Annotated in this window: 44 protein-coding genes, 3 tRNA genes and 7 pseudogenes (2 of these 54 only partly in view); 21 read left to right on the top strand and 33 right to left on the bottom strand. The window is 40.6% G+C overall.

The window, feature by feature from the left end; all coding sequences use genetic code 11:
* The 5 genes from clpP to JCM15074_RS04225 all read right to left on the bottom strand — a co-directional run.
* A protein-coding gene (clpP, locus tag JCM15074_RS04245; protein ID WP_025820076.1) for an ATP-dependent Clp endopeptidase proteolytic subunit ClpP crosses the window boundary here: on the bottom strand, window positions 1-258 show its 5' portion. It extends 354 nt beyond the left edge of the window; 258 of the gene's 612 nt are visible here — the first part of the coding sequence; its start codon is at window positions 256-258; its stop codon lies beyond the left edge, outside the window.
* Window positions 259-350: 92 nt separating this feature from the next.
* A complete protein-coding gene (gene tig / locus JCM15074_RS04240) occupies window positions 351-1,655 on the bottom strand; it encodes a trigger factor (RefSeq protein WP_025820075.1) in 1,305 nt (434 codons plus the stop codon).
* Between the two features lie 252 nt (window positions 1,656-1,907).
* Window positions 1,908-1,983: transfer RNA gene (locus JCM15074_RS04235), tRNA-His, on the bottom strand.
* Between the two features lie 9 nt (window positions 1,984-1,992).
* Window positions 1,993-2,069: transfer RNA gene (locus JCM15074_RS04230), tRNA-Arg, on the bottom strand.
* A 57-nt stretch (window positions 2,070-2,126) separates the two neighbouring features.
* Window positions 2,127-2,203, bottom strand: a tRNA-Pro gene (locus JCM15074_RS04225).
* Window positions 2,204-2,487: 284 nt separating this feature from the next.
* Here JCM15074_RS04225 and folD point away from each other — a divergent pair.
* Complete coding sequence (gene folD / locus JCM15074_RS04220; RefSeq protein ID WP_025820074.1) at window positions 2,488-3,357, top strand: bifunctional methylenetetrahydrofolate dehydrogenase/methenyltetrahydrofolate cyclohydrolase FolD; 870 nt, start codon at window positions 2,488-2,490, stop codon at window positions 3,355-3,357.
* A gap of 65 nt (window positions 3,358-3,422) precedes the next feature.
* On the opposite strand, the gene cysS is transcribed toward folD, so the two are convergent.
* Window positions 3,423-4,802 (bottom strand): cysteine--tRNA ligase, encoded by a 1,380-nt coding sequence (cysS, locus tag JCM15074_RS04215; RefSeq protein WP_025820073.1) that lies wholly within the window; start codon window positions 4,800-4,802, stop codon window positions 3,423-3,425.
* A gap of 138 nt (window positions 4,803-4,940) precedes the next feature.
* Between cysS and JCM15074_RS04210 the strand changes: the two genes are divergently transcribed.
* Window positions 4,941-5,435, top strand: a complete 495-nt coding sequence (locus JCM15074_RS04210) for a peptidylprolyl isomerase (RefSeq protein ID WP_025820071.1) — start codon at window positions 4,941-4,943, stop codon at window positions 5,433-5,435.
* A gap of 7 nt (window positions 5,436-5,442) precedes the next feature.
* Window positions 5,443-6,129 carry a UDP-2,3-diacylglucosamine diphosphatase gene (locus tag JCM15074_RS20860; protein ID WP_037469027.1) on the top strand — a complete coding sequence of 229 codons (687 nt, stop codon included), beginning with the start codon at window positions 5,443-5,445 and terminating at the stop codon, window positions 6,127-6,129.
* 39 nt (window positions 6,130-6,168) lie between these two features.
* On the opposite strand, the gene miaE is transcribed toward JCM15074_RS20860, so the two are convergent.
* Window positions 6,169-6,942 (bottom strand): tRNA isopentenyl-2-thiomethyl-A-37 hydroxylase MiaE, encoded by a 774-nt coding sequence (gene miaE / locus JCM15074_RS04200; RefSeq protein ID WP_025820070.1) that lies wholly within the window; start codon window positions 6,940-6,942, stop codon window positions 6,169-6,171.
* 222 nt (window positions 6,943-7,164) lie between these two features.
* Here miaE and JCM15074_RS20855 point away from each other — a divergent pair.
* Window positions 7,165-7,760, top strand: a pseudogene (locus JCM15074_RS20855) (Yip1 family protein).
* Between the two features lie 62 nt (window positions 7,761-7,822).
* On the opposite strand, the gene glnS reads toward JCM15074_RS20855, so the two are convergent.
* From glnS to JCM15074_RS04180, 3 genes are all read right to left on the bottom strand, one after another.
* Window positions 7,823-9,493: a glutamine--tRNA ligase gene (gene glnS, locus JCM15074_RS04190; protein WP_025820069.1), complete on the bottom strand. Its 1,671-nt coding sequence runs from the start codon at window positions 9,491-9,493 to the stop codon at window positions 7,823-7,825.
* Between the two features lie 176 nt (window positions 9,494-9,669).
* Window positions 9,670-11,967 carry a Fe(2+) transporter permease subunit FeoB gene (feoB, locus tag JCM15074_RS04185; protein WP_025820067.1) on the bottom strand — a complete coding sequence of 766 codons (2,298 nt, stop codon included), beginning with the start codon at window positions 11,965-11,967 and terminating at the stop codon, window positions 9,670-9,672.
* Window positions 11,960-12,199 (bottom strand): FeoA family protein, encoded by a 240-nt coding sequence (locus JCM15074_RS04180; RefSeq protein ID WP_025820066.1) that lies wholly within the window; start codon window positions 12,197-12,199, stop codon window positions 11,960-11,962. The genes feoB and JCM15074_RS04180 overlap by 8 nt, the downstream gene beginning before the upstream one ends.
* A gap of 447 nt (window positions 12,200-12,646) precedes the next feature.
* On the opposite strand from JCM15074_RS04180, the gene JCM15074_RS04175 reads away from it, so the two are divergent.
* The 12 genes and pseudogenes from JCM15074_RS04175 to JCM15074_RS04125 all read left to right on the top strand — a co-directional run bounded on the left by JCM15074_RS04175 (window position 12,647) and on the right by JCM15074_RS04125 (window position 29,086).
* Window positions 12,647-14,845: an OmcA/MtrC family decaheme c-type cytochrome gene (locus JCM15074_RS04175; RefSeq protein ID WP_025820065.1), complete on the top strand. Its 2,199-nt coding sequence runs from the start codon at window positions 12,647-12,649 to the stop codon at window positions 14,843-14,845.
* A 308-nt stretch (window positions 14,846-15,153) separates the two neighbouring features.
* The gene (locus JCM15074_RS24775; RefSeq protein WP_234400161.1) at window positions 15,154-16,293 is read left to right on the top strand and encodes a multiheme c-type cytochrome; all 1,140 of its coding nucleotides are present in this window, start codon (window positions 15,154-15,156) and stop codon (window positions 16,291-16,293) included.
* On the top strand, window positions 16,290-17,144 hold the full coding sequence (locus JCM15074_RS24770; protein ID WP_234400160.1) for a multiheme c-type cytochrome: 855 nt from the start codon (window positions 16,290-16,292) through the stop codon (window positions 17,142-17,144). Before JCM15074_RS24775 ends, JCM15074_RS24770 begins: the two co-directional genes overlap by 4 nt.
* A 46-nt stretch (window positions 17,145-17,190) precedes the next feature.
* Window positions 17,191-18,186 (top strand): DmsE family decaheme c-type cytochrome, encoded by a 996-nt coding sequence (locus tag JCM15074_RS04165; RefSeq protein WP_025820064.1) that lies wholly within the window; start codon window positions 17,191-17,193, stop codon window positions 18,184-18,186.
* Window positions 18,187-18,200: 14 nt separating this feature from the next.
* Window positions 18,201-20,293 (top strand): annotated as a pseudogene (locus JCM15074_RS20845) (MtrB/PioB family decaheme-associated outer membrane protein).
* Between the two features lie 179 nt (window positions 20,294-20,472).
* Window positions 20,473-21,039 (top strand): hypothetical protein, encoded by a 567-nt coding sequence (locus JCM15074_RS04155; RefSeq protein WP_025820063.1) that lies wholly within the window; start codon window positions 20,473-20,475, stop codon window positions 21,037-21,039.
* A gap of 1 nt (window position 21,040) precedes the next feature.
* Window positions 21,041-21,619: a uracil-DNA glycosylase family protein gene (locus JCM15074_RS04150; protein WP_025820062.1), complete on the top strand. Its 579-nt coding sequence runs from the start codon at window positions 21,041-21,043 to the stop codon at window positions 21,617-21,619.
* Between the two features lie 61 nt (window positions 21,620-21,680).
* Window positions 21,681-22,839 (top strand): annotated as a pseudogene (locus JCM15074_RS20840) (sugar diacid recognition domain-containing protein).
* 237 nt (window positions 22,840-23,076) lie between these two features.
* Window positions 23,077-24,435 (top strand): GntP family permease, encoded by a 1,359-nt coding sequence (locus JCM15074_RS04140; RefSeq protein WP_025820060.1) that lies wholly within the window; start codon window positions 23,077-23,079, stop codon window positions 24,433-24,435.
* Between the two features lie 62 nt (window positions 24,436-24,497).
* Entirely contained in the window at window positions 24,498-25,628 is a 1,131-nt protein-coding gene (locus tag JCM15074_RS04135; protein ID WP_025820059.1) for a glycerate kinase, read from the top strand.
* A 214-nt stretch (window positions 25,629-25,842) separates the two neighbouring features.
* Window positions 25,843-27,513 carry a pyridoxal-dependent aspartate 1-decarboxylase PanP gene (gene panP, locus JCM15074_RS04130; protein WP_025820058.1) on the top strand — a complete coding sequence of 557 codons (1,671 nt, stop codon included), beginning with the start codon at window positions 25,843-25,845 and terminating at the stop codon, window positions 27,511-27,513.
* Window positions 27,514-27,685: 172 nt separating this feature from the next.
* Complete coding sequence (locus tag JCM15074_RS04125) at window positions 27,686-29,086, top strand: APC family permease (RefSeq protein WP_025820057.1); 1,401 nt, start codon at window positions 27,686-27,688, stop codon at window positions 29,084-29,086.
* Window positions 29,087-29,158: 72 nt separating this feature from the next.
* On the opposite strand, the gene JCM15074_RS04120 is transcribed toward JCM15074_RS04125, so the two are convergent.
* From JCM15074_RS04120 to JCM15074_RS04110, 3 genes are all read right to left on the bottom strand, one after another.
* Window positions 29,159-29,758 carry a hypothetical protein gene (locus JCM15074_RS04120; protein WP_037469062.1) on the bottom strand — a complete coding sequence of 200 codons (600 nt, stop codon included), beginning with the start codon at window positions 29,756-29,758 and terminating at the stop codon, window positions 29,159-29,161.
* Window positions 29,751-30,266, bottom strand: coding sequence for a GNAT family N-acetyltransferase (locus JCM15074_RS04115; protein ID WP_025820055.1), 516 nt, complete (start codon window positions 30,264-30,266; stop codon window positions 29,751-29,753). The genes JCM15074_RS04120 and JCM15074_RS04115 overlap by 8 nt, the downstream gene beginning before the upstream one ends.
* A gap of 68 nt (window positions 30,267-30,334) precedes the next feature.
* Window positions 30,335-32,284, bottom strand: coding sequence for a tetratricopeptide repeat-containing diguanylate cyclase (locus JCM15074_RS04110; RefSeq protein WP_025820053.1), 1,950 nt, complete (start codon window positions 32,282-32,284; stop codon window positions 30,335-30,337).
* A gap of 512 nt (window positions 32,285-32,796) precedes the next feature.
* Between JCM15074_RS04110 and JCM15074_RS25225 the strand changes: the two are divergent.
* The 3 genes and pseudogenes from JCM15074_RS25225 to JCM15074_RS25375 all read left to right on the top strand — a co-directional run bounded on the left by JCM15074_RS25225 (window position 32,797) and on the right by JCM15074_RS25375 (window position 36,737).
* A pseudogene (locus JCM15074_RS25225) lies at window positions 32,797-35,369 on the top strand (acylase).
* Window positions 35,370-35,501: 132 nt separating this feature from the next.
* Window positions 35,502-36,026, top strand: a complete 525-nt coding sequence (locus JCM15074_RS04100; RefSeq protein WP_025820051.1) for a pilus assembly FimT family protein — start codon at window positions 35,502-35,504, stop codon at window positions 36,024-36,026.
* Between the two features lie 150 nt (window positions 36,027-36,176).
* Window positions 36,177-36,737: a type II secretion system protein gene (locus tag JCM15074_RS25375; RefSeq protein WP_025820050.1), complete on the top strand. Its 561-nt coding sequence runs from the start codon at window positions 36,177-36,179 to the stop codon at window positions 36,735-36,737.
* 32 nt (window positions 36,738-36,769) lie between these two features.
* Here JCM15074_RS25375 and JCM15074_RS04090 read toward each other — a convergent pair whose 3' ends face one another.
* The 5 genes and pseudogenes from JCM15074_RS04090 to JCM15074_RS04070 all read right to left on the bottom strand — a co-directional run bounded on the left by JCM15074_RS04090 (window position 36,770) and on the right by JCM15074_RS04070 (window position 42,737).
* Entirely contained in the window at window positions 36,770-38,491 is a 1,722-nt protein-coding gene (locus JCM15074_RS04090; protein ID WP_025820049.1) for a phospho-sugar mutase, read from the bottom strand.
* Window positions 38,492-38,708: 217 nt separating this feature from the next.
* Entirely contained in the window at window positions 38,709-39,935 is a 1,227-nt protein-coding gene (locus JCM15074_RS04085) for a methyltransferase (RefSeq protein ID WP_025820048.1), read from the bottom strand.
* A gap of 531 nt (window positions 39,936-40,466) precedes the next feature.
* Window positions 40,467-40,640 (bottom strand): annotated as a pseudogene (locus JCM15074_RS25575) (DUF3703 domain-containing protein); the annotation flags it as partial.
* Window positions 40,641-40,755: 115 nt separating this feature from the next.
* Window positions 40,756-41,163, bottom strand: a complete 408-nt coding sequence (locus JCM15074_RS20830) for a CBS domain-containing protein (protein ID WP_037469018.1) — start codon at window positions 41,161-41,163, stop codon at window positions 40,756-40,758.
* Between the two features lie 413 nt (window positions 41,164-41,576).
* Window positions 41,577-42,737, bottom strand: a complete 1,161-nt coding sequence (locus JCM15074_RS04070; protein ID WP_025820047.1) for a chemotaxis protein — start codon at window positions 42,735-42,737, stop codon at window positions 41,577-41,579.
* Window positions 42,738-42,890: 153 nt separating this feature from the next.
* Here JCM15074_RS04070 and JCM15074_RS04065 point away from each other — a divergent pair, with 153 nt between their 5' ends.
* The gene (locus JCM15074_RS04065) at window positions 42,891-43,136 is read left to right on the top strand and encodes a DUF1289 domain-containing protein (protein ID WP_025820045.1); all 246 of its coding nucleotides are present in this window, start codon (window positions 42,891-42,893) and stop codon (window positions 43,134-43,136) included.
* Window positions 43,137-43,141: 5 nt separating this feature from the next.
* Here JCM15074_RS04065 and JCM15074_RS04060 read toward each other — a convergent pair whose 3' ends face one another.
* From JCM15074_RS04060 to JCM15074_RS04015, 11 genes and pseudogenes are all read right to left on the bottom strand, one after another.
* Entirely contained in the window at window positions 43,142-43,489 is a 348-nt protein-coding gene (locus JCM15074_RS04060; RefSeq protein ID WP_025820044.1) for a YajD family HNH nuclease, read from the bottom strand.
* A gap of 83 nt (window positions 43,490-43,572) precedes the next feature.
* A pseudogene (locus tag JCM15074_RS20825) lies at window positions 43,573-45,545 on the bottom strand (BCCT family transporter).
* 315 nt (window positions 45,546-45,860) lie between these two features.
* Window positions 45,861-46,448: a DUF502 domain-containing protein gene (locus JCM15074_RS04050; RefSeq protein WP_025820043.1), complete on the bottom strand. Its 588-nt coding sequence runs from the start codon at window positions 46,446-46,448 to the stop codon at window positions 45,861-45,863.
* A gap of 84 nt (window positions 46,449-46,532) precedes the next feature.
* Window positions 46,533-46,655, bottom strand: a complete 123-nt coding sequence (locus JCM15074_RS25215; protein WP_267880166.1) for a hypothetical protein — start codon at window positions 46,653-46,655, stop codon at window positions 46,533-46,535.
* 76 nt (window positions 46,656-46,731) lie between these two features.
* Complete coding sequence (locus JCM15074_RS24520; RefSeq protein ID WP_199899771.1) at window positions 46,732-46,926, bottom strand: lipocalin-like domain-containing protein; 195 nt, start codon at window positions 46,924-46,926, stop codon at window positions 46,732-46,734.
* 63 nt (window positions 46,927-46,989) lie between these two features.
* Window positions 46,990-48,057, bottom strand: a complete 1,068-nt coding sequence (gene trpS, locus JCM15074_RS04040; protein ID WP_025820042.1) for a tryptophan--tRNA ligase — start codon at window positions 48,055-48,057, stop codon at window positions 46,990-46,992.
* Window positions 48,058-48,334: 277 nt separating this feature from the next.
* Window positions 48,335-48,598: a hypothetical protein gene (locus tag JCM15074_RS04035; protein ID WP_025820041.1), complete on the bottom strand. Its 264-nt coding sequence runs from the start codon at window positions 48,596-48,598 to the stop codon at window positions 48,335-48,337.
* A 30-nt stretch (window positions 48,599-48,628) separates the two neighbouring features.
* Window positions 48,629-48,847, bottom strand: a complete 219-nt coding sequence (locus JCM15074_RS04030; protein WP_025820040.1) for a DUF7661 family protein — start codon at window positions 48,845-48,847, stop codon at window positions 48,629-48,631.
* A gap of 27 nt (window positions 48,848-48,874) precedes the next feature.
* Window positions 48,875-49,531 (bottom strand): Qnr family pentapeptide repeat protein, encoded by a 657-nt coding sequence (locus tag JCM15074_RS04025; protein WP_025820039.1) that lies wholly within the window; start codon window positions 49,529-49,531, stop codon window positions 48,875-48,877.
* Between the two features lie 281 nt (window positions 49,532-49,812).
* On the bottom strand, window positions 49,813-50,196 hold the full coding sequence (locus JCM15074_RS04020; RefSeq protein ID WP_025820038.1) for a hypothetical protein: 384 nt from the start codon (window positions 50,194-50,196) through the stop codon (window positions 49,813-49,815).
* Window positions 50,187-50,870 carry a hypothetical protein gene (locus JCM15074_RS04015; protein WP_025820037.1) on the bottom strand — a complete coding sequence of 228 codons (684 nt, stop codon included), beginning with the start codon at window positions 50,868-50,870 and terminating at the stop codon, window positions 50,187-50,189. Before JCM15074_RS04015 ends, JCM15074_RS04020 begins: the two co-directional genes overlap by 10 nt.
* Window positions 50,871-51,236: 366 nt before the next feature.
* Between JCM15074_RS04015 and JCM15074_RS04010 the strand changes: the two genes are divergently transcribed.
* On the top strand, window positions 51,237-52,670 hold the full coding sequence (locus JCM15074_RS04010) for a uracil-xanthine permease family protein (protein ID WP_025820036.1): 1,434 nt from the start codon (window positions 51,237-51,239) through the stop codon (window positions 52,668-52,670).
* 52 nt (window positions 52,671-52,722) lie between these two features.
* On the opposite strand, the gene phoU is transcribed toward JCM15074_RS04010, so the two are convergent.
* From phoU to JCM15074_RS03990, 4 genes and pseudogenes are all read right to left on the bottom strand, one after another.
* The gene (gene phoU, locus JCM15074_RS04005) at window positions 52,723-53,421 is read right to left on the bottom strand and encodes a phosphate signaling complex protein PhoU (protein ID WP_025820035.1); all 699 of its coding nucleotides are present in this window, start codon (window positions 53,419-53,421) and stop codon (window positions 52,723-52,725) included.
* A 25-nt stretch (window positions 53,422-53,446) separates the two neighbouring features.
* Complete coding sequence (pstB, locus tag JCM15074_RS04000; protein WP_025820034.1) at window positions 53,447-54,265, bottom strand: phosphate ABC transporter ATP-binding protein PstB; 819 nt, start codon at window positions 54,263-54,265, stop codon at window positions 53,447-53,449.
* Window positions 54,266-54,290: 25 nt separating this feature from the next.
* A pseudogene (gene pstA / locus JCM15074_RS20815) lies at window positions 54,291-55,951 on the bottom strand (phosphate ABC transporter permease PstA).
* 60 nt (window positions 55,952-56,011) lie between these two features.
* Window positions 56,012-57,671: the 3' portion of an ABC transporter permease subunit gene (locus tag JCM15074_RS03990; RefSeq protein WP_025820033.1), read on the bottom strand. Its footprint extends 596 nt past the window's final position; only the last 1,660 of its 2,256 coding nucleotides appear in the window; its start codon lies off the right edge, out of view — the gene reads right to left on this strand; its stop codon occupies window positions 56,012-56,014.

The raw sequence follows: 57,671 nt of genomic DNA, 5'->3' as shown, positions 1-57,671 counted from the left end.
AATCGCCATACCTGCAGTCACAGAACCACCTGGCGAGTTAATATATAGATAGATATCCTTATCTGGACTTTCTGACTCAAGAAACAATAACTGCGCAACAATCAGATTAGCCATATGCTCTTCAACTTGACCAACCAAGAAAATCACACGCTCTTTTAATAAACGAGAGTAAATATCGTAAGAGCGTTCACCTTTAGAGGTTTGTTCAACCACCATGGGTACTAATGCATTGAGTACTGATTCTGGTGCATTTTGCATTTTTTATAATCCCTAAATAAAAAAAATGGCTCGTATGAGGAACCTCATACGAGCATTATAAATGGCTAACTGCCAGCTAAGTCAAGCTTAGCTTATGCACGACCTGTAGCTTTGTTCATAAATTCTTCAAAAGCAACTTCTTTTTCAGTTACTTTAGCAGCTTTTAATACAGCTTCAATCGCTTGCTCTTCAAGAGCTACGTTACGCATGTTCTGCATTAACTCTTGATTTGCATTGTAGTATTCGATCACTTCTTTTGGATCTTCGTATGCAGAAGCCATAGATTCGATCATCGCCTGTACGCGCTCGTCATCAGCTTTTAATTCATTTGCTTTGATCACTTCGCCAAGTAGTAGACCTACTTTAACGCGACGGATAGCTTGCTCAGTGAATAATTCAGCTGGTAGTTCAGGCATGTTAGTACCTTGGTTACCAAAACGCTGCATTGCTTGCTGACGTAGAACATTTACTTCGCCATCGATCAACGCTTGTGGAATTTCCATTTCGTTGTTAGCGATTAGACCTTCGATTACTTGCTCTTTCACGTTAGCTTTTAACGCTTGCTCAAGTTCACGAGTCATGTTCTTACGGATTTCAGCTTTAAGACCTTCAACACCACCTTCAGTGATACCGAATAAAGTCGCGAACTCGTCAGTCACTTCTGGTAGGTTAGCAGCTTGAACTTCAGTTAGCGTGATAGCGAACTTAGCAGCTTTACCTTTTAGCTCTTCTGAGTGGTACTCTTCAGGGAAAGTTACGTCGATTTCGAACGCTTCACCTGCTTTGTGACCTAGGATACCAGCTTCAAAACCTGGGATCATACGACCGCTACCCATTTGAAGTTCAAAGCCTTCAGCCTTGCCACCTTCAAACTCTTCGCCATCTACACTACCAACAAAGTCCATCTTCACTTTGTCGCCATCTTGCGCTTCACGCTCAACAACTTCGAAAGTTGCGTGTTGCTTACGTAGCGTTTCGATCATTGTATCTAGATCAGCATCTTGAACTTCAGCTTTAGGCTGTTCAACTTCAATTGCGTCTAGACCTTTTAGCTCAACTTCTGGGTAAATTTCAAAAGTTGCTACGAATTCAAAGTTCTCTTCTTTTGCTTCACCAGGAACAAAAGTAGGAGCGCCAGCTGGGTTTAACTTCTCAGCTACGATAGCTTCGATGAAGTTACGTTGCATTACTTCGCCCATGATTTCTTGACGAATAGCTGCGCCATAACGCTTCTCGATTACGCTAACTGGTACTTTACCAGGACGGAAACCAGGAATACGAGCACGCTTTGCTTCCTGCTTTAGGCTTTCTTTAACTTGGTTTTCGATCTGCTCAACTGGAACAGAAATAGTTAGGCGACGCTCTAGGCCCTGAGTTGTTTCAACAGAAACTTGCATTGTTTTACCTCGAAATATGTCTAACGTCCTTTGTAATAGTCGACAATTCAACTATTAGGTATTCGTTTCTTGATTTTTAATTTGACGCACATGCTATCTCATCTACAGATAAGTTACATCGGTCTTTATACATTAACCGCCATCAAGACGCGACATTATAGCCAGCGTTATCAGCGGAGTCGAGGGGCAATATTGGAATTTCGGACGTAAAAAAAGCGACCAGAGGTCGCTTTTATACTTCTTAATAAAGAATGGGGTGACTGATGGGGTTCGAACCCACGACAACCGGAATCACAATCCGGGACTCTACCAACTGAGCTACAATCACCACTGAAAATGGTACGCCCGGCAGGATTCGAACCTGCGGCCACCCGCTTAGAAGGCGGGTGCTCTATCCAACTGAGCTACGGGCGCAGAATTTAATTTACAAATCCTGCTTAAATTATGACGCGTTTGCATCACTTTAAAATATGGTCGGTGATAGAGGATTCGAACCTCTGACCCTCTGGTCCCAAACCAGATGCGCTACCGGGCTGCGCTAATCACCGAGTCACTCTTAACAAGAGTTTAATTAAACTGCCTCGTTGAGAACGGAGCGAATCTTATAATCTCATGTGACCTTCGTCAACGGTTTTTTTATAAATGGCGGTCAACTGATTATTTTAGCGTCTAACCATAGCAGTAATGCATATTAATTACGCTAACACATTTATTTCTACCACAATTTCCATATTAAAGAATTAACAATCCACTCTTGTTAATCATGACAGTTTATCTTTGCAGTGTTAAAGTAATGGCGTTTTTCGCCGTATTAAAAGGATAGCTTAATCACATGACAGCTCAAATCATCGATGGCAAGGCTATCGCCGCCGCCATTCGACAACAACTAAAACAAAAAGTAGCAGCAAGAATTGAACAAGGATTAAGAGCGCCAGGTTTGGCCGTAATTCTTGTTGGCAGTAATCCTGCGTCACAGGTATACGTCAGAAGTAAACGTAAAGCTTGTGAAGAGATCGGCTTTATTTCAAGCTCATTTGATTTACCAATAGACACTTCTGAAGCTGAGTTATTAGCATTAATTGATGAGTGTAATCACGATGACTCAATCGATGGTATTTTGGTGCAATTACCATTACCAAGCCATATCGAAGACGCCAAAGTGATTGAAAAAATTCGCCCTGATAAAGATGTCGATGGTTTTCATCCATACAATATCGGTCGTTTAGCGCAAAAAACACCTGTTCTACGCCCATGTACGCCAAAAGGTGTGATCACTTTACTTAATTCTACTGGTGTCGATCTACACGGCTTAGATGCGCTTGTAGTTGGAGCATCTAATATTGTTGGCCGCCCAATGGGATTAGAGCTGTTATTAGCAGGTTGTACCACAACTGTCTGTCACCGCTTTACCCAGAATTTAGAAACTAAAGTGCGCAATGCAGACTTAGTGGTCGCCGCAGTAGGTCGCCCAGGATTTATTAAAGGTGAATGGATTAAACCTGGCGCAATTGTGATTGATGTGGGTATTAATCGATTAGACGATGGTTCACTTGTGGGTGATGTTGAATTTGACCTTGCAGCAGAGCACGCCAGTCATATTACTCCTGTACCAGGTGGAGTGGGACCAATGACCATCGCTAGCTTGCTTGAAAATACTTTATACGCTGCTGAGCAATATCACGATAAATTGCCTCACGCTTAATCGATAAATGTATAAATAAAAAATGCCTGCGTGATGCAGGCATTTTTATTGGCATTAATCAGAAATTACTTTTTACGCCAAGTAGTGCCATTAGCACCATCTTCAAGCACAACACCTAGCTCATTTAAACGATCACGTGCTACGTCAGCAGCAGCCCAATCTTTTTCTACACGGGCACGGTTACGCTCAACAATTAACGCTTCAATTTCAGCGACTTCATCATCACTGCCCTGACCTTGTAAGAAAGCTTCTGGTGTTTGACTTAATAAACCTAATACATCAGTTAACTGCTTAAGGCTAACACCTAATGCAGATGCAGCTGCCATATCAGTGGTTTTAAGACGGTTAATCTCACGCACCATTTCAAATAGCACTGAGTATGCTTCTGGCGTATTGAAATCATCATCCATTGCCGCTTTAAACTGCTCGATATACTTAGTTGCATCAGCAGGTGCAACCGTTAGGTCTAAACCTTTAATACAGGTATACATACGTTCAAGTGCCGCACGAGCCTGCTTTAGGTTATCTTCTGAATAGTTTAACTGGCTACGGTAGTGGCCAGATAATAAGAAGTAACGGACAGTTTCTGGATCATAATGTTCTAGCACATCACGGATAGTAAAGAAGTTACCTAATGACTTAGACATTTTCTCTTTATCAACCATCACCATGCCAGTATGCATCCAATAATTTACATATGGCGTATCATGGGCGCAGCAAGACTGTGCAATTTCATTTTCATGATGTGGGAACTGCAGATCAGAACCACCACCATGAATATCAAAATGAATTCCTAAATGCTTACTGTTCATTGCTGAACATTCAATGTGCCAACCTGGTCGACCTAGGCCCCATGGTGATTCCCAAGTAGGTTCACCTGGCTTTGACATTTTCCATAACACGAAATCCATTGGATCACGTTTATTCTCATCCACTTCAACACGAGCACCCGCTTGTAGTTGCTCAATGTTTTGACCTGATAACTTGCCATATTCAGGGAATGAAGAAACGCTGAATAAGACGTCACCATCTGCGGCTACATATGCATGACCACGCTCAATCAATAAGATCACCATGTCGATGATTTCTTGAATATGCAAAGTTGCACGTGGTTCAAAATCAGGACGGATCATATTTAAGCTGTCAAAATCGTGGTGCATCTCGCCAATTAAGCGCTCTGTTAACGCTTCACACGATTCATTATTTTCATTGGCACGTTTAATAATTTTATCGTCAACATCTGTGATATTGCGCTGAAAGTTAACTTCATAACCAACGTAACGAAGGTAGCGCACGATCATATCGAAAGAGACGAAAGTACGACCGTGGCCAATATGACATAGATCATAAATAGTCACGCCGCAAACGTACATTCCGATCTTGCCGGGCTCAATGGGTTTAAATTCTTCTTTTTGGCGACTAATACTGTTGTATATCTTCAACATGAGTGCTCTCTTTCTAATGTCATATTGTTATAAAATCATGCAAAACATTTTATCACGGCAATAAGAGTTGAATACAGGTCTTTATGCAGAACTTGAGATAAGTTAGAATCCGCCGACTATTTTATAAAAAGGTTTATTATGATTACTTTGCACACTAACTACGGTGATATCAAGATCGAACTTGATCATGAAAATGCACCAGCAACTGCAGCTAACTTTGAGCAGTATGTAAAAGATGGCTTTTTTGATGGCACTATCTTCCACCGTGTAATTGATGGTTTTATGGTTCAAGGCGGCGGTTTCAACGAAGATATGTCACAAAAGACAACTCGTGATGCAATCCAAAACGAAGCAAACAACGGCCTTTCAAACGTAACTGGTACATTAGCAATGGCACGTACATCTGCGCCACACTCTGCTTCTTCACAGTTTTTCATTAACGTTAATGACAACACTTTCTTAGATTTTAAAAATGAATCTATGCAAGGTTGGGGCTACTGTGTATTCGGTAAAGTTGTTGAAGGCATGGAAGTTGTGAACAAAATCAAAGCAGTTGATACTGGTCGCAACGGTATGCATCAAGATGTGCCATTAGAAGCAGTTGTTATCACTAGCGCAACTATCGACGCATAATTATTTAATGCGCACATTATTTATAGGGGATCTGCACTTAAGTGCAGATCGCCCTGATATCACTCAAGCATTTTATCATTTTCTTGATACCCAATTAAATGATGCCGATGCACTCTATATTCTTGGCGATCTATTTGAAGTCTGGGTTGGTGATGATATTGCCGAACCTTTTGCACTTGAACTTGCGGCAAAGCTAAAAGCGATTTCAGCGCATTTACCGATTTATTATATTCACGGTAACCGTGATTTTTTACTTAATAAAAAATACGCTCAACTCAGTGGTATGCAACTATTGCCCGAAGTCAAAGTCATTGATTTATACGGCACTAAAACTGTGTTACTACACGGTGATAGTTTATGTACTCTAGATAAAGCCTACCAACGCTTTAGATGGTTTAGAAGCCAAGCTTGGGCACGTTTTATTTATAACCATCTACCGCAAAAACGCCGTATTAATATTGCCAATAACTTGCGTGCAAAAAGTAAAGCCAGCAATAAAAACAAAACCATGCAGATTATGGATGTAGAATCTGACGCGGTGCAGCAATTAATGCAACAAACTGGCGCAAGTTTAATGATCCACGGCCATACCCACAGGCCTGATATCCATCAGTTACAACATGGCTTACAACGTATTGTTGTGGGTGACTGGTATCACCAAGCGAGTGTATTAAGTATCAGCCTGATGAGGTAAAACTTGAACATAGCGCATTATAATCTCCCCTGTATTGCGCTATACAGGGACTCCGCTGTGAAATCTAAATAGCGGATCATCAGCAACCACTAAACTAGCCTCTATCTCAGCCAGTTCATCAATTCGTTGTTCAACATTATCGACTTGATGTTGCTTAGCAACCAATTGCGCTAAATTAAGATAATCTTGAAAGTGACGTGCTTCAGAACGCAATAGCGATTGATAAAAGCGGGATAAATCTTGCTCTAAATACGGTGCTAACTTAGCAAATCGTTCGCATGAACGCGCTTCAATTAATGCCCCAATAATCAATCGATCAATTAGGCGCATCGGCTCATAGGTACGCAGCTGGCTTAACAACTGTTTGGCATAAGTGCCAGCGTTGAGATTTTGATAGTCAATGCCCCTATTAAGCATGATTTCTAATACTTGCTGAAAATGGTGAAATTCCTCTTTCACCAGCAACATCATTTGTTCGACTAATACCCGCTCAAAAGGATCATTAGGTGCGTTCAGTTTCGGCATCTGTTTATGTAATAAACTAGCTGTTTCCACAAACTGAGTAACATCACGATCGCGCCAGTAAATAAGTTGTTCATAAGGTTTAACCCACAGCTGCAGTTGCCGTCCTTGCTCAGCAGTTAACGCGTAATGCCTTAAAAGATAAATGGCACTCTGTGCAGCCTTTAACTCGCAGTTACAATGATCGATTAGCAAAGTGGTTAATTGTGCGGGCTGCGACGCATACTCAATCCATGAGTTTGGGGTTCCACAATGTAAAAATTGATTTATTGCGCTTAATTGCTCGGCCATATTCCTTTCCGCCTACACCATTTTTTATCATTGTAACATTGAGTTAAACCTAGTAATCAAGTTGGATTTTTACGCTAAAATTTGACTCTTAAGACTTTTTGACTAATAAATAATCTAGTAGTAACTTAAAAAATGTAAGTGCAAGCAAGATTAATACCCAGAAAAATACCTTGTTCGTCTGCAGTTTGGCGAGCGCAAAACTAGCTAAACAAGGAAAAATCTATGATATTGAACCATCTTATGGGCTTATATACTCGACCAAAACAAGAATGGCATGCCATTGAAGAGGGCCATGAGTCAATTTCAAAAAGCCTAAGTCATATTATGGTCATGGCATTAATCCCTGCGATATGCAGTTATATTGCCGCTGCGCATATTGGCTGGAACCCAGGTTTCGGCGAGCTAAATTTCTCACCCCACAAAGCGCGATGTTTATGTCTGTAGGTATGTATGTTGGCTTAATTGCTGGGGTATTTGTGCTAGCTTATTTAGTTTATTGGATGTCAAAAACATTTGATGCTAAACCCAGCTATACACAGGCATTAGAATTAGCGGCTTATACTGCTACACCTCTATTTATGGTCGGCGTTGCGGTACTTATCCCGGTACTCTGGTTTATTATGGTGATTGGCTTAATAGGTTTAAGTTACTCGGTATACTTACTCTATACAGGGGTGCCAATCTTAATGAATATCCCTGAAGAAAAAGGTTTTATCTATGCCAGTTCAGTGGTTACCGCTGGACTGGTTTTATTAGTGGCACTGATGACCAGTAGCATTATTTTATGGAGTATCGGCTTTGGCCCAGCCTACCAATAGTCACTAAATAGATATAAAAAAAGAAGGCTTATGCCTTCTTTTTTATTACCTAACAACTCACATTAAGCAAAAGTATCGCGTAATGGTACGGTTAAGTTAAATACTAACTGCTCTGCGCTTGAATCTTTATTATCAGCACAGAAGTAACCTTCACGCTCAAACTGGTAAGCTTGCTCAGCAGGTGCATTCACAAGACCCGCTTCAACTACACCAAATTTAATCTCTAATGACTCTGGATTTAATACTTCATCCACAGTTTCTGCACTAGCAGGGTTCGCATCAGTAAATAGACGCTGATATAGACGGAACTCAGCAGGTTTTGCGGTAGTCGCTTCAACCCAATGAATCACACCTTTTACTTTACGACCATCAGCTGGGTTCTTACCCAATGTTTCAGGATCATAAGTACAGTAAACAGTCGTGATGTTACCTTCTTCATCTTTATCGCAACGCTCAGCGCGAATAACATATGAATTACGTAAACGTACTTCTTTACCTAGCACTAAACGCTTGAATTGCTTATTAGCTTCTTCTTTAAAATCTTCAGCATCGATAAAGATTTCACGACCAAAGGCTAATTCACGCTTACCGAGCTCTTCCTTGTTAGGATGTACTGGGGCATAAACCGTTTCTAGCTCACCTTCAGCAAAGTTTTCAATAACCACTTTAAGAGGCTTAATTACTGCCATTGCGCGTGGTGCGTTATCATTTAGGTCTTCACGAATACAAGCTTCTAACATGCCTACTTCGATCATGTTTTCTTGCTTAGTCACACCAATACGTAAACAGAATTCACGGATTGCTGCTGGTGTATAACCACGACGACGTAAGCCCGCAATAGTAGGCATACGAGGGTCATCCCAACCATTCACTAACTGACGCGCCACTAAGTCATTAAGTTTACGCTTAGACATCAGCGTGTACTCAAGGTTTAAGCGAGAGAATTCATACTGATGTGGACGAGTCGGCTTTTGGAAATCATCTAAATGATCCAATACCCAGTCGTATAAACGACGGTTGTCTTGGAACTCTAAAGTACATACTGAATGGGTGATATTTTCTAACGCATCAGAGATACAGTGAGTAAAGTCATACATTGGGTAAATGCACCACTTGTCACCGGTTTGGTGATGATGAGCAAAACGAATACGGTAAATCACAGGATCACGCATACACATGAACGGTGATGCCATATCAATCTTGGCACGTAGTGCACACTCACCTTCTTTAAAGCCACCCGCGCGCATTTTTTCAAATAATGCTAAGTTTTCTTCAACAGAAGTATCACGATATGGACTATTTTTACCCGGCTCTTTCAACGTACCACGGTACTCACGAGTTTGTTCCGCGTTTAAGAAACAAACGTAAGCTAAGCCTTTATTAATTAGCTCAATTGCGTATCCGTGTAACTGATCAAAATAGTTAGATGAATAACAGATATCGCCATTCCATTGGAAACCTAACCACTGCACATCCTGTTTGATCGAGTTTACGTAATCGATATCTTCTTTTTCAGGATTGGTATCATCAAAACGTAAGTTACACTGACCTTGGTAATCTTTAGCGATACCAAAGTTTAAACAGATCGACTTAGCGTGACCGATATGCAAGTAGCCGTTAGGCTCTGGCGGGAAACGTGTATGTACGCTGGTATACTTACCGCTAGCAAGGTCTTCATCGATGATATTACGAATGAAGTTACTAGGACGTACTTCTGTGTCCACATGGCTCATGGAATTCCTCTTTGCGAACATGGCAATTTAACTAAACACGAATAATCCTACAGATCGTCATCAGTTACAATGCCCAAACGTTAAAAACTCACGGCTACATAGCTCTGTAACCGTAAATAGACAAAAAAGCAGCACCTGAGTGCTGCTTTTACGAACAAACTTACTATTTTTAACTTTTACTGGCTAACAACGCGAATGCCTGGGATGATTTGCTGAGTGCGTTTACCTTTCTGTTTTAACCACTGATAAAACACAACTAGCGCAATTACAAAGCCGCCAATCCAAAGTCCAGATTGTAATGGATGCTGTTCAAATGTCGCTGTTTGATAAACGATTGTTGAACTGCCGTATGCAAGTGCAAATGTCCAAGTTGCAGCAAACATTGCCCAACGCGAACCAAACTCATGCACTAATGCCCCCATCGCTGCCACACATGGTGTGTATAACAATACAAATAGTAAATAACTAAATGCTGCCGCTTGGCTAGTGAAGCCTGATTGTAATGCTGAGAAAGTCGACGTATCTACGCCCTGCTCTTCAGCGGCCACTTTTTGATTAGATACATCACCGACATTCAATGCTAAAGGATCTTCAAATGAGATACCAAATAGGTTAGCAGGAATCGTTTTCAATGCTTCAGTAAAGCTTTCTGATAATGGCGCTAAACCATCCTCATCAGCACCTTGAGATGCGCTGTATAAGCTGTTTAAGGTACCAACTACTGCTTCTTTAGCAAAAATACCCGTCACAATACCGACTGTTGCAGGCCAGTTATGCTGCTCTACACCCATAGGGCTAAAGAATGGGGTGACTTTCTGACTAACGATACTTAATACAGACTCTTTGCTATCTTCATGACCAAATGAACCATCAGGACCAATCGCATTAACAAAGTTTAGTAACGTCACGACGATAACAATAGTCTTACCTGCACCTTTAATAAAACTCTTAGTACGTTTACTGGTACGTACCACAACTGCTTTAAATTTAGGTAATTCATAACTTGGCAATTCCATCACTACCGCACTGCTAGTACCCGGTAATAGCGTTTTACGTAGCATAAAGCCTGTACCAATCGCAGCCACAATACCAAGTAGATACAATAAGAACACTAAATTTTGACCTGAATGCGGGAAGAATGCTGCAGCAAACAATGCATATACAGGTAAACGTGCGCCACATGACATAAACGGTGCCATCATACCGGTCACGATACGCTCACGTTGGCTGCCTAGTGTACGAGTTGCCATAATTGCAGGTACTGAACAGCCAAAACCCACAATCATAGGCACAAACGCTTTACCTGGTAAACCGATACGGCGCATTAAGCCATCAACAACAAATGCTGCACGTGCCATGTAACCTGAACCTTCAAGCACAGATAAACCGAGGAACAAGGCTGCAATCACTGGAATAAAGGTCGCTACGGTTTGGATACCTTGACCAATACCGCCAGCTAAGATAGTGACTAACCATTGTGGTGAACCCACTGAGGTTAACCAAGCACCAAAATGATCAACAAATAACGCACCCGCACTAATGTCAAAGAAGTCAATAAATGAGCTGCCGACATTAATACTGAACATAAACAGTAAATACATCACCGCTAAAAATACTGGAATACCCAGTACTGGATGCAATACAAATTTATCTAATCTGTCAGTAAAGCTTAAATACTCACCAGCAGAGACAGAAGCTTGATAAACGTCTTCGACAAAATCAAAACGCGTTGTGGCAACCATCAATTCAATATCTTTACCTTGAGCAGATAAAGCAGAAGAACATTGTTCAACGTCTTCAACTAATTGACCATGATTGCACTTACCACAACCTAAACCATTGGCTAGCATAGCCAATGCACGGCCACGGCTCACCGTTTCATCTTTACTTAGAATACTCTTAACGGCTGCTTCAACTTGAGCATCGTAACCAAGCTCTAACTGAGCTTCTGAAACGTTACCAGCAAGCAACTCAACAAATTGAGCTTGAACTTTAACCACATCGGCTGGTGTACGAGAACAAACAGCAATCACGGGGCAGCCGAGTTTTTTGCTCATCGCCGCGATATCGACTTTGATGCCATGCTTATTGGCGATGTCGATTTTATTAAGTACCACCACCATCGGGATACCCAATTCACGTAATTGAACTGTTAAATAAAGGTGACGTTCGATATTGGTCGCATCAACTAAATTGATAATGCCATCGATGTGTTGTTCAGCAATATACTGCTGCGCAATTTGCTCATCTAGAGAACAATCACAACCACTACCTGCAGGTAAGATGTCATAAATACCAGGTAAGTCGGTTAAGAAAACATCGGCTCCTTGCAAAGTAAAATGACCGGTTTTCTTCTCTACGGTTACACCTGACCAGTTACCAACCTGTTGGTTAGAACCCGTTAATGCATTGAATAATGTTGATTTACCCGCATTAGGGTTACCAATCGTGACGCAATGAAACTGCTTAGTCATTCGTCTTTTCCACCTTAATGATTTCTGCTAAATCTTTACGCATACAAAGTTTACTGCCACGAAGTTCTAATTGTAATCCAGAGCCCATTGGCGCCTTACGTACCATAGTAAATCGGGTATTTGGCGTAATCCCCATCGAGAGTAATTTGCGCTTAACTGTTTGTGGTAACTCTATGTGCCCCACCGCGGAAATAACAGCGTTATCGCCTGGACTTAATTCGCTTAACTTCATTACAACTCACCTTGTATACAGGTATAAATTCAAAACTTGCTTAAATTATATCGCACCTAGATTAAAGATAATTTTACCTAGATCATGATTTTCAAACCTAAACGATAATAATTTTCAATTGTGTTCGGCGATTATAAACATAAATTCTTCGAAGGAAATGCATTTTGAAAAATAAATCGTTCAAATTTGAAAAAACATTTAGCATTAAATTTTGTTCAACCATTTACTTACAAACAAATAACAATGTGCACAGTTTCACAATTTAATATTTTATCTTCTATTTTTTAATATTTAGTCAGATCTCGTTCACATATTCCAAACTCATTGCCTGACTGGTATAACAAAATTCGCTAACCTTGCAGCATAAATATAATTAATTCACAAGGTTATATCATTTTTATTGCATATACCCGCTGTGAGTCAATTTACAATAATGCGGGGTGAGTGATGAGTAAAATGATGAAGCTAAATGCTGTAACCAAAACTTTTTTGGCTGCAGGTTTAATGAGTTTCGTGATCACAGGTTGTGGTGGCGATGATGGTGAAAATGGTAAAGATGGCGTCATTGGTGTTGATATTAATAGCAGCCCACAAGTTAATGCTATTTTTACCTCAGCAAAAGTTAACGATGGTCAAGTGACTGTTGACTTTAGATTAGAAAACGCCAACGGCGTAGCCGTATTAGGCTTAAACGCAAACCATGATTTGCGCTTTGGTATTGCCCAGCTAACACAAATGACAGAAACCATGGATGACAAAGATGGCGTGCCGACTGAGTACGATCGTGGTTATCAATGGCAAGCTTATATCAATGTGGCTAAGACTCCAGGCGCTATGCCTGATGACCAAACAGGTTTAACACCACGTGATACCACTCAAGCTGACGTAGAAAAAGTCAGCAATTGCGTGACCTGTTTAGTCGATCATAATGACGGTAGCTACACTTATACTTTCCAACAGAACATTGCCAATGTTACGACGCCTGTCGCGGTTGCTTACCATGCTGATTTTACCCAGCGTGCTACCCTAGAATTAGAACTACCACAAACGGTAGCTAATGCCGCTTACAACTGGCAGCCTTCAACAGGTTTAACTGAAGGTATTACCAGTCGTGATATGGTGGCAATGGAAACTTGCTATACCTGTCACCAGCCAGAAAGTCTTGAATTCCATGGTGGTCGTCGCACTGATTTAGCTAACTGTATTTCATGCCACACCACTGATTCAGCCGATCCAGAAAGCGGTAACAGCATTGACTTTACTTATTTAGTGCATGCGATTCATAAGGGCGATAGTCGAATGACTTATGATGCTAGCACTGATACTAAAGTGCCTGCACCATACAAAATCATTGGTTATAAAGGTTCGGTTCACGACTACGGTAAAGTCATGTACCCACAACAACCAGCAGCAGATTGCGCAGCTTGTCACGTACAAGGTGAAGATGCACCAAAAGATGCAGATTTATTCTTAGCAGATATGAACAACAACGCTTGTATCGCTTGTCATACAACAGTGCCAAAAGCCTATCATAAACCTGACAATGAAAATTGTATTTCGTGTCATATTGAAGAAGGCTACGCACGTAGCGGTGCAGAAGGTCATGGTGATGCGACTAAGCGTTACAAGGCAAGCCAAGACTACAGTGCTAACTTCTCTAAGATCAACGTCACTAATGGGGTATTAACCTTTGATGTACAGATCCTAAATGAAAAAGGCGAAGCGGTTGCAAAAGAATTTATTGCTAACCCAAGCAAATATACTCAATCAAGCATCTACTTCTCTTGGGATACAGATAAGGATTACCCAGCGTATACTGACAGTACTAAATATAGTGCTCGCGGTTTTGCGCTATTAAACCCTGACGTATCTACTTATGATGCAACTACAAAGACATTTAGCATTGATAGCACCAATAGCAAACTTGTACTTCCAGCGAGCTTAGATGGTAAGAGTGTTGAGTTATTTGCAGGCGTTGCCACTTGCTTTAAATCTGGAGGTTATGGTCGCCCAGTCGTTGAGCCAACAGCTTGTCAATATGATGAAACCGATCCAACTAAACTTCTGACTGATGCTGCTTATATCCAAGATGCACCATTAGGCTTTACTTGGAATAATACTGACACCAGTAAGCCTGCTACAGCACGCCGTGATATTATCGACAACAGCAAATGTATGGGTTGTCACAATCAAGAGATTGTTCACTACGACAACGGTATCAACTGTCAAGCGTGCCACACGCCAGACAAAGGACTTAATAAATGGGGTGGCAATGCACCAACGAGCTTCGCTTATAAAGCTCACCATGCAGAAGGTCACTACTTGAAATATGCGGGTGTGGGTTCAAGCACTGTAGTGAAGACAGATTGTTCGACTTGTCACACCGACAATGGTATCGAGCTAGGTCGTTCTCCTGACCGTGCATGGCGCTACGGTGATGCTGACGGTAGCGATATCTGGGTATCTTCAGATGCTGGTGCTTGCTTAAGCTGTCACCAAAAATACCTAAGTGATGCAGGTAAAGCTCATATCACTTCATTCGGCGGTATTTTAGATGGTATTGATGCTACGGATGCCAAAGAGCGTGCATCAGAATCTTGTGCAACGTGCCACTCACCAGAGCAAATTCGTCAGCTACATAAGTAAATAGTAACGTCAACATAATCAAGGGAGGCCATGCCTCCCTTTTTATTATTTTTTATCAATATCTACTTTTAATTTTTAGATATTTTTAACAAAAAACAACTCATCTCTCATATCTACAATTTCCTTAAAAAATAGCAAGATCCGCTTCACACATTGTAAATTTCAATCAATGAAATAGTCATTTTCAATGTTACTCTTTAGTTGGAGATATGTATCAATCAATATCGATTTCAATAGTGCGACAAGCATCATAATTAAGACGGTAAAAACCGCTAGAAATCGATATTCTGTACGGCAGGGGAATGATGATGAACGCAAATAAAACAAAATTAGCAATGATGCTATCGGTAGGCGCCATGACCATGGCACTTACTGGTTGTGGCGGTGATGGTAATGAAGGTCAGCCTGGTCAACCCGGCGGTATTCCAGCGGATACTGCTACAGTTTTAAATATTAATTATGATAATGTTGCAATCAACAATGGTATAGCAACAGTCAACTTTAGTGTCGCTAACGAAGAAGATCTTCCTGTCGTAGGCTTACAAAAAATACGCTTCGCTTCAGCCCAGTTATTACCTGCTAACGCAACTAGCGCCGGTAATGCTTCACAATGGCAATATTTCGGCGGCGAAACTTGTGATCTACGTGGTGAATGCGTAGGCACGTTTGTTGATCATAAAAATGGTCAATATAGCTATACTTTTGCTAAAAACCTGAATAATGATTCAGAAATTGACTTTAACCCTCAGTTATCTCATCGAGTATTATTACGCTCATACCCTGTTGCACTACCAAGTGGTGCAATGATGCCAAATACTAATAGTTATATCGATTTCGACCCAACCACAGGTGGCGATGCACTATACAGCCGCAGTATTGTCACCACTGAAACCTGTAATAGCTGCCATGGTGATATAGGTAAGACCGCTCATAAAGGTTCATTTACTGACGTTGCAGATTGTGCCACTTGTCACAGCAAAGGCAATGTCAGTGCAAGTGCTGAATTTACGACCCTTGCTCACAATCTGCATAAAGATGTCAATTTAGGTGGTTTACAAAACTGTCAGGGCTGCCACGTTGAATCTGAAGAAGCACCAGAGTGGAATAACTGGAGCCGTATTCCAACCATGGAAAGCTGTAGCAGCTGCCATACCAATATCGACTTTGTTAATGGCAAAGGCCACTCTGAGCAAGCTGACAACAGTAACTGTGTTGCCTGCCATAATAGCCAATGGACCACTGACGTTCATATGGCGAAGCAAAACGACCAAGACAAACTACTTGCTCAATACAGCATTGATGCAAAATTAGTCGCTAATACAGATAAAACAGCAACCTTAACCGTAGGCATTAATGATGCTAACGGCAAACCTGCTGATATCGCAATGCTATTGAAACAAATCCACCAACTAGAAACCATCACTAACGTGGGCCCTAACTACCTATGATGGGATATAACCCTGTTATTGATATCAATACAGGTAAAGAAGTTGTACCGAGTAAAGAGCCTAAAAATCTAATTATGAATGGCCAAATACAAGCTGGCGTGACACTGACTGACAATAAGTTAGTGTTTACCACTAAAGTATTACCATTTGCACAAGGCGATGCGGATACCGCCTTTACACTGATTGGCACTGCAATGTGTTATGACCAAATTGGACAAGATGTTGCGTTTGCTAACTGCACTGAAGAACCACAGTTTGTCAGCCTTAACAGTAGTCAAGTATTTGCTGCATTCGCTGGTGAAACAGTAAGCAAGCGTCACGTTGACTCAGTCACTTTTGATACTTGTGTTGAATGTCACGGTAAAGACTTTGTACTACATAATAAATACGGTCACCCAGGTTTTGTGATGAATGACTCAATGGGTCAAATCGTTAATGACAAACTCGAAGTCGGTGTAGATAGCTGTGTGAGCTGCCATACCCCGTACGGTACTTATGCTTCAGGTGCAAACAAAGGTGCGCTTGAGATGAAACTACACAAAACCCATATGGAAAAGGCGTATAGCTTAGTGGGCGGTGATTGTAGCCAGTGTCATGTTGACTTCAACCTCAATGCCTTTAAAGACAAAGGTCCATTAGCCACTGAAGCTAACTTATATACTTCACCGATTACGGCTACTTGTACTTCATGTCATAAGCCTGAGTATATGGGTCATACACCAGAGCAGTTAGAAAGTTTTGGTGCGGTTATCGCCAAAGACTTTATGACGGCAAAAGAGAACAGCCAAAGCGAAACCTGTTTTACTTGCCACAAACCAACAATTACTGATCATCGTATCATCCGGATGTAACCCAACGACGGCTTGGAGCTCAGCTCCAAGCCGTTATTGTTAATGGATTAATTGGGAAGTCATAATGAAAAAAACATCAACCCAGCTTACCCTTGGTTTACTTGCCTGCTTATTGTCTATCTCTACCCCTACCTATGCATCTAAATGGGATGCAAAAATGACACCTGAGCAAGTAGAAACCACCCTTATAGACAAGTTTGCTAAAGGCAGTTACTCACCTAAAGGCGCAGACTCCTGCCTAATGTGTCATAAAAAAAGTGACAAAGTGATGGCACTATTTCAAGGCCCTCACGGCGCAACCAATTCAAGTAAAAGTCCAATGGCTGGCCTGCAATGTGAAGCGTGCCACGGACCAATGGGCAAACACAATCGCGGTGGCAATGAGCCAATGATCGCCTTTGGTCCAAAATCCACTTTAGACGCAGAGATGCAAAACAGTGTCTGTATGAGCTGTCATATGGATGACGACCGTATGAATTGGGATGATAGTCATCATGCCAATGCAGATGTGGCATGTGCCTCATGTCATCAAATTCATACTGCGGCCGATCCCGTGATGAGCAAAGACACAGAAGTAGAAGTGTGTACTAGCTGCCATACTCAGCAAAAAGCAGACATTAACAAGCGTTCAAGCCATCCACTAAAATGGGACCAAATGGTGTGTAGCGATTGTCATAATCCACACGGTTCAGACTCAACCGATGCCGACTTAGTTAAATTTGACATCAACCAAACTTGCTATAGCTGCCATGCAGAAAAACGTGGCCCTAAATTATGGGAACACGCCCCTGTCACAGAAAACTGTGTTACCTGTCATAACCCACATGGTTCAGTCAATGATGCGATGCTAAAAGCACGTGCACCGCAGTTATGTCAACAATGTCACGCCAGTGATGGCCATGCCAGCAATCCATATTTTGGTAACACCAATATGGGGGGCCAAGTGAATAATAATGCCTTTACGGGTGGTCGTAGTTGTCTCAATTGTCACAGCCAAGTCCATGGTTCTAACCACCCATCTGGCAAATTACTGCAGCGTTAGTAGGAGATGAAAGCATGAAATGTAAACTCAATGTATTCACCCTAGCCATGCTAGCGCAAGCAGGGATCATGAGCGCGGTAATGGCGCAAGGTTTTGATTTAAGCCAAGCCAATACCAGTAAAGTAAAATTCGATAAATGGGTATGTAAAGCCTGTAAAGCTGAAACTGGCGTCAATGGCAACATTGGTGTGGGTCTAGGTTACCAACATAGTGATGATCTTCGCGCTGCTAATGCCATGGGCACTGATAACGAATTAGCCGCAAAACTTGATGCAGATGTCCGTTACAGCAATGAACAAGGCTATAACGCTGAATTTAATGCCGATAACCTCGGTATGGACAATAGCCGCGCTCAATTAAGTGCAGGTCAAGCAGGTCACTACCAAGTTAATGCTAATTTTAGACAAATAACGACTTTTGATACTGATAATGCCTTAACCCCTTATTTAGGTGTGGGTAGTGATCAGCTAAGTTTGCCGAACAATTGGGTAACTGCAGGTAGCACCAGCGCAATGACTCAATTGGCAACAGATCTCTATGCCTTTGATATGGACTTGAAACGTCAACGCTATGGCTTAGGTTTTGAGTATCAATCTGAGCAGTTATGGCAGACTTATATTAATTATGAGCGTGAGCAGAAAAAAGGCTTAAAAACCAGTTCTGGTAGCTCTTTAATCAATCGATGATGCTAGCAGAACCTGTAGATTACACTACGGATATGATTGAAGCAGGCATCAGCTTTAATGGTCAAAATTGGTTCACTGCACTTAATTACAATGGCTCTCGCTTTAGTAATCAATATAGCCAGTTAAGCTTTGATAATGCTTTTAATCCCACTTTTGGTGCACAAACAGTCGGGGTAATGGCACTGGATCCTGATAACGAATCGCATATTGTATCATTACAAGGTCAGTATCGATTTGACACGACCCGAGTTAATGGTCGCGTACTTTATGGTCAAATGTCACAAGATCAGCAATTTGTGACCCAAGGTTATGCTTACGCACTACCGCAGCAATCAGCCAATGCTGAAGTTGATTTATTGGGCATTAATTTAAAAGCACAAACTCGTATCAGTCGTGATTTAAAACTCTCTGCCGTTTATGATTACAACGAGCGTGATAACACCACACAAGTTGAACAATGGACTCAGATTAGTATTAATGATGTCACAGGCCAAGTGGCTTACAACACGCCATATGATTTTAGCTATCATAGCGCCAAGTTAGCCGCTGATTACCGTATTGTTCGCGGTGTTAAATTTGCAGCAGGCTTTGATTACCGCCGTGATGACCGCGACTACCAAGATCGCGAAATCACTGATGACAGCACCTTATGGAGCAGTTTACGGATCACTAAGTTTGCTGATATGAACCTGTTCTTTAAAGCCAGTTATGGTTTAAAAGATGGTTCTCGCTATCAAGCATCAGAACTCACTTCGTCAGAATCCAATGCGTTACTGCGCAAATATAATTTAGCCGATCGAGAGCGAACACAAGTTGAAGCACGCTTTAGCTACAGTGTCACACCAGCGTTAAGTGTTGATTTAGGCGCGCGCTACGCATTAGATGATTATGATGAAACCGTAATTGGTCTAACAGAAAGTAAAGACTTAAGTCTTGATAGCAGTATCAACTATCTGATTACCGATAATATTGATATTTCAGGCTTTTATAGTTACCAGACCATTGATCTAGACCAAGCAGGCAGCGACAACTTTGCGAGTGCAACTTGGCAAGCGACAATTGAAGATCAAATCAATGTTGTCGGACTAAACTTAGCTTATCGTAATCTATTACAAGATAAGCTGACGCTCGGCCTCGACTACACTTATTCTGACTCAAATAGTGATACTCAAGTGACTCAGGCTATTACGGGTAATTACGGTGATTATTTTGCCAAGGTGCATAATGCAAACCTCTATGCTAATTATCAAGTCAGTGAACATCTAGGATTACGCCTTGATTATAAATATGAGCGTTATCAAGATAATGATGCCGCGCAATCAGGCCAAGTTGATGAAATTTGGAATGTACTGACCTTTGGCAACAATAGCCATAATTACAACGCCCAGTTAGTGATGCTATCGGTTAACTACCGTTTATAATCACAACTCATACTGAATTCAAAACCGCAGCCTGCCTGCGGTTTTTTTATAAGCAAGATCACAGTTTTGAATTTAGATAACGCTAATTTGCCTACAAAGCAATCAAGTCTCTACTTTTCACTGAACTTACGCATATAATCAAACTCATATAGCCAATTTATCGTCTGCTTGAGTTTATTATGCGCCCATTTGTTCTATCTTTGATGTTAGTTTTACTGCCACTGCCCGCTTTTGCATTTTCGCCAGAAGGCAGCAATGCAACCGTATTTATCATTTTAGGCTTAGGCGGTTTCACCCTACTAAACCTAATTTTACAAAGCCTTTTTTATGTCAGTGGCCGTTATCAAAGTAAACGCTTTGCTCAGGTACATACCTATATTTCACTGATCATGCCGATTTTATCTGTGATTGGTATTTTTATGGATCACATGGGCTGGGCAGATATGGCGCTTAATGGTGGTTTAGTGTTTATTGGCACCGCATTTGCGCTATTACCATTACAACTTTGCACTCAGCAACGAGTCCCTTCAAACCGCAGTGCATCTATGCTAACGATTGCAGGGTTATGCTTCACGGCCATTGGTGCGTTTATCACACCAGTAGCACTATTTGCATTAGCAACAAGTCATGTGTTTATCCGCACTTACCAAGATAATAAATTAAAATATCTTAACTATATTATCCTAGCTGTCGGTTACCTATTACTGGCAAAATGGATTTACCAGTTAATCCAATTATGGCACTAAAGTGAATAATGTTGAGCAGTTAATTAAACAGGTACACCAATGTCACTTATGTGCCTCACAACTGCCCTACCCGCCTAAGCCTATTTTACAAATAGGCGCTAATGCCAAAATCCTAATCGCAGGTCAAGCACCCGGCGATATCACTCACCATAAAGGCATCCCATTTGATGATGCCAGTGGTGAGCGTTTACGCAGTTGGCTAGGGGTTGATAAAACACAATTTTATGACCCCAATTTATTTGCGATTTTACCGATGGGATTTTGTTATCCCGGAAAAAACAAAGGCGGAGATAAACCGCCATTGCCAATCTGCGCCGCTACTTGGCGACAGCCACTATTAGCACAACTGACACAATTACAACTCACCATTATTATTGGTAAATACGCAATCGCGTGGCACTTACAACAAACCCTATCTGTCACCGATGCAGTAGCGAATAACCCGCAATACTGGCCGCAGCAAATCGTATTACCTCATCCTAGCCCACGTAATAATATTTGGCTAAAACAGCATCCTGAATTTGCCGAACACACCTTGACGCACTTAAAACAACGAGTACAGCAAATTTTGACAAACTGATCCTTGCTGAATCGATCCCAACCCCATATAACAGTCTCATCATTATGGGTGGAGAGCGGTTTTGTACTTCTTAGATGGCCAGTTAGCACAACAGATTGTTGAACGAACAATGAATATCATTGGGTACAACATCAATGTAATGAATAACCATGGTGTCATTCTTGGCAGTGGTGAATCTAAGCGTATCAATACTATCCATGAAGGTGCATTACTCGCCATCAGTCAGCAACGCACAGTGATTATTGACGATGGCACTATGCTCAATCTCAAAGGCGTTAAATCAGGGATTAATCAGCCCTATATTATCGTGGCCAGATTGTTGGTGCGCTCGGTATTACGGGGAAACCAGATGAAGTCAAACAGATGGCCAGTTTATTAAAAATGACCGCTGAAATGATGATTGAACAAGCAGACTTAATTGAACGTTCGAATTTACAGAAACGGCAAAAAGAGGAGCTGATCCTCCTGCTGATTAAACCGCATAAACAAGCGCAGATGCAGCAATGGGCAGCTCAGTTAAATATTGACCTCACTATCCCTAGAGTCGCTGCAATTATTGAGCTTCAAGCCAATGAACAACAATCTGCCCAGCAACAACTACAACAAATTATCCATCTACTTGAGAATCCGGCTCGTGACAATTTAGTGGCAATGACCTCCATTAATCAACTGGTCATTTTAAAACCTGCGTTACTCAATGGTAAAGAGTGGGACCCTAGCCTTGAGGAATCTCGCATTGATAAATTATTCAGTCGTATTGCGCCAACGGCAGGCATAAAACTCAGCATTGCATTAGGCCACTATTTTGTTGGGCTAGAAGGTATTGCTCGCTCTTATCAAACGGCACTTGATACACTCGCTTTAGGCAAGTTCCACGCACCGACTCAATATAAATACTTATATAAAGATTATGCAATGCCGGTGTTGCTGTCAGAGTTGAGTCACCATTGGCGTGGTGATGAGCTAAAAGCGCCATTACTGGCACTCAAAAACAAAGATAAAAATGGCCAATTACAAAAAACCTTAACCGCTTACCTCAACCATTTTGATGATATGGCAAATGTGCCGATTCGCTGTTTATTCATCGTAATACACTCAGATACCGACTAGATAGAATAAGTGTTATTACTCAATTAGATATGCACAATATTAATGATTTATTGCAATTACATCTGGCACAAACCCTTTGCCATACCAGTGCGATAAACGATCTAGGCTGAATTTGTGCATTTGCACAAAAATAACCGTGTAATGATGAGATTATCCGTCAAATGTTATAAAGCCTGCCAGCACAGATTAAAGCCATAATATCGCCTGTTGAGCGTATCAATGAGCGACGACTTAACAACCCCGATACCCAAGCTACCTGAGGTTGTATTTGCTGAAGTAGTTAAGCGACTTCAAGTAGTTTGGGTATTCCCCCCTACAACAATACTATTAAAACAAATGGAATTATCATGAGCCTAATCTTGATCCTGATTGCGGTGATAGCCTTTATTGTCATTGCAACATCTAAATTTAAACTACACCCCTTTTTAACGCTGTTAATTGCTTCATTTATTGCCGCTTTCGCTTACGGTTTACCGAGCGCTGATATCGCCAAAACGATCACCTCTGGTTTTGGTGGTATTTTAGGTTATATCGGTCTAGTCATCGTATTAGGCACCATTATCGGTATTATTTTAGAAAAAAGCGGCGCGGCAATTACAATGGCGGATGTGGTCATTAAGGTGCTGGGCAAACGCTTTCCTACCTTAACCATGTCGATCATTGGTTATATTGTGTCAATTCCAGTATTTTGTGATTCTGGCTTTGTTATCTTAAACTCGCTAAAACAATCGATGGCTAACCGGATGAAGGTCTCTAGCGTATCGATGAGCGTTGCCTTAGCCACGGGCTTATATGCCACTCATACTTTCGTTCCACCAACACCAGGTCCAATTGCTGCTGCGGGCAATTTAGGTTTAGAGCATCACTTAGGGCTAGTAATTGCTGTGGGTGCTTTTGTGGCTGCCGTCGCTGCGTTAGCAGGTATGTTATGGGCCAACCGCTTTAAAGATGTTGAGCCTGATGGTGAAGGCGCTGCCGAACTTAAAGAGCAAATTGATAACTACCAAGAACTAAAACAAGCTTATGGCGAGTTACCATCACCAGCTAAAGCATTTGCACCTATTTTTGTGCCTATCGCACTAATCTGTCTTGGCACCGTTGCCAACTTACCCGCTAAACCCGTTGGTGTAGAAGAGCTGTATTCTTTACTAAACTTCTTAGGTCAACCGCTTAATGCATTAATGATTGGTTTATTATTGTCATTACTACTGCTTAAACAAACCAATAAAATTGCAGAATTTAGCGAGCGCATTAGCCAAGGTTTAGTGGTTGCAGCACCGATTATTTTGATTACAGGTGCAGGTGGTGCATTTGGTGCAGTATTAAAAGCAACGCCAATTGGTGACTTCTTAGGTTCATCTTTATCTGCATTAGGTATTGGTATCTTTATGCCATTCTTAGTGGCTGCAGCATTAAAGTCAGCACAAGGTTCATCGACTGTTGCCTTAGTTGCTACCTCAGCCTTAGTCGCCCCTTTACTGGGTGATATTGGTCTTGGAACTGAAATGGGCCGCGTATTGACGGTAATGGCCATTGGTGCCGGTGCGATGACAGTCTCACACGCTAATGACAGTTTCTTCTGGGTTGTGGCACAGTTTAGCCGCATGAGTGTTTCACAAGCCTATAAAGCACAAACTATGGCAACCTTAATTCAAGGTGTTAGCTCAATGGCAGTGGTTTATCTACTCAGCTTGGTTCTGCTATAACATTTATATTTCAAAATAATGTCGCTAAGTACGATCTTAGCGACATGCTATAGGATGCCAGCATGAAAATAGTCATCGCACCCGATTCATTCAAAGAAAGTCTTAGTGCAATGCAAGTGGCTAATGCCATTGAAACTGGCTTTAAGCAAGTTTTACCCAATGCACAATATATCAAAGTCCCTGTTGCCGATGGCGGCGAAGGCACGGTGCAATCTGTCGTTGATGCCACTGGCGGTAAAATCATTACGGTTTCGGTACAAGGGCCACTTGGTGACACTGTTAATGCCTTTTATGGCGTAATGGGACAAGGTAAAACCGCCATCATTGAAATGGCCGCGGCATCAGGGTTACATCTAGTCGACCCTAGCCGTCGAAATCCTCTTCTTACTTCAAGCTGGGGCACGGGCCAGCTGATTGCTCATGCACTTGATCATGGTATTCGACATATCATCATTGGGCTGGGTGGCAGTGCCACTAATGATGCTGGAGCAGGCATGGCAATGGCTCTTGGCGCTATTTTACTCGATGAGCATAAACAGCCGTTAGCATTAGGTGGTGAAGCATTAGCTGACCTTGCTTATCTTGATACCAGCAAACTGCACCCTGCAATTGCTGAATGTCAGTTCGATGTGGCTTGTGATGTTGATAATCCACTTTGTGGTGCGCGCGGAGCCTCAAGCATTTTTGGCCCACAAAAAGGCGCCACACCTTATATGGTTAAACAACTTGATGCTGCACTTAACCACTATGCAGATATTCTGGTTGAAAATGGCTATGTCGATCATCGACTCACATCAGGCTCAGGGGCGGCAGGCGGCATGGGGTTAAGCGTGATGAGCTTGCTCGAGGCAACATTACGCCCAGGCATTGAGATTGTGTTAGAGACACTCAAATTTGACGAGCAAATCACTGGCGCAGATTTAGTCATCACAGGTGAAGGACGTTTAGACAGTCAAACCTTACATGGTAAAACACCTATTGGCGTCACTCGCGCAGCACAACGTCATAATATTCCAGTTATCGCTATTGCAGGCTGTGTCAGCCATGATGCCAACCAGTTATTAGCACACGGTATTACAGCCGTTTTTGCGGTGGTACCTCGGGCAATGCCACTCAATGAGGCCCTTGCTGAATCAGAATATAATTTAACTCAAGCTGCAATCAATATTGCTCGACTATGGCAACTCAAGTGATACTGCATGCAATGTGAGTCATAACTCACATATTTAATTAAGGGAGCATTGGCTCCCTTAATTTTTGCATGACTTATAGCAACTTGATTAAGACAAAATTACTATATTCATATCGTTCTACTTGATGGTCGTAGAACGATACAGTACAGTGAATATCACTAAAACAGCCTAGTTTTAGTACTGACTTTTAAAAACTATATTAAGAATAAAATAAATGACAGTATTCGCCACTCGCCAAGCAACAGCTTCTGAAACATCCCTATTACGTATTTTTACGGTACCAGAAGCCCCCGATTCAACACTCTCGATTATTGAAAAAAATATATCGCAGAACTTGGCGGGATTTTTAGGTGAAAGCATTGCCGCACTAGAAAAACCCTTGCACGAAATTGAACAAGATTTCCAACAATACCAAATACCAACAACACCTCAGTTTGTATCAGACTACGCAGATCTCATTATGGATAACCTAGTCGCCCACTCAGTACATACTGCTGCGCCTAGCTTTATTGGTCATATGACCTCAGCTCTGCCCTATTTTGTATTACCGCTCTCGAAAATGATGGTAGGACTGAACCAAAATCTGGTAAAAATTGAAACATCTAAAGCTTTTACGCCGTTAGAACGTCAAGTGTTAGGAATGTTGCATCATCTTATTTATCAACAACAAGATGACTTCTATCAAAACTGGATGCACAGCGCTAATCATGCCTTAGGGGCTTTTTGTTCTGGCGGTACTATCGCCAATATTACCGCATTGTGGGTGGCACGTAACCAGCTGCTCAAAGCTGACGGCCAATTTAAAGGCATTGCCAAATCTGGACTTATCAAAGCATTACAACATTATGGTTACAGTGACTTGGCCATCTTAGTCTCTAAACGAGGCCATTATTCATTAGGTAAAGCAGCCGATTTATTAGGAATTGGCCGCGACAATATTATTGCCATCGAGACCGATGCTGATAATAAAGTCGATGTGGAGAAGATGCGTATACAAGCGGCGAATCTAGCCAAGCAAAACATTAAAGTCATGGCCATTGTTGGCGTAGCAGGCACCACTGAAACGGGCAATATCGATCCCTTAACAGAACTCGCGGCGTTGGCACAAGAGTTACAATGTCATTTCCATGTTGATGCTGCTTGGGGCGGTGCAACCTTATTATCAAATAATTCACGCCACTTACTCGCAGGAGTTGAATTGGCCGACTCAGTTACCATTGATGCCCACAAGCAGATGTATGTGCCAATGGGTGCAGGTATGGTGATTTTTAAAGAGCCCACCGCCGCGCATGCAATTGAACACCATGCCGAATATATCTTACGTAAAGGTTCAAAAGATTTAGGTAGCCAAACCTTAGAGGGCTCACGTACGGGCATGGCAATGTTAGTGCATGCTTGCTTACAAATTATAGGATTAGATGGTTATCAAATATTAATTGATAACAGCATCAAAAAAGCCCATTACTTTGCCAAACTGATTAATCAACACCCTGAGTTTGAACTTATTTCAGCACCTGAATTATGTTTGCTAACTTATCGCTATGTACCACTGCGAGTACAACAAGCCATCAAACATGCGAAATCATTACAGCAACTACAAAAGCTTCAACAAATTAATCAACTGCTTAATGGCTTAACTAAATATATTCAAAAACACCAACGTGAACAGGGTAAATCATTTGTGTCACGTACCCGCTTACAGCCGCAGCAACATAATGGCGATAATATTGTGGTATTTAGAGTCGTATTAGCCAATCCATTAACCACGGATAAAATTTTAACTGATGTACTTGCTGAACAAGTTGCAATTGCTGCGACTGAAAATCTGTTTACACCACAGTTATTAGCACTTTGTGAAGAAACCTCGACAAGCAATCCGCTTTAATCATACGGCATCCAATACTCACCAACCCTCATGAGTAAATAGCCGCAGAATACACAAAGTTAATTTTGCTTAATTAACTTTGTTTTTCGCATATAAAAATTCCATTTTTAGCGGATACCGACAATACTTAGCTCAATGTTTATCAATTTGTATCAATGGGCATAGGTTTAATATGAGTCAGCTATCAAATGCCGTAGCAAAATTAACTGTTTTTTCTGTGGTCATGATTACTGTCACATCCGTTGATAGCATCCGTAACTTACCTGGCGCGGCATTATTAGGTAGCCATGTAATTAGTTACTTTATTTTAGCGGGCTTTTGCTTCTTTATTCCAACGGCTTTGGTCTGTGCCGAAATGAGTACCACTTATGCTGAACAAGGTGGTGTATATCTTTGGGGCAAAAAAACATTAGGGCCTAATTTCGGTTTTTTAACTGTGTGGTTTCAATATGCTGAAAATATCGTGTATTACCCGCCATTAATATCATTTATTGTAGCCACAGGGACTTACCCTTTCTTTCCTGATCTCGCCAGTAATAATATTTTTATGTTAGTAATGATTAATATTATTTTTTGGTCACTCACCATAGTAAATATAAAAGGGTTACGGCTTTCATCTTTAATCACCAATGTATTTGGCACAATTGGCCTTATCTTCCCAATCTTATTAATTATTAGCTTAGGCATTTATTGGATTTTCACCAACCCAGAAAGCTCTCATATCTCATTAAGTCATGTCAGTGACTGGTTACCTGATTTAACTCAAACTGGTATTGGCGCCAGCTTTACCGCCGTAGTGCTTTCATTAACAGGCATTGAAATTACCACGGCTTATGCCAGTGAAGTCAAAGATCCACAAAAAACCTATCCGAAAGCCTTATTAATTTCGACGGTAGTGATCCTATTTTCACTCACCGCTTGTTCATTATCCATTTCAGCCGTGGTATCTGATGCACATTCAAGTTTAAGTGAAGGTATTGTGTTAGCGTTTAAGACTTTTTTAGCTGATTTACACTTAGGGTTTATGCTGCCAGTTATCGCCTTGGCAATTGTATTCGGCAGTTTAGCGAGTTTGAATAATTGGATTATTGCGCCAACTAAAAGCCTACATGTGGCAGCGAAAGATCGCTTTATGCCCATCAAGCTAACAAGACAAAACAAAAATGCAGCTCCAGTACCATTACTGTTATTACAGGGTGCAATCGTCAGTTTATTATCAATGGTCTTTATTTTTGTGCCAAACGTTAATGAAGGTATGTGGTTATTGAATATTCTGATGACTCAACTTTATATGGTGATGTACATTTTTGTATTTATCTGTTTTTTGGTGTCACGTTATAAGCACCAAGACACTATTAGGCCCTTTAAAGTCCCCGGTGGTAAGTTTGGTATGTGTCTGGTGAGTGTATTAGGTATAGGTAGCAGTATTTTTACCATTATTATTAGTTATGACATTCCTAAAGGTATTGATAGTGGCAATGCCGCTAGCATGCTCTCGATTGGGTTTGTTATCTTTAGTTTACCTGCCTTTGTTGCCATTGCTTATCGCTTAAAACAACTTAAAACAACTTAGTCATCATCACAATAATGCGCCATCATTGGCGCTTTGCCTTTATTGGCTTTTCTAGTGAATTAAAACCTATTACTAATAGGGTTCAATACTAATATCTTCTACCCAAATAAGTTCACATGCACCATCCCCGGTATCAAAACGACTGAGAGAGCTATTCCATGAGAAATCATCATCACTGCTGACATTCACTAAATGTCCCTTTAGCGCGATAATTTGCCCAACCTTAATATCATCAATAATATCCGCAACCGCCTCTGTAGCAGCAATCAAATGCATATTGGCGCTACTACGAGCAATTTCTAACTTAGGAATAATCAATTTAGATGCACGCCAGTAATACCAACGGTTAGATTGTGAAATATCAATAAACTCAAGCACCGTTTCATCAGACATTCTACCCCAACCAAAAACAAAATCAGTTGTTGATAGATCAGCGCCGCGATCAAACCGATAATCCTCCCGCGCCAGAACCTTAGCGGTCATCACAAAGTCAGCAACTTCAGTAACCTGATATTCGCCATATTGATGTTTTTGAGCAAAGCTTGGAGATGTTTGGTAAGGTATCAGCGGAGCCTTAACGCCATCGCCTAAGATAATCGGCTGAGTTGAATACCAATAGGCCAATGACGCAAATAAAAGCAAAAGACAAACAACAAAGGTACGATTAATCATTAAGTGATAATTCATAATAGTTGAGATGGAATCCATTCCTTTGATAACTATCGAGATATTTAAACCCTAACTTACCAAGCACATTGATTGATGCATAATTTTCAGCAACGACCTCAGCCACTATCTTATCCAGTTGAAATTGTGCTTTAACATAGTCAATTAATGCTTCACATGCTTCTGTTGCAAATCCTTGATTCCAATATTGCGGTAATAACCGATAGCCAATATCTGTTGACTGTAATGATGGTTCATATTTAATGCCACAAAAACCAATAATTTTATTATCTTGCTTATGTATCAATGCATAACGAGCATAACCATAACGCTGATATTCATTCATCCAAACCCGCTCAATCACTTGTCTAGCATCGGCTTTAGTTTGCACAACACCGGCATCTCCCGTCCAGCGGGTTGTTTCAATACAGGTTGAAAACTGATGTACGGCTTCAATATCATCTAAATTAAAGTGGCGCATCTGCAAACGTGCAGTATCAATCAATATCGTCATCTATTACCTATTATTAATTAAGTATAATAGATAACAATACACAATTTATTAACATATGCAAAAAGCAATCAATTTACAGTAGATGATAACCACTTATGAACGATCACTTGATTACGACCACTATTTTTTACTTGGTATAAGGCAACATCAGCAGCCTGTAAACATTGAGAAAATGAACCTGTTAACTTGGCTTGTGGGATGCCACTTAACGCACCAATCGACACTGTTAAGTTACGTGGCCCCTGCTGGGTTTGAAATTGGTGCTGTGCAACCTTAATTCGAATACGATTGAGAATTTGCTCTATGTTTGCCGTTTCAGTTTGTGGCATTAAAATCACAAACTCTTCTCCCCCCCAGCGGATCAATTCATCATATTCACGAATATTAGTGAGCATTAATTGACTAAATCCAATCAATATTTCATCACCAATGTCATGGCCGAAACTATCATTAATCACTTTAAAATGATCTAAATCTAATAATACTAGCGTATAGGTTTGTAACTCTGATAAATGGGTTAATTCACCAAGCTTTTCTTCTAAATAACGGCGATTCTTCAACCCTGTTAATGAGTCACAATGAGAAACTTTAACCAATTGATTATTGATAATCTTTAATTGAGAGTTAGATCGTAATGCTTGGTAATGACGTGCCAACATATACAAACCAATCAACAATAATAGGCCGACAAAGACAATAATAAATCGGTGCCGTAATTGCTGCTCTTTAATTTCGGCTAACGCCAACTGATGCTCAACATGTAACAATTTAAGCTCTTTTTCATGTGCTTCTGTTTGAAATTGTGCCTGCATAGCAAAAACTTGTTTTTGCCGTTTATCAAACAATGCATCCTTAATTGCTAAGTGATACTGTTTAAATATTTGATACGCTAGATCATGCTGATCCAAAGCCACATATATCTCAGCTAATAACTCAAGTGAATCAATATAACGTTCTTGCAATCCTAATTGTTGTAAGTTAGTAGATGCCACAATAACTAAGTCTAATGCTGCTTGGTATTCACCTTTTAATAATAAGGTCTTACCATAACTAAGGTTACAGCTATTGATATACAACTTATGCTTTACTGTTTTAGCCAGTGCAATACATTTTTCTGCAACTAGAATTGCTTTAGAAAAATTATTAAGCCTATTTTCATTATTAAGCTGTTTAATAATAACATTTAACTGTAAGTGATAATCATCAGAATCTATAGCAATATGTTCTGCTCGTTTTAACCAATATTTACCAGCTTCTAAATCATTTATTTTATCTGAAATAACGGCTCTATTTATATAAATAATACCTAATAATTTTGTATTAGTAGACTTAGTTTTATTATATGTATCCAATGCCTTTTTATTATAAATTTCGGCATCTTGCCACTGGTCAAGCTGCATAAAGATAATTGACATATTAGTAAATATTTTAATATCAAAATCTTGAGCATAAAAAGTATCATCTTGCCAATATAACAGCGATTTTTGAAAGTCTTCAAGGGCAAGGTCATGACTTAAAAGAAGTAAATTTAGTACCGCCCGCATGTTATATAATTTGACTAATAATTCATGATTATTCAAATTTTTCGCAATAATAAGTCCTTGTTGAGTAAAGTCTCTTGCGAGATCATACTCAGCATTACCATAAACAGTTACTGCATTTAAGAAAAGAGCTTCAGCCATCATTACCTCTGATTGAGAGTTAATGGCACGATTCATCACTTGTTTGGCTATGTTTGCCATTTCATCTTCTAAGGTTTGAGCATAAAAGCCTGTAAACCTTAATTTCATATAATGAATATAGAGTGAATCATTATTTTCCCACTCATTATTGGGAAATAAACTATCTAATTCGCTTAATACTAATTGAGGGTGTGAATATACACGCTTGTATAATTTATTGAATTTTTGTTCAAGAACTGGACTAAAACTGTTCATATTTTCAGACTGATTTGCAAATGTTTGATGAGCAAATAGGCATATAAATATTAATAGCAGTAAATGAATATGAAACTTCATATTAGTTTGCTTTCCCTGCAACGATTATGAGGCATTACTAGACCAATTTATATAAAAATTGAAACCATAATAAATCATTACCATCAATAAAAACGTGTATTAGGTCTCGAATTATAAAAGCCAGCAGCGAAGATACAAAAAGCTACAAGTGTAAATTAAAGCGCTATCTGCCCTAGTTATTAAAGCAGAATCCCGTCATTAAAAATGACTATTATAAAGGTAAAGTATTATTATTTTACCTTTTGCTTAATTACCAATGCCCGAAAATATAAACTCAAAAACTCATTATATTTAACCATTAAAAGCACAACTGTTAGTTATTAATACTGGTAAGTGGACTGACCTCGAATTAAATTTATCCATCTAACCATCACAGAGTTAAATATCCCTTGCACAGAAATTTTAATCGCTTATTTTTGAGCCGTGTTCGTTATATCGAACATAAGGATAAATAATAAAATACTACAAGGACTTGCATATTTTATATGCATCGTTTCAGGATAATTATAATAATGAAATTCAACAAACTCATAGTCATGATGGGAGTGGCCTCAAGCATATTACTCAGTGGCTGTAATTCAGATACTGATGCCACACCACCCGTAGTAAGCAAACCTGAAATACCTAATTTTGCAGTCGATGGAAAATTAGAAGTTAACATTAAGCGTACCACCTACGGCGTACCGCACATTACGGCCAATAACCTCGAAAGCCTTGCTTATGGTGGTGGCTACGTCCAAGCACAAGATAACTTATGTATTTTGGCTGACGGCTTTACTAAAGCAAACTCTGAACGTTCTAAGTACTTTGGACCACATGCTTCAATTGACTTCAGTAGTGGCTTACCTATCCACCAAGACAATGGCAACATTATCTCTGACTTTGCTTATAAAGCCCTAAAGATTAGAGAATTAGCTGAAACAAATTACTCAAAATTTAGCGATAACTCACGCGCCCTAATTGAAGGTTATGTCGCAGGTTATAACCAGTATTTAGCGGATATTGAATCAGGAAAAGAGACCAATGCAGATCTTTTCTGTGCGGGTCAGCCATGGGTCAAACCTATTACGAATATTGATATGGCCACCTATATCTTCTCAATCAATATTCTTCCTGGTGCTGCTAACTTCTTAGATCTAATTTTTTACGCAAACCCAGGTGATGGTCATGAATACTTACCGAGTATGAAGCCAAAGTCAGCGCAATTGGATCCTCAGTTAGCACAAGCATTTATAGCTGACACTAAGCAAAAGTTTATTAACCATGCCAATACCATAACGCTGCCAGAGAAAAACCCACAAAAACTAGGGTCAAATGGTTGGGGGCTAGGTAAAGAGATGACCGAAAATGGTAAGGGTATGGTGCTCGTCAACCCACACTTCCCATTCACAGGTAACCTACGTTTTTGGCAATCTCATAATACTATCCCAGGTCATCTTGATATCACCGGCGGCTCATTACTGGGGATGCCTGGTCTAGTTAATATTGGCTTTAATAAAGACCTAGCATGGACCCATACTTTCTCTACCTCTGAACATTTTGTTGTCTATAAGCATGATGTAAAATCAGGCGACCGAATGCAGTACATTGTTGATGGTAAGGTTCAAGATATCAAATCTGATACCGTACAAATTGAAGTCAATGTAGGTAATGACCAGATAATGCTTGCTGAAAAGCAGATCTTTTATACCGATAAAGGCCCTATTATTGAAGCGCCAATTGAAGAAGCGCCATTTGGTTGGGATGATGGCCAAGTCTTTATGGTACAAGACGTAAATATGGGCAACCTTGACCCTCTAGATCATTGGCTTGCAATGAATCGCGCATCAAACCTTGATGAATTTAAGCAAACTTTTATCGATTATGATGGCATGATCTTCCTCAATACGATGTACGCAGACAAAGAAGGTAACGCATTCTTTATTGATGATGCATCAGTGCCGGGGCTTAATGACTTTGCTGTTGCTATGTTAAAACAGAGCGAAGAACTTCAAGCTTTAAGAGAATTAGCAGGCTTCACTGTATTACCGGGTAACTCAGTGCTATTTGCTTTTGATGGCCCAACACCGTATGAAAATGTCCCTAAAATGACCCGCAGCGACTTTGTGCAAAACTCAAATGACTCGCATTGGTCAACTAACTTAGCTCAGCCATTAGAGGCTTCTCGCCAATGTTTGGTGAAGAGCGTGAGCAATTATCACTGCGCACGCGCATGGGCTTGAAAATGCTACAAGACGGTGCAGGTGAAGATGGTAAGTTTTCTTTAGCTGAGTTAGAGCAAACCTTTGTTGATAACCGCATCTATCTTGCCGAGATGATTGGCGCAGATCTAATCAAACAATGTCAGGCTCAAGGCAGTACACCAGTAAAAGTGACTGAGACTATAAGTAAGGATATCAGCGCAGCATGCCAAGCTTTACAAGCATGGCAAGGTTCACAAAACCGAGATGCTGTTGGCGCTTCGCTTTGGCGTGAACTGGCCTACTTATTTGACCAAAAACAACATTTAACTACACCATTTGATGCCAACCAAGCAGCGACAACACCGAATCAATTAGTTCATGATAATTCTGCACTAGTGCTACTCGCTCGCGCAGCACTCAACGTAGAAGCTTCTGGCTTTAAGGTTGATGACCCATTAGGTACCTTACAATTTGTTGAAAGCTCAACACCAACGGGCCAGCCTAGTGGTACACGCTTCTCATGGCCAGGCTCTTACCATCAAGCCGGTGGATTTAATGTGTTCTCAAATAGCACTAGCCGTGATGACACCTTGATTCCACAGTTTGTATACAAGTCAGCAATTGACCCAGTGACCAATAAGCCATTACCTTCAGGATTATCGACTTCAGGCTATCCAATTCGTTATGGTTCAAGTTGGATCATGGCCATCAGCTTTACTGATGAAGGCCCGGTTGCTCGCGGTATCTTAACCTACTCACAATCAACCAATAGCCAGCGTGCAGAATCAGATGACCAAACTGAATATTTCTCATTAAATAACAGCTTACGCCCAGTGTTGTTTACACCTGAAGAAATTGAAGCAAATTTACAATCTGAAATAAATCTAAGCACGACTCAATAATAACTACCAAACAAAATAACGCAGCAAATGCTGCGTTATTTTTATTCAAATTTAAACAATATTTATTGTAGTTTTGTCGTGTTCACTCTATTGTTTATCTATTAATTTAATAATTGAAATTAATCGATAAATATGAATAGAGTTCGAAAAAAAAGACTAGGATTTACACTCATTGAATTAGTCGTTGTCATTATTATTTTGAGTATTTTAGCAGTTATCGCCATTCCTCGGTTTCTAGATTTAAGCAAAGATGCCCAAATGGCTGAAGTTAAAAATACCGCGGGTAGTTTTGCATCAGCAATCAGCTTAGCGCGAACGGTGTGGATCAGTCATGGCGCATCAGGTCCATTAGATGACATACCTGTTTATAATCACAATAAATACGGTAGCTTAGACTTCAATAAAGCCGGCTGGCCAGTACAGCACTTTATTGGCGCTCATGAGCAATTTCCAAGCCTCAACTATGCTGCTGACTGCGTCTCATTATGGCAAGCCATGTTTGCCAACAATAGCCCAAGTGTATCAGGTAAAACCAATACTGATTATTTGGCTCAATATATTCCAACAGGTCAGTGTAAATATCATTATAATCGCCAACCGAATTACTATATTTACTATAATTCAAATAATGGCAAAGTAGACTACAATATAGAATAAATATACATTTTATAAATATACCACCACATTAATTAACATCATTATTGATTATTTTTTATATCGCCCATTTACAACAGAATAACTTTATTCGATAATTTATAAACTATTACTACCTTTCTTTAGTTACTAACGCTATTTAGGATACTCACCGTGATTTCTCGCAATCAAAACTCAGGTTTTACTCTGATAGAACTCGTTGTTGTTGTTATTATACTCGGTATTCTGGCGGTAGTGGCGCTCCCTAAATTTATCAATCTGGGTGATGATGCAGATAGAGCCGTAGTCAAAGGCACCGCAGGTACCTTTAAAGAAGCCGCCAATTTGGCTCATGCTGCTTGGGTCGCCAAAGGAGCCTCTGGCACCATGGAAGATGCAGAAATCTATGGCAAAGGCTATGATAACAGCATCGATATCAATGATTACGGTTGGCCAGCTCAGCACTACAATGCTGGAGGTATAGAAGAGCATGTCTATCTTGATAATCAATCTGACTGTTACGATTTATTTCAACAAATAATGCAGCAACCTGGACCAACTATATCAAAAGAACCTAACTCTAACAGCGATTTTTATGTATTAAATAAAGGCTGGGTGCACGCAACAAATGGTTCATGTACTTATGTATACACAAAACAGCCTAAATATTGTTTTATATATAATTCAGTTACAGGCAGTGTTAATAGTTATACCAACACTACCTGCCCAAACTAATAGATTACAATAGTTCTTAGAATCAATTTCTTTTACTGCGGTAATTGCGCTTGATGTAATTGGATAAATTGCACAAGCGCCTGTTGACCATCTGCAAATGCATCAAACAATGATTGTTCAGTCGCCATTGGTTTAACTAATTCATAGTAACATTTGATTTTAGGTTCAGTGCCTGATGGACGCACAATGACTCGTCCGCCCTGTGTTAAACGATAAATCAATACATCACTCGCCGGCAAATCGATGACCTCGGTACGGCCATCAGTAAATTGACGCAGACAAATACTTAAATCATCAACCGATTCAACCTTAACGCCAGCAATATCTCGTGGCGGATTAGCACGTAAGAAAGCACCAATATTGGGTGTTTCAGGCTTAAGTGCAATACTGACCTGAGCATTAAGATGCAAGCCATGTTCTAGGTAAATTTCAGCAAGGCGATCCCAAACGGTTAAACCTTGATCATTAAGTTCTGCCACTAGTTGCGCAAAAGCAACCAATGCAGATAAACCATCTTTATCCCACACCATATTACCCACGGTGTAACCTAATGCTTCTTCGTATGCAAATAGGAACTGACTACCATCTACTTGTAATTGCTGTGCCACATTCATTAGCCATTTAAAACCAGTTAAGGTGGTATAACTTTGGCCATTAAGTGAAGATGCTATCTTGCTTAACAAACTTGAAGACACAATAGTTGTGCCGACTAAACGCTGCCGCTCATCTGCTTTTGAAAGTAGATAATGGCCAAACAAAATACCAACCTGATCACCGGTTAGCATTTGATATTCACCGTCATCACGGCGCACCGCTACCGCAAATCGATCAGCATCAGGATCATTGGCACAAGCAAGCATGGCGTTATTGGCTTTTGCCTCTGCAATGACCATATCCATCGCCCCTTTCTCTTCAGGGTTAGGGAAAACAACCGTTGGGAAGTGTCCATCTGGCTCGCGCTGCGCCGCAACGCTATAAACTTGGGTCACGCCAGCATCCGCTAATACAGTTTCAGCCATTTCAGCACCTACGCCGTGCATGGCAGTGTAAGCTAAGCTGACCTTGCTGGTATCAGCACTGCTTTGCAGTACTTTTGCCGACGCAATATGCTCGCGATAACATTGATAATAATCATCGCCTAACCAAGTTAATAAACCATCGGTTTCGGCATTATCAAGCGCTAATGTTTGAATCGGGCTAGCAGCCACAGCATCAATACTGGCCGCAATGCCTTTATCATGCGGCGCAACAATCTGTGCACCATTACCCCAATACACTTTATAACCATTATATTGTGGTGGATTATGGCTCGCAGTAACCACAATACCCGCTGCGCAATCAAAATGCTTAACACCAAAAGCCACTAATGGTGTCGCCGCCACTTTATGAGTTAATCGTACTTTAATGCCATAAGCACAAAATACACTAGCAGCATCATGAGCAAATTGCTTTGAATCAAGGCGACCGTCATAACCAATGATAACGCCTTTGTTAGTAGAATCAGAAACATTATCGAGCAGGTATTGAGCCAAACCCGCAGATGTCTGCATCACCACCAACCGATTCATTGTCAGTGGGCCTGCGCCAACCTCACCACGTAACCCTGCCGTACCGAACGCTAATCGACCAGCAAATAATTTAGCTAAACTTTGCTGATCATTGTTATCAAGTAATGTTTGTAACTGGGCGCGTGTATTTGAGTCCGGATCATTAGCGATCCATTGCGACACGGTCAATGCGAGTTGTGCATCCATAATCTACCTCAATAATAAACAGAAAAGGCCATCGTAAAACCATAGCCTAATACAAATAATTACCATTAAAATTACGAGAAATATGACGCAACTACAAGCAGCAATTGCGGTGTAGACTTTAAAATTACAAAACACTAACGCTTAAAGGGATTTTTACAAATAAAATCAGACTGTTATTTAACAATTACCAATCTAGATTAGCTTAATCGATATCCGCTTAACTCACTCTTTTAGCACTAATAAAGGCATTTCTTGGGGTAACCGTTGCATCACAGAACTGAGTTAAACTGACCTGATAACCAGACTCTTGCAAAAAGCAGACACGATCTAACAGTAACCAATGTTCAAGTAGTTGCCTAAACAGATGAGCCACTAAATCTATACGCCGAGTGATAGCTTGGCGCTGTTGACCCCGTATAAGGTACTCATCAAAATCAATATGTTCAGGCAAACCTACCTGCTTCGCGGCCGCAGCCCAGTGACAAAACTCACTAAATGATCCCGATAATTGGCTTTGTTTAATTGCAGGAATAGGCAAATAATGGTTACGGCCACTGCAATCACGTTGCAAACAATCAAACCCAAGACGCCAACTCACCTCTTGTAAGCGCAGCGCTTTAGCTTTGTCATTTGCAATCACACTCTGCTGCAACGGCAACTGTAAATCATGTTTAGCCAACACGAGTTGGCTCTGCTGAGCAAGCGTTGACATTGCTTGATAAAAAGGTGTCTGAATTAAATGGTAACAACAAGGAGAGATAGTAATTTGTTCACACTGACAGCTTGATGCTTGCGCTAATAGTTGCTGATGTAACTCACCACAAGCGTGCAGCGCCACGCAGTGCTGTTGTGGCTTAAAATGCATGCTCACATCATCATTAAATACATCAGCGCAGACAAACTGCTGTGCTAATTGCCAGCGCTGAGCAAAGGCATCACCAGCCTCACAAAGTGCGGATTGCCACTCAATACTGGTGACCTCAACCTGTTGGCTCTTCGCAATTAAGCGACCTAAATGGCCCTTTCCCGCACACCACTCAAGTACTGGTTCATTAACCTCGCCAATGCCTGCCACAAACTGGTTTATTTGTTGCCACTTGCGACCTTTAATATGCGCACTAAAATGACTATCAATCTGTTTGTCTAATACCCGTTCAACCTCTGGCAATTGCTTGAAGCTTGGCATCAATAACGACAAATCCCATACTTCGCCGAGTTGCTCAAGGTCTTGCTGCAAACTTGGCAATAACGTTTGATAAAGTAATTCACTATCTGCATCAATATTATCAATATCAGCATCGTCTATCGCATCGACGGTTACCGCTAAGTGAGTAAACACTTGCGCCCATGGCAAGGTTAATTCCTTAAAGGCCACCACTTGCCACAGACGTTGGCTTTGCAACAGTAGCTTGTCAATCGCAATAAATTGCTGCTGATAATTCATCTAATCTAACTCATCTCAATAAAAAGGCGCTCACTTGAGCGCCCATTAGTATAATACCAATTTGATTAAAGATGTGCTCTATTCAGAGCTTGTCAGCCTTTACAATTCTAGGCGCATTGGTGCCGTAATGGCTATTCCCTTTCAAATCAATGCAACATCGAAATGGAAAGGCCTGAAAAGCTCACTTCGTGCGGGTTTCAAGGCACTGTATACTGCGTTGAACATTTTCAAAATAGAATAACTATTCCACTCAAATGTCCGCCTTGTCTACAGCACCTTGAACTCCCGCTGAATGATCACCTTCTTAATCAAGTTGGTATAACCTTAATTGTCATATTTCAGACGAGATCGCTCAGAGAAATTGCAAATGTTAAGAGCAGGAACTGAATCAGAACATTTATATAAGCCAGATACGTTGAAGTATTAAGGTGATAAATATTAACGAAATTAATCCCCCCTATTTAGAGGCTCTAAACAGTCGTTATAGTTGCAGCTTGTAAGTGCAAACTAACCTGCACAACAAAGGGATTGTTATACACTGCTTTTTGCTTTAAAAATTACTGCCTGATACCCCAGTTTAACAGGGCATTTTTTTAATGGGCTAATATTAGAACAACCAGAGTTGCCCGCAGTGACTATACCGAATACGGTTTGGGTGGCAGCACCAATAATTCGGACGAGGTGGCCAACACACGCTTTTAAATCTCTTTGTCGAAGTTATTTCAGATTGCACTTATAGGCAATGTTTTTAGACAAACTACTCATTATAATGCCACATAACGCCAACACAGCAGTTCGTTACGCGTCCGATAGCTGTCATTTACGTTTTCTTAATAAGCACTCTCATGATATCCCGCCAAGACAACATTCCCACCGGAATACTGTCATCATTAATAATCGGGATACATGATATTTTATGCTGATTAAATAATGCTATCGCTTCCGTTACCTTAGCGTTCTCATTTAGCACAATGGGGCTACGGGTCATAATTTGGTGTACTTTCTTATTGAGATAAGCTAAATCTTTGATCGTTTCGGCAGCCGTATCTATTCTCGGACTAAGTGACTTAAGCAAATCCCTATCTGAAATAATGCCATATAGTTGTTTATCTTCAACGACAAGCAAGTGATGGAACATATTATTTAAAAATATGTCTTTCACCTTACCCAAGCTGTCGTCCATTTCGACAGTAACGACATTCTTACTCATAATATGGTTAACTTTCATTTTACCCTCCATGGTATTGTTGAATATTAACGCAGTGTTAAGTCGTAAAAAAATAGCAGACTAAAATAGTGACAAAGAAACGCAATCCACGCTTTTTCGCCCTTTGGAGTAACTGGTTACAACTGATACTTAATTCTATACCTAGCTAACTGATAGTGCTTTTTACCATCCCGAATGAATAAAGAACACAAGCGTTAAGATAACTGTAAATGATGATCCCGTAGAAAACGAGCATTGACAGGAAAGATGAAACTAATTGCTTATATCTTTGCAAATCTAGCGTCATCTTAAAGCAAAAGAATAAGCTAAGACTAAATAATGAGGGGGAATAGTCAATTAACACAAGCTGCCAATGCTAACTAATGCGTAATCGCGTCAATGAGCAAAGACAGATTGTATTTGAAATATCGAAATTAACTGGCTTTATTCGCCTTTTTAATGGCCATGCGTTTACCTAACCATACGCCCAGTCCTAATGGCGCAAAGAACACCACTAACAGGAATAAAATAAAGTAGACAATGACACTTTTAATGGTGTTGGTGATCTGTTCAAACACCACTTTTACGGCGTGATCTGCGATTTGATTAATATCATTTTTAGCGGCTTCACGTTCACGAGTCACCATACGCTCTAATGCTTCACGCTCACTCGTGACCATTAATTGCAGCGCTTTACGCTCTTCGGTTAATTGCGCTAATTTATTATCAGTATCTTTGCTGACTTGATCTAATAAAGGTGTTAATTCGCGTCGCATATCAACCGCTAACGTTGCCATCATTTCAGGACTTTGTGCCATTAACTTCTGGAACTTAGCAGAAGTAACACTTATATCTTCTAGCGTCTTTTGTAGCTCTTCAGTATTGATGTTTGAATGGAGCGCAAATAACTCGGCCTTCCAACCAAGAATTTTAGGGGTTTGTTGTGAAATCATCGACATTCTATCGGAGATATCACTCATCACCTCAGGCACTGTACCAAAGGTTTTAATGACATCGAACTCACCAATCTTACGATAAGTTAAATAATCCGTGAATGCAGACTGACGGCTAAAACTGATGTCAGTAAATGGGTGTGTTGCCACATATTGCTCAACAAATTTAGCACTGGTTGCATAAACTTGGCTGCTCAACAAACCTTTAGCACTCTTTCTAAATTGGCGAGTTAGCGACTCACTCACCGCAATCGCTGCGGCTTGTTGGCTGCCAAACAGTGTTTTACCAGCACCTTGATTAAAAAATTGCTGTTGCTGCTCGACAAATACCCAAGTATCAATCAAGGCGGCGACGGGTGACGGCTGAAAGATACTACGCTGAATGGTTTGCTCAGCATATATCTTCCACATTAAGGCATTAGCCCGTTGCTCAATGGTAGGATCTTGAGCCGCAATATAATCTGCAGTGGTCTCGACTTGGCTATAAAAAGATTGTACATAGTCGCGACTTAATACGCGCATATTGAGTTGCTCTGTTGGTAAGGGCTCAATACCACTTTCCAACTTGATTTCTAACAACGAGCAACCTGTTGTGGTCAATGCCAACCAGCAAACCATAACAATATAGCCAATACGTTTCATTATTTCTCCATTGAAGCTATTTAAACGAAAATACGCGTACTATTTTAGCAGACATTAATATCGACAAAGCATAACGCAAACTATTGTTACATTACGTGATTTGTTCGATGATATAGAAATATCTAATCAGCAATGATAAATATTGGAGTAAGTATGCGTTCACCTTGTGTGGCAAACTGTGGTTTAGGTGAAGATGATATCTGTATGGGGTGTTTTCGCCATATTGATGAAATTGTGGACTGGAGCCAAAGTACTGAAACTGAGCAACAGCAAATCATTGATGCTTGCGCGGTTCGTAAACAGCAATATGTTGATAAGGTTAATACCCAAATATTAAATCGTGAAGCTTATAAAAAAGCCGAAGCAAACATTGCCTCGGCTAAATTAACGGTCAAATAAGGTCGTTATTTTTTACCCATCATCGCTTTTAAATCAGCAAATGGGTTAAAGGTTGCCGCTTCAACTTTAGTTTCTGTGGTTGCGCCATATTGGATCAACTCTTCAAACTTAGAGTGCTCATTATCATGACAATACAAGCATAATAATTCCCAATTTGAGCCATCTGATGGATTATTGTCATGATTATGATCACGATGATGTACCGTTAACTCAGACAGGTTTTTATGGGTAAACTCACGGGTACAACGACCACAAATCCACGGGTATAACTTTAACGCTTGCTCACGATAGCCCTTTTCACGACTGGCTTTATATTCACGAGCTTGTGCTAATACTTGATCTAATTTGCTCATATTCCACACCTAAAAACAAAATTGCCCCAAGCATAATTATACTATTAGCTTGAGGCAATCATTATTCGTACACAGTTTAGCGATTAATTACCTTCGGTAATGTACTCGGCTGAAGAAAGATGTAAGTAATGCAAGTAACGCTCATATTGAGTCACGACATCTGCAATAATCTGCTCTTCGGTATACCCCATCACATCATAATACTGACCGCCATGCTCTAAGAACACTTCTACGCGGTAATAAGCTTCTTCCGTTTCGTCAGTTGCTTCAGTATCAGTGCTTAATGAAAAGGCTCGAATACGTAGACCATAAGCAAAGCTAGTTTGCTCATCACTGGCAATCACTAGTCGGACTCGACCATCAAGGTAGACTAAGTCAGCAACAATGCCCTTTGCCATAAACACTTGGCATACTCTTGATAATGCAGGCGTTGCCACATGATCAATAAAGGTTTGCGCATCTTGATGAGTCGGCCGCGACACCAATACATCAAGTCTATCTTCCCAAGTCATATTGGTTTTAGCATACTGCACACTGGTATTATGCTGCTGCACACTATTAATCTTTAGCCAATCATCTTGCAATGCTTTAAATAAACCAAAGCACATAAATAGCATCACCACTAAAAATGGCAAGGCACTGGCAATTGCAGCCGTTTGCAACGCTTGCAGACCACCTGCTAACAATAATACAGAGGCCACTAAACCTTGCATTAATGCCCAAAAAATACGTTGCCAAACTGGCGCATCGTTATCACCACCCGATGTCAGATTATCGATCACCAATGAACCTGAATCTGATGAAGTCACAAAGAATGTCGCCACCAAACATACAGCTATTGTCGATAAAAATGTGCCCATTGGCATATGTTCAAAAAACTTAAATAGCGCAATTGATACATCAGAATTTACCGCATCAGCTAAATAAGTTGCACCATGATGCATAATTGCATCAATTGCAGTATTACCAAATACCGTCATCCATAAGAACGTAAATAGTGTTGGTACAAACAAAATACCCATTAAAAATTCACGGATAGTACGACCACGAGAAATACGCGCAATAAAGGTGCCGACAAATGGTGACCAAGAGATCCACCAGCCCAATAAAGTAACGTCCAGCCACCAATCCAATCATTTTTTTGCTGATACGCATAAAGATTAAAGGTTTTACCAACCAAGTCACTTAAGTATGCACCAGTATTCTGCACAAACGCTTGTAACAGAGAAACGGTTGGGCCAATCAGCAATACAAACATCATCAGTAAGAAAGCGAGTAATAAATTAAGCTCACTTAATCGTTTAACACCACTATCTAAACCTGAAAACACAGAAGCTGTAGCAATTAAAGTAATCACCACAATTAAACCAACTTGCACCATAGCTGAAACAGGTAATCCAACCAGATAGTTCAAACCAGAGTTAACTTGTAGTACGCCAAAACCAAGTGATGTCGCCACACCAAACATAGTACCCAGTACCGCAAAGGTATCAACCGCATGACCAATTGGGCCAAAAATACGATCACCAATTAACGGATACAATGCACTACGCGGTAGCAACGGTAATTTATGTCGATATGAAAAATACGCTAAACAAAGCGCAACCACCGCATAAATAGCCCATGCATGAAGTCCCCAATGGAAAAAGGTAATCATCATTGCATCTTTAGCCGCTTGCAGCGATTCAGGCGTTGCATCTGGCGGAGCTAGATAATGCATGACGGGTTCTGCGACACCAAAGAACATCAAACCGATGCCCATACCCGCAGAAAAAAGCATGGCTATCCAGCTTACGTAGCTGTAATCAGGCTCTGCATGATCAGGCCCTAATTTGATATCACCAAACCGACTGACCATGACAAACACAATAAAAATTAAAAAGATAGCAACGCCCAAAATATAGAGCCAGCCAGCTTTACGTTCAAACCAAGTTTGTACAGTTTTGAAGACATGTTGAGATTGTTCAGGCCAAATAGCACACACAATCACCATCGCAGCAATAAGAAAAACAGAAGAGAAGAAAACAGGTGGATTAATACTGGATTTAAAGCGCATTGATACTCCCTAAAAATTCTACCTCACCAACCAAGACTCATGTCACTAACACCTAAAAGTCGTTAGCGGCAATAGCGTCAAGATTGAATGCACGAAAATACGAGATAGAAAGTTAAACTTTCTTGATACCAATTCAATTACTCCTGCTAACTATAGCAGAAGCAATGGAATGTATATCCACACATACCACCCCAACTAAGATTAACTAAGGCAGTATTTAATACTAAATGTTCACCAAAATATGGAATTATCATACTCCAACTGGCAAGAACAAGCGCAGCATTATACACAAAACAAGCGTTTACGAAAAGTGTGCTAACTCTTAGTGGCGGGAGTTTGACTAATGCCTGCAGTCAAATTAAAACGTATCGCCTCTTCAAATGACCAGTCTACCAAAATTAAATCTTCACGTTTAACTAAGCTTGTAACACCAGCCATCTGATAACTTAATTGGAATAAAACAGGCACCCAATCACCTTCAGGCAAGGCATCCATAATCGGTTTAGGCGGATGTTCTGTCATAATAAAACCAACGACATAACTGTTATTAGCTTGCTTAATTAATACCGTTTGCTGATTACTTGGCTTGCCGTCACGATTCATTAATGCGGCAATATCTTTAATACTGCCATAGACCGATTTGAATAATGGAAAACGCATCAACTGCTTTTCGAGCCAAGTGTAGACCCACATAATTGGACTCGCAGAAAACAGTAGCCCTGCCACAAATACAATCACGCAAACTAATAAGAAACCTTCACCAATAAAATGCTTATTAATGCCGACAAAACTTAATAGAAAAAATCCTAACCCATCGAGGGAAACAAACAGAGACCAAAACAGCCACAAACTGATCGCCATTGGCAATAGGTTAAATAAACCACGTACTAATGTTTTCTTCATTACAACTACAACTTAAAAATCGATGCGCTATCATACACGCCAAGTGGTCTAATCTCTAATTTAGCTCACTAAAATAAAATCGCTTTAGTCTATTTTTAACCAAATCAGACTGACTCGCTCTTTTAAGCCTATACCTGAAAGCCATAACCGCCCATCGGCTAATAAACGCACATCACGTTGCATCCGCTGACCAATAATATCTTTCACACTGGATTGCAATACTGTGTGAAATACTTGTGAATTCGCACTATCAAGTTCATAAATAGCCGTATAAAAATTAGACTCAACGTAATTGGTCTTCAGCGCTAGGATTGGTGAGCGGCTGGCGATTTTGTGCAACACTCACATAGCCACTATCGGTATAAATTAATGTGCCATTTTGCTTGCCAGGCCAAATAAACTGTTCGCCAGACTCTCGCTCAATAATAAATTGTTGTAGTTGCCATACTCCAATTAAGCTTGTTTGAGTTAATTGCATAACGTCCCTTTTCACTATGAAATGTTATACCAACTTAACTCAATCAACTTAAATGACTAGCCATTAAAACAGATTCAAACCAAAAGCTGATTTTACCTGCTGTAATACCTGATCCGTTTCAGCTTGAGCGTGCTCGGTGCCTGCTTTTAAAATCTCAATCAATTGTGCTTTATCATTAATGTACATAGCGCGACGCTCTCGAATAGGTGCAATGAGTTGCTGTAAACACTCTTCTAATATCTTCTTTAATGCACCATCCCCTAACCCCCCTTGTTGATAATGCGCTTTTAACTGAGCGACATAATCAGCATCGGGATAAAATGCATCTAAATAGGTAAATACCACATTGCCAGCGACTTGCCCCGGTTGTTCAACTTTTAAATGGTTCGCATCGGTATACATTGACTTAACCGCAGTAGTAATCTGCTTGGCACTGGCATCTAATAAAATACAATTACCCATCGACTTAGACATCTTATTTTTACCGTCACAACTAGGTAAGCGCGAAACCTTACTAAGCAATGGCTGACACTCAACTAAAATCTGCTGCCCAGCAATATGGTTTAATTTACGCACGATCTCATTGGTTTGCTCAATCATAGGTAATTGATCATCCCCCACTGGCACCAATGTGGCTTTAAAAGCCGTAATATCAGCAGCCTGACTAATTGGGTAAGTTAAAAAACCGGTTGGGATAGATTGGCCAAATGCTTTACTGGCAATTTCAGATTTAACCGTAGGGTTTCGCATTAAACGCGCAACAGACACTAAGTTAGCATAATACATAGTTAATTCAGATAATGCCGGAATGGCCGACTGCAAACAGATAGTGGTTTTAGTGGGATCAATACCTACCGCTAAATAGTCAGCGACCACATTTAAAATATTATCTGACACCTTGTGTGGGTTGTGACCGTTATCAGTCAAACCTTGTAGATCTGCCACTAAAATGGTTTGTTCATATTGTTCTTGTAAGATTAATCGTTGCTGCAATGACCCCACATAATGACCTAAATGCAGTTGACCTGTAGCACGGTCGCCAGTTAATACTTTTGCTTTGCTTGATGCTTTAGTTACAGCTGTAGTTGTTGCTAATGCTTTTGTATCTAAAAGAGTTGATTGATTGTTCATGTTTATGTCCCCTTAATACCATCGGTGACATAAATTGAATTATTCAATAGCGGTCAACCGACGGCTTTGAATAATAGATGTGATTCAGCGCCGCTCTTTAAAAAGAACGCCACCAAGTAAGATGTGTAAATTGCAGTGAAATATCAGTGTTCATTTCGTCAAATTAGCACCATAAGCATTTGACGACAATCATTATTAAGCTAAATTAATCTTGTATAAATACTAAGGTATAGTTGCACAATAAAATTATCATCAAACGCATTTAACCTGATTACTGTTAAATGAACCCAAGCAATAATCCAGCGATAAATATTAACCAAAACAGAAAAGTATCTCTGAAACGATCCAACAACCAAAAATAGATAAACGCAAATACGCCAGAAATAGCGGTATTAATCATGACCCCGACAAAACCAACCCCAAGGATCAAGCCAAAGATAAACACAATTGTGGCATAAATGCCCGCACATAAACCTGGCCGCTGGGTTTTAAGTAGAATCTGCATTAAACAGATAAGCACCAAAATTTTTATTGGGATCATGCTTGTTCCTCACGGCTACTCTAGTGAACTTTAATTATTGAGTTTTATAACTTGTGGATACTGGGCGCTAGCGCGTTCATGAAAAATATCATCTAAATATTGAGCCAGTTCTGATTCATTAAGATGCTTGGGGATCACTACGTCGTATATCCTCACTCGAAGACCAGTCCCTGAACTTTTAAAAAGTAACCATTGCCCTTGCTGGCGATCAATTAACATCAAGTCTCCAAAAACATCAAACTTAATCATTCAACCTCCAGCATAATTTATACACATTTAAGTAGGCAGCACCACTAACCCAACCTGTTCAAGGAGTTGCTGTTGTTGCCAATCACAAATTTTAACGCCGGTTAAATTGACGCGTCTTACATCTAGGCCGGTTAAATCGGTGTTGGTTAAGTCACACCCTTGCAGATTAAATTGCGACCAACTGGTTTCGGAGAATTCTCCTCGGCTTAAATCTGAACCGGCAAATGAGGCACCATGTAAATTGGTCCCTAACCAGCGATTTTCAAACAGATCACATTTTTCAATACATTGATATTCAAAGTTGGCGTAAGACAAATTACACCCCGTAATATATGCACTGCAAAAATAGCTATTACGGCTGATCTGATTAGCAAAACGTGCCTTACTAAAGTTCGCCCCTTTTAAATCACATTCACGAAATTCAATACCAAAACAATCTGCCCCCACAAAACTCGCCAAAGCTATTTGGCACTGTTTGAAACTAGCATCATGTAGATCTGCATAATTAAAATTACAGCCTTGCTCTGAACCTGACTCAATAAATCTACATGCCACAAAACTGGTATCGGTTAGATCCAAACGACTAAAATCACATTGATAAAAATGACAACGAAGGAATTGTTTTTCAGCCAGTTCTTTTGTAGTAAACCGTTGTTGGTAAAAGGTTTTATCAGTAATAATCACAAGTTATCTCCTCAGTTAATGGCGGCAGAGTATCACTGTTACGACAATATCCAAAGAAATTAAAAACCTTATAAATCAACAAGTTAAAATATGTCATTTTATGCATTTAAAGGGCTAAATCGAAGCTTAGCGCCATTTAAATTGAAAAGATAACCGCGCATATCCAAAAAATAATTTAACTCATCTTAATTTGGTCTGTGCAAGCATAAAGATACAAAAGTAAGCCTAGCCAGCCCGATTAAATTGGCAATGAAATATTTTAAATTTTGCGGCTACCAAAACTAACCACAAACAGACGCGGTGTTAATTCGCCACTCTTGGTCATCTTGCAAACACAGATAATCAAACATGACATCCAATTGCTTATCCGCTAACACCAATTGCCAAACTAATTTAACTTGAAATTGCTGTTCATTAATTGGGGCAATACTGACAAACCTAAATGATACTGATTGCAACTCCATTTGCGCTAACTTGCCGCAATTTTGATTGAACTTAGTGAGTAATGCTTCATATTCAATAAACTCGTTACGGCCATCGGCGTCAGTAATCACACAAGGTAATTGATAACAATTGCATATTGCATCAGCTGACAATGATAAAAATGCTTGCTGATAATCATCAAAAAGTCGTTGCAATGATGCTGCTACTTTTATTAATCGCATAACTGATCCTTGTCCATGGTTTTATTATTCGTTTCATCATTAACTTGTTGTAATCGCTGTTGGTTAATATAGATTTGCCAACTTATATAACTGGTGATAATAATGGCGGCAAAATTGACACCGATAACCCAGCTTTCAGAAAACTGTAATACGCTGTATTTAAATGCACTGCCAATTGAAACATACCAGTTAAAGCCATCACCCACTTGATACCAAATATTGGCAAAAATGCCGCTCGCAAATTGATAACCCACCACTGGTGACATTACGATGGGGATTTGTAGTCCCCAAAAGTAAGCCAATTCTCTTAAATTATAAAACGTCACCTGCTCCGACAATTTAAGAGCGATATAACAGCCATAACCGTATAAACCAATAAACATCAACAACAGGATCAAACTCAGTAACCCCGAGATATGCCATAACTGCCCTACCGAGATAGTGAGCCCTGCAAAACTCCCACCTAACGTTAATAAAATAAGTATACGGCGGCTGATTGTGGTCAATTGATACTCAGAACAAGTAGGTGAAACGTCTTCAGTTGATTGTTGTTGCCGTAAATCGATTTCAGTTATAAGCAGTTGATAATTTTCTGGATATGTCTGTGCGTCTATCCCCGCTTTAGCTTCAAATAACTCTGCTAATGTATATTGTTTATAACTGATTTCGGGCATAGGCAACTATTCCTCACAATTGGCTTACATTAATAACAATAACGCATCTAATGTCAGAGATAAAACCGTAACTAGATAAGTTTCAATAAATTGAATTGTATAATTAAAACAAACTCAGTCGTCATAACTACTGTAACGCTAAGGTATGAGTTATCTTCAGCATTTATCACTCGCATAATCAAGATTGCTAGCGTTTTATAAATTACATTATGTAACCAAAAACAATTAACACAAATCCAACAATTGCTATTTAACTCAAGCCCACTACAATGCCCGCCCAATTACCCTCTCTATATCAGCACGATATACAAGTCATGTTCCCCATTCAGCGGAGCATGCAATACGATTATTCAAAGGAAATTGGCCATGACTGGTTATAGCAATAAGGCGCAAGCCCGTAATTCTGATCTTATCTATCGCCTAGATGATAAGCCGCCGCTGCCGCAAACTCTATTTGCCGCTAGCCAACATCTACTTGCTATGTTTATTGCCGTTATCACGCCCTCTTTAATTATCTGTCATGCACTCGGACTCTCGGCCCAAGAAACCAATACCATTGTCAGCATGTCACTATTGTGTTCAGGTATTGCCTCATTTATTCAAATTAAAACCTTTGGCCCAGTTGGCTCAGGCTTACTGTCGATTCAAGGCACTAGTTTTAACTTTGTTGGCCCGATTATCGGCGCAGGTTTAGCATTAAAAGCCGGCGGCGCCGATGTACCCACTATGATGTCAGCCATCTTTGGTACCATTTTAGTGGCCGCGCTCACTGAAGTGTTTATTTCACGTATCTTGCCGTATGTGAAAAAGATCATTACCCCACTCGTATCAGGTATTGTGGTGACGTTAATTGGCTTAACCTTAATCCAAATCGGTTTAACTTCGATTGGTGGTGGTTATAGCGCCATTAAAGATGGCAGTTTTGGTAGCTTAGATAATTTGGCTTTAGCAGGTACAGTCTTAGGGTTAATCGTGCTGCTTAACCGAGTTAAAAATCCCTATTTACGAGTATCATCAATCGTTATCGCGATGGCTGCGGGCACATTACTGGCCGCCTTTATGGGCTTATTACCTACACCAGCGGCAACGGATGAATCAGTACCATTAATTGCACTGCCAATGCCAATGCAATACGGCATTGGTTTTGATTGGGGATTGCTTATCCCACTGATTATCGTATTTGCTATTACTTCACTAGAAGCCATTGGTGATATTACTGCGACCTCTGAAACCTCAGAACAACCTGTTGCTGGCCCAGTTTATATGAAACGCATTAAAGGTGGCGTATTAGCTGACGGCATTAACTCAGGACTCGCGGCACTATTTAACAGCTTCCCTAATTCTACCTTTAGCCAAAACAATGGCATTATTCAACTGACGGGCGTCGCGAGCCGTTACATTGGTTATTTTGTGGCGGGTATGTTGGTGTTATTGGGCTTATTTCCGCAAGTGGCAGGATTAGTGCAATTAATACCGGAACCTGTATTGGGCGGTGCCACACTGGTGATGTTCGGTACCATTGCCGCATCAGGTATTCGTATTATCTCTCGCTGTAAACTCGATAGACGCGCAATTTTAATTATGGCGTTATCTTTCTCGATGGGACTTGGTATTGCGCAAAAACCTGAAATTTTGCAATTTATGCCTGATATTATTAAGAGCATCTTATCATCAGGTATGGCAGCGGGCGGTTTAACGGCAATTCTACTGAATATTATTTTGCCTGACGAATCAGCCATTATTGATGAGTACGCAGCCGAAAAAGCGACGCTTAATGCGGAAACATCAGAGCTTAAATAATACCAATTCACATCCAACAAAAAGCCGCATTATGCGGCTTTTTTGTTGATGATTATTGTAAACCACGTTCCATATCTTCATAAGAGCGATGGCGCACATCTTTACCTTTCACAAAGTAGATAATGTATTCGCAAATATTCTTGCAATGATCACCCACTCGCTCCACCGCTCGCGCCGCCCAAATCACATCGAGCACCGCTGGAATTGAACGTGGATCTTCCATCATATAGGTCATCAATTGTCTGATAATACCTTCATATTCTTTATCTAATTTAGCATCGGATTTATGCAGCATTAATGCCGATTCAGCATCCATACGCGCTAAGGCATCTAAGGTTGCATGTAAGGTTTTGGTTGCTTGGCGACCTAAGGTTTCAATGCTGACTAATAATGGCTGCTGATTATTTAATTTCTTATCAAGTGCAGACTTCGCAATGCGCACACAGGCATCACCAATGCGTTCTAAATCTGACACGATTTTAGAGATAGCCAAAATTAAACGCAGATCACTGGCCGCTGGCTGACGTTTTGCAATAATGCGGGTGCACTCTTCATCAATCGAAACTTCGAGCATATTGACACTGCGATCACCATCAATCACTTGCTGAGCAATTTCAGTATCTAACGAGCCTAGCGCATCCAGTGCTAATTCAAGTTGGCGTTCAACTAATCCGCCCATATGCATCACGCGATGGCGAATATCTTCTAACTCAGCATTAAACTGGCCTGAAATGTGTCTATTGTGGTTCATCTTTATCGGTCCTTACCACGTCAAATTAGCCATATCGGCCTGTAATATAATCTTCTGTTTGACGTTTTGCTGGCATAGTAAATAGGGTATCGGTATCAGCATATTCAATTAACTGCCCCATATACATAAATGCAGTTTGATCTGATACTCGTGCAGCTTGTTGCATATTATGGGTCACAATCACCACAGTAAAATGCTGTTTTAATTCGGTAATTAGCTCTTCAATAATCAATGTAGAGATAGGATCAAGTGCTGACGTGGGTTCATCAAGCAATAAAACTTCAGGTTCAATCGCTATTGCTCTGGCAATCACTAGACGTTGCTGCTGACCACCTGATAATCCTAAAGCACTGTCGTGCAATCTATCTTTCACCTCATTCCACAAGGCGGCTTCTCGTAATGAACGCTCTGCGGCATCATTTAACTCTCGGCGATTATTTATCCCTTGCAGGCGCAGGCCATAAACCACATTCTCATAAATAGATTTAGGAAATGGATTAGGCCGCTGAAATACCATCCCAACCGTGCGTCTCAGCGCAGCAACATCAACTTGTTTTTGATAAATATTATGCCCATGCAGTAACACTTCACCGTCAATGTTACAGTCATCCACCAAATCATTCATACGGTTAATGCAACGCAATAAAGTCGACTTACCACAACCACTGGGGCCAATAAATGCCGTCACTTGATTTTTAGGGATTTTCATCGACACATCAAACAAGGTTTGTTTATCACCATAATGCAAATTAAGGTGGCGGATCTCCAATGCTGTTTGTTGCGTCGTCAAATCAGCTAAATCAGTATTTTTAGCACCAATGACACTGGGATCAATTGCGATCATCGTTATATCCTGTCAGCTAGATCAATTAAGATTCTAATGCTCGGTATTTCTCACGTAAGTGATTACGAATACCGATTGCCGTTAAATTAAGTGCCACAATTACTGTGACCAATAAAAATGAAGTGGCATAAACTAAAGGTCTTGCCGCTTCAACATTGGGACTCTGAAAGCCCACATCATAAATATGGAAGCCTAAGTGCATAAATTTACGTTCTAAATGCACAAATGGAAAATTAAGATCCACAGGCAATGTTGGCGCTAATTTAACCACGCCCACCAGCATCAATGGTGCAACTTCGCCAGCTGCGCGAGCCACTGCCAAAATTAAACCAGTCATTATTGCCGGACTTGCCATCGGTAACACTATACGCCATAACGTTTCAGCCTTGGTTGCCCCTAACGCTAAACTGCCTTGACGAATCGAACTTGGAATTCGGCTTAAGCCCTCTTCAGTCGAAACGATAACCACAGGTAAGGTTAAAATGGCCAAGGTTAATGCTGACCAAAGTACTCCAGGAGAGCCAAAGGTCGGGGTTGGTAGTGCTTCTGGGTAGAATAAATTATCGATTGAGCCACCCACCATATAGACAAAAAAGCCTAAGCCAAATACGCCATAAACAATTGACGGTACACCCGCTAAGTTAATTACTGCAATCCGAATAATCTTAGTAATCGGCCCTTTGCTGGCATATTCATGTAAATAAATCGCTGCCACTACACCAAAAGGCATCACAATTACCGCCATTAGCATCACCATAAATACGGTGCCGAAAATTGCAGGGAATACGCCGCCTTCGGTGTTTGCTTCACGGGGATCATCAACCACAAATTTAGCTAAGCCACTGCCCCACTGCGCTAATTTTTGCAACCAGTTGAGCTGATTGGGATAGGTTAAATCCAATACCGTATTAAGTTTAAGCGACACTTCTTTGCCACTCATATCAAGCATCACAATACTGTCACGACTGGCTTGGGCTCGTAACTCAAACAATGCCTGTTCTAATATTTTATAGCTTTGCTGCAAGGCTTCTGTTTGCGCTAGATATGCGTGTTGTTTAGCAGAAGTTAAGCTGCCATTTAACTTATCTGCTCGTTCATCAAGTCGTAGTTGCTCTAATTGATAATTAATATTACCAATATCATGTTTTTGCAACGATTTAGCTTCATCGACTAATGTTGATACGCGGCTAATATTGGCCGCTAATTGTTGTGCCAATTGCTGTTTATCTGTTGTTGGCAAACGCTGACCATTTTCAACCACAGCAACGGGGAATCCATAAAAGAAGCCATTTTTACTGCGCTCAATAATGGCAATATCTTTAGGCTCTATCCGAGAACGAATGTTAGTAGCTAAAATCCACCTAAAGTCGAGTCCCACTAGCTCGCGATTTCCCGTTTTAACCAAGTAGCGAGTCACCATCCTTTAGTCCCTGCTGGCAAAGGGACTCCTGCTTGCAATAAACGCTCAACAGGCACTGCTTCTTGATCATATATCTCGCCAATCAATTGATAGGGTTTGCCATTATCATCAACCATATTCCATTGATAAATAGTGGCAGGCCAAAAATAGCTTAGGCCGCGCGAAGCAATTAACAACAATAAGCCAATCACTGCAATAAGACTGATACTGACCGCACCGCTTGTCATCCAGATCCACGGTGAACCTGACTTAAACCACTTACCCATACTGATAAGTTCCTTGCATTAGCGGTCGATGATAATGGAAATAATTCATGCAATGCCTACTTACAAAGCGCTATAGCGTTCGCGTAGTCGCTGTCTAACGACTTCTGCAACCGTATTAAAGACAAAGGTAAAAATAAACAATACAAATGCCGCTAAAAATAACACTCGATAATGAGAACTGGCAATCGCAGACTCTGGCATCTCAACCGCAATATTAGCTGCTAAGGTACGCATTCCTTCAAACGCGCTCCATTTCATAATGCCAGTATTACCTGTTGCCATTAGCACAATCATGGTTTCACCTACGGCACGGCCCAAGCCCATCATCACTGCAGAAAAAATACCCGGGCTGGCGGTAAGCAATACCACTCGCGTCAAGGTTTGCCATTGCGTTGCCCCCAAGGCTAATGAGCCATTAGATAAATGACGGGGCACCGAGTAAATCGCGTCCTCAGCAATCGAAAAAATAGTTGGAATCACCGCAAAACCCATCGCGATACCAACAATAAGCGCATTGCGCTGATTAAACGAAAAACCCAGTTCATGAGTTATAAATTGACGTGTATCGCCATCAAATAGCCACGTTTCAATTAATGGGCTGACCTTAAAAGAGAGCCATCCCACCAATAACACTAACGGTATTAACATTAGCTCTTGCATTAATTCAGGCACCTTTTGCTTTACAGCTAATGGCAACTTAAACCAAGCAAAGGCGAAACAGAGAATTGAAACAGGTAGCAACACCAGTAACAGTAAAATAGCAGGCAGATTATCCTCAACTAACGGCGCTAACCATAGTCCTGCCAAAAATCCCAAAATAACCGTGGGCAACGCTTCCATAATCTCAATGGTTGGCTTAACCACATTGCGTAATTTTGCCGACATAAAGTAAGCGGTATAAATTGCACCCGCTATTGCTAACGGAGTAGCAAATAACATGGCATATAACGCAGCTTTCATGGTACCAAACACTAGCGGTGTTAAACTTAACTTAGCTTCAAAATCTTCCGTTGCAGACGTCGACTGCCACACATATTGAGGTTCAGGATAGCTTTCATACCAAACCTTCTGCCATAGCGCACTCCAAGACACTTCTGGATGTGAGTTTTCGACCTGATAAAGATGTAATTTGTTATTTGCTTCAATCACTAACGCATTAGAACGAGGACTAAACGCCATCGCCTGTGGATGAGTCAACGCTAATTGTTGATTTAATAACTGACTGTTACTGGTGGTATACCAAAGCCCCAACAATCCTTGCGGGCTAATGGTTGCAAAGGTTTTACGATAAAACTCAGTGGCAAGCGTGGCTACATGAGCGGTATTATCAAAATGACGGATAAACTGGTACATACGGCCATGTTCACTACTCACTTGAAAATACTGCCTTACCTCTCCTGACTGATAAGTCACCAATACTGAACTGGCACCAGCTAATAAAGATACCATTGATACTTTATCTTCATCGCGTTTTATATCAATAACTTGAAGTAATCTAATCGCATTAACATGTTGAATATCATAAACAAACAGGTTATCACCACTTTGCAGCAACAGTTGTCTTTGATCGGGTGTCATAAGCTGCTGCGTCACAAACTTAGGCGCATGAGCAATAGGTGTTTGTACACGTGTCCATGCAGCCGTATCCGTGGTGATATTCGCCTCACGGTTAAAACGAGTTAATTGCCATTGGTCATTGCCGAGTTGATAAACCAGTGAC

Source organism: Shewanella marina JCM 15074, from assembly GCF_000614975.1.
In the GTDB taxonomy this organism is placed as follows: Bacteria; Pseudomonadota; Gammaproteobacteria; order Enterobacterales; family Shewanellaceae; genus Shewanella; species Shewanella marina.
Note: the sequence above shows the minus strand (reverse complement) of the source record. Positions and strands in the feature narration are given on the sequence as shown.

What these genes read in the sequence shown, in the direction of transcription:
- tig (WP_025820075.1), bottom strand. Translation starts at nt 1,655, where the DNA reads ATGCAAGTTTCTGTTGAAACAACTCAGGGCCTAGAGCGTCGCCTAACT.
- folD (WP_025820074.1), top strand. Translation starts at nt 2,488, where the DNA reads ATGACAGCTCAAATCATCGATGGCAAGGCTATCGCCGCCGCCATTCGA.
- cysS (WP_025820073.1), bottom strand. Translation starts at nt 4,802, where the DNA reads ATGTTGAAGATATACAACAGTATTAGTCGCCAAAAAGAAGAATTTAAA.
- JCM15074_RS04210 (WP_025820071.1), top strand. Translation starts at nt 4,941, where the DNA reads ATGATTACTTTGCACACTAACTACGGTGATATCAAGATCGAACTTGAT.
- JCM15074_RS20860 (WP_037469027.1), top strand. Translation starts at nt 5,443, where the DNA reads ATGCGCACATTATTTATAGGGGATCTGCACTTAAGTGCAGATCGCCCT.
- miaE (WP_025820070.1), bottom strand. Translation starts at nt 6,942, where the DNA reads ATGGCCGAGCAATTAAGCGCAATAAATCAATTTTTACATTGTGGAACC.
- glnS (WP_025820069.1), bottom strand. Translation starts at nt 9,493, where the DNA reads ATGAGCCATGTGGACACAGAAGTACGTCCTAGTAACTTCATTCGTAAT.
- feoB (WP_025820067.1), bottom strand. Translation starts at nt 11,967, where the DNA reads ATGACTAAGCAGTTTCATTGCGTCACGATTGGTAACCCTAATGCGGGT.
- JCM15074_RS04180 (WP_025820066.1), bottom strand. Translation starts at nt 12,199, where the DNA reads ATGAAGTTAAGCGAATTAAGTCCAGGCGATAACGCTGTTATTTCCGCG.
- JCM15074_RS04175 (WP_025820065.1), top strand. Translation starts at nt 12,647, where the DNA reads ATGAGTAAAATGATGAAGCTAAATGCTGTAACCAAAACTTTTTTGGCT.
- JCM15074_RS24775 (WP_234400161.1), top strand. Translation starts at nt 15,154, where the DNA reads ATGAACGCAAATAAAACAAAATTAGCAATGATGCTATCGGTAGGCGCC.
- JCM15074_RS24770 (WP_234400160.1), top strand. Translation starts at nt 16,290, where the DNA reads ATGATGGGATATAACCCTGTTATTGATATCAATACAGGTAAAGAAGTT.
- JCM15074_RS04155 (WP_025820063.1), top strand. Translation starts at nt 20,473, where the DNA reads ATGCGCCCATTTGTTCTATCTTTGATGTTAGTTTTACTGCCACTGCCC.
- JCM15074_RS04140 (WP_025820060.1), top strand. Translation starts at nt 23,077, where the DNA reads ATGAGCCTAATCTTGATCCTGATTGCGGTGATAGCCTTTATTGTCATT.
- JCM15074_RS04135 (WP_025820059.1), top strand. Translation starts at nt 24,498, where the DNA reads ATGAAAATAGTCATCGCACCCGATTCATTCAAAGAAAGTCTTAGTGCA.
- panP (WP_025820058.1), top strand. Translation starts at nt 25,843, where the DNA reads ATGACAGTATTCGCCACTCGCCAAGCAACAGCTTCTGAAACATCCCTA.
- JCM15074_RS04125 (WP_025820057.1), top strand. Translation starts at nt 27,686, where the DNA reads ATGAGTCAGCTATCAAATGCCGTAGCAAAATTAACTGTTTTTTCTGTG.
- JCM15074_RS04120 (WP_037469062.1), bottom strand. Translation starts at nt 29,758, where the DNA reads ATGATTAATCGTACCTTTGTTGTTTGTCTTTTGCTTTTATTTGCGTCA.
- JCM15074_RS04115 (WP_025820055.1), bottom strand. Translation starts at nt 30,266, where the DNA reads ATGACGATATTGATTGATACTGCACGTTTGCAGATGCGCCACTTTAAT.
- JCM15074_RS04110 (WP_025820053.1), bottom strand. Translation starts at nt 32,284, where the DNA reads ATGAAGTTTCATATTCATTTACTGCTATTAATATTTATATGCCTATTT.
- JCM15074_RS04100 (WP_025820051.1), top strand. Translation starts at nt 35,502, where the DNA reads ATGAATAGAGTTCGAAAAAAAAGACTAGGATTTACACTCATTGAATTA.
- JCM15074_RS04090 (WP_025820049.1), bottom strand. Translation starts at nt 38,491, where the DNA reads ATGGATGCACAACTCGCATTGACCGTGTCGCAATGGATCGCTAATGAT.
- JCM15074_RS04085 (WP_025820048.1), bottom strand. Translation starts at nt 39,935, where the DNA reads ATGAATTATCAGCAGCAATTTATTGCGATTGACAAGCTACTGTTGCAA.
- JCM15074_RS20830 (WP_037469018.1), bottom strand. Translation starts at nt 41,163, where the DNA reads ATGAAAGTTAACCATATTATGAGTAAGAATGTCGTTACTGTCGAAATG.
- JCM15074_RS04070 (WP_025820047.1), bottom strand. Translation starts at nt 42,737, where the DNA reads ATGAAACGTATTGGCTATATTGTTATGGTTTGCTGGTTGGCATTGACC.
- JCM15074_RS04065 (WP_025820045.1), top strand. Translation starts at nt 42,891, where the DNA reads ATGCGTTCACCTTGTGTGGCAAACTGTGGTTTAGGTGAAGATGATATC.
- JCM15074_RS04060 (WP_025820044.1), bottom strand. Translation starts at nt 43,489, where the DNA reads ATGAGCAAATTAGATCAAGTATTAGCACAAGCTCGTGAATATAAAGCC.
- JCM15074_RS04050 (WP_025820043.1), bottom strand. Translation starts at nt 46,448, where the DNA reads ATGAAGAAAACATTAGTACGTGGTTTATTTAACCTATTGCCAATGGCG.
- JCM15074_RS24520 (WP_199899771.1), bottom strand. Translation starts at nt 46,926, where the DNA reads ATGCAATTAACTCAAACAAGCTTAATTGGAGTATGGCAACTACAACAA.
- trpS (WP_025820042.1), bottom strand. Translation starts at nt 48,057, where the DNA reads ATGAACAATCAATCAACTCTTTTAGATACAAAAGCATTAGCAACAACT.
- JCM15074_RS04035 (WP_025820041.1), bottom strand. Translation starts at nt 48,598, where the DNA reads ATGATCCCAATAAAAATTTTGGTGCTTATCTGTTTAATGCAGATTCTA.
- JCM15074_RS04030 (WP_025820040.1), bottom strand. Translation starts at nt 48,847, where the DNA reads ATGATTAAGTTTGATGTTTTTGGAGACTTGATGTTAATTGATCGCCAG.
- JCM15074_RS04020 (WP_025820038.1), bottom strand. Translation starts at nt 50,196, where the DNA reads ATGCGATTAATAAAAGTAGCAGCATCATTGCAACGACTTTTTGATGAT.
- JCM15074_RS04015 (WP_025820037.1), bottom strand. Translation starts at nt 50,870, where the DNA reads ATGCCCGAAATCAGTTATAAACAATATACATTAGCAGAGTTATTTGAA.
- JCM15074_RS04010 (WP_025820036.1), top strand. Translation starts at nt 51,237, where the DNA reads ATGACTGGTTATAGCAATAAGGCGCAAGCCCGTAATTCTGATCTTATC.
- phoU (WP_025820035.1), bottom strand. Translation starts at nt 53,421, where the DNA reads ATGAACCACAATAGACACATTTCAGGCCAGTTTAATGCTGAGTTAGAA.
- pstB (WP_025820034.1), bottom strand. Translation starts at nt 54,265, where the DNA reads ATGATCGCAATTGATCCCAGTGTCATTGGTGCTAAAAATACTGATTTA.